Here is a 51570-nt window from a genome sequence, read left to right on the forward strand (position 1 = left end):
AGTAAAACTCATCCTTTAGAGGATGAGTTTTTTTGCGTCCTTATATTGGATAAAAGGGGAATGTTTTTATTGAATAGCTGTCATAAAATAAGGAAAAAACAATCTTATCACAAGAGCAATAGCTGTAAATCCAAAAAAGACGAATGTTTATCAAATATATTGACAAAATATACGGGGCGGGGGGGGGGCTATAATGGAAGTGGCATAGACAAATAGGGTGAATTAGAATAAAAAACTTGACCACGAGACCAAGAATTTGCCTTGTGTGTAAAATACTACCCATAGTATTTGTTATGCTATAGACAGAAGCATAGGAGATATGCAAATACATTTTAAGGAGTTATATATGTTAAAAGGAATTCAGTCTATTGGCAATCTTGCTTTGTTTTTTCTGAAGATAGTTATTCTGCTTGTTTGTTGGGATGCTTTTGACATCAGTCTATCCAATCCAAGCAAATTAGCTAATTTTATTGTAGTGGGAATTGTGGTCTTGCTTTTTGGCAGTGGCAAAATGAACGATCTACGGCAATCGACCTTTTATAAGGAGATTTATCTAAAATTATTTGCTATGGTAGCGGTCGTCCTTTTTCTGTTCATTCCAACAGTCTATTCCTTGTTTCGTGTGGAAAGTTTGCTACAGGAGAATGGGTTCTTTCGGGTAATTGGAGGATTTATTTCTGTAATCGCCTTACTAATTTTTGTATGCATCGGAATTGTTCTACCTTTTTGGCTCATCTATCGTGCGGCAATTTTTATCGCTGGAACAGATCGTTCTGGCTATATGCAGGTGCCAAAATTTTTTAAGCATCAGCCTAAGAAGATAAGGCTATTTATTCTTAATAAGACACCAAGATTTGATCGCCTAGCTATCGTCTGTGGTATTTTTTTAAGTATTGTCTATCTTCAAGCAGGGTCGGTCCCTTTACCAGCCTTTCTATCCTTTTTAAAGGTTGGGACCTATATTCACCCTCTGGTTCTCGTGTTCTTGTATAAGATGATTTCGATTCGTTTTAATTACAGTATGCATAATTTTTCTTATCATCTCTTTGACCCAGCTTCGCCCGTATTTCCACGTCTGAAGCCAGGTTTTTATGAGGAACTTTTCAAGGTCAAGTCATCCGGCGGCTCTACTGTCCAACAGAAGTGGGAAGAAGACAGGCGGTATAATGCAGAAATTAGATACCACCGGGCGACAGTCGTTCCTGTCCAACTTCCCTTCATTACTCTTTCTTTGTATTGGACTATGGATGAGGAAGGGAAAAATTGGAAAATTTACAAACCAGAGCAATACCTGACAGGTCCTCGCTCTGGCAAGGTAATGACTGAGGCGGAAAGACGGGCGACATCCTTGAAGCCACTAACTGAACCAAGTCTTATCAAACCAGTCGCAAAACAACCAGACATTAGAAGGAAATAGCTATGGGGAAGAAATTTGAATTTATATTGCGGATAGTCTTGTTCGGAGTGGGTGTTTTTGTGGTTCGCAACACGCTTACATCCCTGTGGCCCTTTACCTTTATCAATGTGATGTTTTGGCTCTATATTGGGATACTGTTTGCGCGGCTTTTCTTTCCAGACTTTTATGCCCGCTACCGTTCCCATCTCCATCTACTCCCTATTCTTTATTTTGTCTATTCGATTTGGTGGATTATGGAGTTGACGACAGACTATGCTTTTCAAGGGACAATTGTCATCTTTATTCTCCTCGTTCTTTGGTATCGTAAATCAACCTTCAGGGAAAAAGAGCAGGCACTGAAAGATGAAAAAGAACGTGCCAAGAGGATGGAGCAGAGAAAGACGGAAGAGGCACTGGCCGTGCGCCATGCCTTTCAAGAGGGGATTATCGTGAGAGATGGTTTCTACAATCCTCAATTGGATGATTTAGAAGCCTTCGCTAAGCAGACGATTATGAAATTCACGATAGATACTGCTGAAAATCCAGACAAGACAGTTATCACCTATCGTCGTTCCAATCGGTGGTTGCATGAATTTGACATTGACGATATGCCCTATGATCATATCAAGATTTATCATGATGGGGAGGTTCATCAGGTTTTGGCTCGCTTCCGTAAACAGTCTGCTAAACGTTTTAAGCGTGACAAGGAGCTAGGGCTGGGAGATTATCATAGACGGTCTTTGCGGCCGTGGATTCGCCCGATAGATGCTGGACCGTATGATAGGACCCATATTATTCCTATTGGTTACCATGGTTTTGAGGCTGATCCACGCCTGGTTATTGGTTGGTCTAGTGAGCAAAATAGAAATCAGTTTCCAGAGTGGGAAAAACTGCTTGCTTCTATCAATCAAGTCGAGGACATTATTTGGTACACGGAGATAAGAAAAACGAAATACGGCGCAAAGTGGACCTATGTGTTGACGGACAAGAATGGTCGTGCCTTGCAACGGGGTGAATTTGTCATGGGAACGGAAGAGAAGCCTGTGACCTTTGAATGGGGGACCTATGAACAATAAAAAAGGCTGTCTGCTTATTCTAGCAACTATCTTTGTCTTGTATAAAATTATTCTGCCAAGTAAGGTGCTGACGGGCTTACTTGGTCTGGCTATCATGGCAGGTCTTGTTTATTTTGTGAAAAAAGAATACTTCACCAATCGGACCGCAAACTTTTATCATTCAGGAAGTGAAATAAAGCCACACATTCGGAAGAAAATTGTGACACGGAAGACCTATTCGCCTGACTATGATCGTCTGGAGGCTTTTGAACAACAGGATGTACTCTATGTGACCAGTGGAGAACCTTTTGGTTCCTCGGTTGTCATTGAGTACAGAAGATTGCCTCAAGAAGTTGCTCCTGAAGATTTTTCAGATATACCTAAGGATACTATCTTGGTTCATCATTCGGAGGACAAGCATCAGTTGATTGCATTCTTTGGTAAGGGTTCTTTTCACAGGGTTCCATTTGACTACTACCGTGGGGATGATTATCCTTTAGAGAAGATGTGGGTGCGACCCTATGGACCTGTTTTTCAAAGATGGATGTTAATTCCCTTTACTTTTCACGGTTTGGAAGCCGATCCTCGTCTATTCATAGCTGTTGAGGGGATGACAGAAAGAATCTTTGATACCTATAAAGAAGCTATGTATGATATTGGTCTTTTAAATAGGGACCAGGATACCTGTATTTTCATCGACATCAATCGCTTTGACACTGGCATGGGTATCCTGTATCAGGTCTTGGACAAGGAACAATCCATCATCTATACCCAAAACTTTTTCCTTCCTGGAAACTATACTTTTGAAAGCTTAGAAAATGGAGTAAGTGTCTAATGTTTCATATCAATTATCAAGGAAAAGTGGCAAAATGTGGTGGTCTTTTTCGAAAATGTGAAGTAGAAGCCAGTCCTCATTTTGAAACCAAGGCAGAAGGGGAAGCCTATTTGGAAAAATGGGAGGACAATCGCCGGAGGTATCCAAGTTTACAATATAGCTCGCTCGTAGAGCCGTGTTTTAAGGGGCATGGACCGGGTAATCTGTTAAATATAGAAGGCAGTTCGGAGTATCTTCATGTGTTCTTGAATAGTGAGGAGCTTGAGGAAGCTATTTTGGAATTTTTATTCCAAGAGTATGAAAATGGAGCCTTACCAATGACTGTTCTGGGACCCGCGGCTGATTTTACGGAAGATCCTCAGTTAATAAAAATGGTGGAGCAATTTTATGCTTGTGATGGGGATTATTGGATAGCGGGTGGACCAAGTCCTGCCCCAGGGATGAGCATTGATAAGATACTGCCACTTTTGGTAGAACGCTTGTATGCAAAATATAGCATTATTGAATTCTTTGCTTGGCTAGGATACGAAGTCTATCATACAGGAGAATTTATTGGGATTGGTTATTTCAGATGTGGTTATTCGGACTTCTTAGTCGCAAGGGAGAATGAAGCATGGGAAGAAGAGATAGCCTACTTATTTGAAGAAGATGATGACTATGACTATGAGTTGGAAGAATAAAGGAGGATTGGAAGATGGTGCTATATCATTACTCATCGAGAACGGGTATGGTGGAGGAATGCACTGCTAGAACAGTGGAACATTGTGAGTTTAGTGCTTATTCGCATTCAGAGAATTTTTCTTGGGTGGAGAAGTATCGTCAGGATGAAAATAAGGCTAGGAAGGAGGCGATTGATAATACAGAACGGCTCTTGAAAAGGGATTATTTGTTTGCAACTTTTTCTGATCGCTTATTGTGGTCAGATACAGGGGTTAAGGACTGGTCGCGAGTAACCATACGAGCACTGGAAGTCGCTAAAGTAGACAGTGACATTATTCAGTGGTTAAAAAGCAAACCCTTCTGTCTTTTCCGTCGTTCTCAATCAGGGATTGCTTCTTTTCTCAACTCACAAAATGGTCTGAAAGATGTTGCTAAGGTGATGGAAACGCTATTCTATACCAATATTGGGTTTGATTTAGGAACTCAGACCATGTTAGACCGCTGGCAATTAAGAAAACTCTGTTCGAATGTTGGGGCTGCTACAAATTTTCATAAGCCAGTTCTCAACCACCATATCACCAGCATAGATAACTATAGTCTAGCAAACGTTTGGTTGGAATATGTCCGGGAAAAGAAAAAGCGTAGGGAATTGCGTGAATTTATCTACGGAATGGAGGTATTTTATGCGATTGTACTGCCAACCGGTCAAAGTCGCCCAGAGGAAAGTTATTGGACTTGCAAATAGTAGTAAAATTTTTTAGAATAGAGAAAAATGACAATTGGCGGTTGAGATATGAAAGATAAATTGTTGCTGGCGATCTATATCTTAGAGATATTAAAAAAGTATTCCAGCCCCCAAACCAGGCTCACACAAGCGCAGATTATGAAGCGTTTAGATACTGACTATACCATTTCGATTACCAGAAAAACTCTTTCCAACTATCTGGTGAGATTAAAAGAAGAGGGATATATTGAAGGTCAACGGGGTGTCTATATTCGCCGGGATTTTTCTGATAATGAATTAAAATACCTGATTGATAGTATCCTCTATGCTAAACATATGCCGGATGAACAGGCTGTCACCTTGATTGAAAAATTAAGGAATCTATCTCCTAGCCGTGTCAAAAACCGGGCCAAACACATTAGCTATCTATCCTCCATGAACCATACTGATAATATGTGCCTGGATCAAGTTGTTGAAGGTTTGGAGGAAGCTATTGAGAAGAATAGAAAGGTTCAAATTACGACCTGTCGTTACAATCTGTCGGGGAAATTAGTGGATACAGGCACTAGTATCATCAGTCCCTATTACATTGTTTCTTCCATGTCTCGCTACTATGTGATTTGTTATGACGACTGTCGGGGGCAATATCTGGAGAACCGCCGTCTGGATCGGATTACTCAGGTTGAGGTCCTCTCAGAACCACGACGTAAGTTGGATGAAAGTGCTAGTATGAGGGATCGGTTCCATCTTGGTCAGTACATGAAAGAGCATCTCTATATGTTTTCTGGTCCGACTGGCAAAGTTCGGCTTGCCTTCAAAGAACAATTAGTGGGGATTGTCATTGATTGGTTTGGCAAGGATTTTCGCTTCGTGAAACAAGAGGGAGATATAGTGACCGTTGATCTTATCTGTAATGAAGATGCCTTTTATCACTGGGCCCTGCAATACGGGGAACATTTCGAAATAATAGCTCCCGACCATCTCCGGAAGAGAATGAAAGAAGGTTTAGAAAAAATATTAAAAAAATACCAATAGAAGTTGATAATGTGTAATATTCTACCCATAACATTTTATATAATAGTCCCATAAATAAGAAAAGAGGTACTATGATGTCACTATTATTATTGAAAAAGAATGGTTTGTTTGGTTTGATGACAGTAGATGGAACAATGATTTTTCCACCACTTTACTCCGAAATATCCGAATATTCTAATGGTCTGATTGCAGTCAGAAAAGACAAGCTCTGGGGTTACTTAGATGAAGAAGGTCAGGTGGCAATTCCTTTTCAATTTACAGAGGCTAAGAAATTCTCAGCCAAGGGGGCAGCGCCTGTTAAATTTAATCACTCACCTAGCTCGTGGGGAATTATTGATCGGACAGGTAAGCAACTCAATAAGAAATTGAACTTTGATCAGGGCTACCATGCGATTTCAGAATTCTCGGAAGAAGGATTAGCCATAGCTCAGCACTATCAAACCTATTGCTTGCTTGGGGAAGATGGACGGATTGTAAACAACCAATTCTATGCTAGTATTCATAAATTAGATTTGAGCAATACCTATCTAATTCGTGAGTTGAGTTCCTACATAGCTGTCAATGAAGATATGGATGTTATTTTTAGGTCGGAAAAGCACTATGATGAAATTTACTCTATGTCCCATGGGATGCGGCAGGTGGTTATGGATGACTTGGTTGGCTATGTAGATGAAACAGGTCGAGAAGTCATTCCTTGTCAGTACCAATTGGCTTATGAATTTGCGGAGAATGGTCTGGCTCCTGTCCAGTTCGACAATGGTTTGTTTGGTTACATCAATAAAGAGAATGATCTTGTTATAGAACCTCAGTTTGACGATGCCTCTATTTTTGAAAATGGTTTGGCTCCTGTTACAAAAGATGGCAAGACCTGGTTTATCAATGAAAAGGGCGAGGCTGTCTTTGGGATGACTTTTGCGGCTGCCTCTCATTTTGCGGGTGGTTTGTCAAATGTGACCTTACACACTGGTCAAACTGCTTTTGTAAATACCTCTGGTCAAATCGTTTTCTACTATCCATCCGAATGGGAAGTGGAAAAGTTTACAGATAAGGATATCACAACCTTCAAGGTTGGGGATGAAGTAGGTATCATCAATAAGCAGGGAGATGTTGTTGTATCAGCTTGTTGCGAGAGTTTGAAGGTGAGTGAGTTTGGTAATCTGCATCCCTATAAACAAAATGGGCTCTGGGGTTATATTGATGGTGAGGGGAATATTGTCTTTAAAAATCAATTTTTACGAGCCAGCACCTTTGGGGCAAATGGTTTAGCTAGTGTCCAAATTGAACGAGCAGTGGCTGTAGAAGACCAAGTAATAGAAGAAGATGGTGATGAGATCATTATTGAGATGGATGAAGAGAAATCAATCTTTTGGAATATTATCAACGAAGATGGTCACATCTTGTTCCAGTCAGAAGATTTAGACTTCCTCTCAGGATTTGGGTCAAGCCCTTATGCCTACTGTGTAGAAGATGGCAAGTATTACTTTATCAATGCAGAAGGGGTTCGATTTGGTAAGGGAGATGAGTTTATGTCGACATTCTGTGACGGCGAAGCGATCGCTTTGCAATCAGGTTATCACAAGCATTTGGATGCATTTGGACAGGAGCTAAATCTGGATAAGTTTGGTCTGGTTCGCTTGTCGGAGGATTTTGAATTGATGGTTGATCTTGATTTTGAAAAGGAGAATTAACATGAAAACATTTATTACGGAACTGGTGGCACTAAAAAATACTGATTGGGTACAGCACCAAGTGCTCAATCAGTCTACTCCTAATATGTGATCCATTAGGGCATTACAAACGATGGATAATCAAAAAAACAGCTATCTCCCCCCTAGGATAGCTGTTTCTGTAATATAATTATAACAGTATTTCTTGAAAAATAGCTAAAAATACTACGATTTTTTTGAAGTTATTTTCCAGGCAAATTTTTAGTCGTTTCTTATCTCCAGAACTTATCATAGCCTCTCTTCTCGTCCATGTTATAGGCGATGATATTGCGGAGCAGGTCCCAGTTGACTTCTTGGTCTTCCTTGATTTTGAAGAGGTTGGAGGTTGCTTCGTAGCCTGCTTCCTTGATGTCCTTGGCAAAGGTTTCCATAGTGACCGTTTCAGGTGCAATGGAAATATGAGCCTTGGCAGCAGAGAAACCAATGATAAAGGTTCCGTCCATGATAAACATGGGCTGGTTCCATTTGATTTCTGTGGTTAGACTTGGAAATTCTTGCTGGATTTGGGTGAAGATTCTTGCCAGTTTATCCTTCAAGACAGGATTGTTGACCTTGTTCAAAAATTCTTGGAGCATAATATTCCTTTCCATTTTTTATTTCATTGTATCACAAAAGGCTGGGACAAAAGTCCTGGCCTCCTTAGTTTTTTTCAATAGTTAAACTTGACGCAGTGGTTGAGTGGGCTCTAATTAGCTGATTTTATCAGCTTTTACAGCCCTACTCAACTGTGCGGGGGTGGGACGAAAAAATCGAACCCTGCGGGTTACCGATTTTTGTCCCACTCCCTTCTTGCTTATTTCACTATAATCGCTAAAGCTTGATAAGGTTTCAAGCTAATTTTTTTACCGAGTTTGCTGTCAGGATAGTTGCTGATGAGGATTTGACCACGTGCGTAGTCGTCTGCCAGGTCTAGTTCAACCTCTTCTGCGAAGAAATTGTTGAGGACCAACAGTTTTTCGCCATTTAGTAAGCGTTCAAAAGCATAGACTTTCTGGCTGTCCTTATAGGCTGCCTTGTAATCTCCTTCGGAGATGAGCGGGAGTTCTTTCCGCAGGCGGATGAGTTCTTGGTAGAAGGTAAAGATTGGGCCTGTTTTTTCCTGCTCAACGTTAATCGTTTGATAGGATTTGCCAGCCTTTAGCCAAGGGGTGCCTGTTGAGAAGCCTGCATTGTCAGAAGCATCCCATTGCATCGGAGTGCGGGAATTGTCGCGGGACTTGGCCTGGATAATCTTGAAGGCCTGCTCAGGTGCGTGTCCTTGGTCCAAGAGCATCTGGTAGGCATTGATCGACTCGACATCGACATAGTCGTCCATGCTGTCGTAGTCAGGGTCAATCATGCCGATTTCCTCGCCCATGTAGATGTAAGGCGTACCGCGTGACAGATGGATAGAGGCAGCCAGCATGGTTGCTCCTTCATTGCGGAAATTCTTCACATCAACAAAGCGGTTGAGGGCACGAGGTTGGTCATGGTTGTTGTAGAAAAGAGCATTCCAGCCATTTCCGACGGACATTTCTTCGCCCCAAGTGTGGAAGAGGCGTTTGAGTTCCTCAAAGTCAAAGTCCATAATGGTCCATTTTTGACCGTCCTTGTAGTCCACTTTCAAGTGGTGGAAGTTGAAGGCCATGGACAATTCTTCCCGCTCAGGAGCCGTGTAGAGAATGCAGTTTTCAATGGTGGTAGCTGACATTTCTCCCACGGTCATGAAGCCTTTTTCGCTACCAAAAGTAGCATTGTTCATCATCTTGAGGTAGTCGTGGGTAATCGGTCGGTCGGTGTAGGCTGGCTTGCCGTCATTGATTGGGCAGTCTTCGAGGACTTCATCCTTACCAATCAGGTTAATGACATCAAAGCGGAAGCCTTTGACACCCTTGTCTTTCCAGAAGTTGACCACCTTGAAGAGTTCTTCGCGGACATGAGGATTTCGCCAGTTGAGGTCGGCTTGGGTCGCGTCAAAGAGGTGGAGGTAGTATTTCCCAGTATCTCCAAAAGGAGCCCAGGCATTGCCACCAAATTTAGACACCCAGTCAGTTGGCTGGTTACGCAGGATAAAGAAATCCTGGTAGTATTTGTCACCAGCTAGGGCTTTTTGGAACCATTCGTGGTCGGTTGAGCAGTGGTTGAGGACCATGTCCAGCATGAATTCGATGCCCAGCTCTTTACCGACAGCCACCATTTCTTCAAAGTCAGCCATGGTGCCGAAATCAGGATTGACAGCTGTATAATCAGAAATATCATAACCGTTGTCCCGTTGCGGACTTGGGTAGAAAGGATTGAGCCAGATCATGTCAATGCCTAATTCCTTTAGATAAGGAAGTTTTTCAATAATTCCTCGTAAATCCCCGACACCATTTCCTGTCGTGTCCTTATAAGATTTGGGGTAGATTTGATAAACAACCTTTCGTTTGTCTATTGTCATTTTGCTCTCTCTTTCTTGAATTGTCTTGGTTGATAAAGCAATGATAGGAGGTGCAAGTTACCCTGCGCCCTCCTAGTACATTAATTCTTTTTAGCGGTTAGGATAGCTTGTCCACGTTCTACTGAACGAGGAAGTTCTCCAAGAACCTCTGTATTGAAATCAGTTTGATTTGTTACGATGACAGGTGTTTCTGTTACCAGACCGGCAGCCTTGATAACATCGATGTCAAAGCTAATCAATTTGTCACCTGCTTTAACCTTGTCACCTTGTTTGACATGGGCTGTAAAGCCTTTTCCTTCCAAGCTGACAGTATCCATACCGATGTGCATTAGTAATTCCAAACCATTTGCAGCAGTGATACCAACTGCATGGTTGGTTGGGAAGAGAACAGATACTTCACCATCAACAGGTGCTACCAGAAGACCTTCGCTAGGGTCAATAAGGACACCTTGCCCCATGACACCTGATGCGAATACAGGGTCAGTTGCCTGTGATAATTCTTTTGCTTGACCAGTTAGGGGGCTGATCAAATCAGATTTTTCTCCTGAGGAAACGCTTGGAGTTACGCTTTTTACTTCTTCAGGAGCCTCATCCTTTTTTGCAAATAGTCCTGCACGTTTGAAAACAACTGTCAAAATCATTGGAACTACAATTGCTACCAACATAGTGAGGGCAAATACTCCCCAGTATTCAGCCTTGATAGACAAGATACCTGGAAGACCACCGATACCGATAGAAGCAGCTTGGATGTTAAAGGTTACAGATAATAGACCAGCAATACTTGAACCGATCATAGCCGCTACGAATGGGTAAACGTATTTGACGTTGACACCAAAGAGGGCTGGTTCAGTGATACCAAGGTAGGCAGAAATGGTTGCTGGAAGCGAAATTTGTGCCTCTTTTTCATTCTTACGGTTCATGAGGAAGTAAGCAAATACTGCAGAACCTTGTGCAATGTTAGAGAGGGCAATCATTGGCCATAGACCAGTACCACCAGCATCTGCAATCAATTGGGTATCGATGGCGTTGGTCATGTGGTGAAGACCAGTGATAACGAATGGTGCATAAAGGGCACCAAATACCGCACCGAAGAGCCATTTTACAGGACCAGTTAGACCAGCCAATACAATAGTTGACATCCATTGACCGATAGTCCAACCAAGAGGACCAAGGACAGTGTGAGCCAAGATAAGTGCTGGCAGAAGGGATAGGAATGGAACAAAAATCATTGATACCACTTCAGGAACAACCTTGCGCCAGAAGATTTCTAGGTAAGAAAGGGCCAAACCTGCCAAGAGGGCTGGGATAACCTGTGCTTGGTAACCGATACGAGCGATTGAGAAGAAGCCGAAGTTCCAAGACCAGTCGCTAGCGATGGTCGCAGCATCTGTTCCTGGTACTGCGTAAGCGTTGAGCAATTGTGGAGAAACCAAACAGATACCGAGGACGATACCGAGGATCTGAGATGTACCCATCTTACGAGATACAGACCAAGTGATACCTACTGGTAGGTAGTGGAAGATGGCTTCACCTGGCAACCAGAGGAAGTGGTTGACACCATTCCAGAATGGTGATACTTGAACGATAGTGTTCCAGATTGGTTTACCACTTGCGTCAAAGAGGAGTTCTCCATCTTTCATAGCTTGACCAAGTGCTTCGAATTGTACGCCTTCCAAAACGTTACGGAAACCGAGGATCAAACCGCCGACGATAAGGGCTGGGATGATCGGCGTAAAGATTTCCGCCAACATAGTCATCACGCGTTGGATGGCATTTTGGTTGCTTTTAGCAGCAGACTTGGCTGCTTCTTTCGACACGCCTTCGATACCAGATACGGCTGTGAAGTCGTTGTAGAAAAGAGGTACATCGTTACCGATGATGACTTGGAACTGACCAGCATTGGTGAAGGTTCCTTTTACGGTTGGAAGGTCTTCGATGACTTTGACATTTGCTTTTTTGTCATCTGCAAGAACAAAACGCATCCGTGTCGCACAGTGAGAAACTGCTGTGACATTGTCTTTGCCGCCAATAGCGTCCAAGAGCTGTGTGGCTTCTTTTTCAAATTTTCCCATATATTTTTCCTTCTAGGCACAATTGGGCTAGTGCCGTTCCCATATTTTTTAGTCACTTAGTTTCTCTCTAGGTACTTTGTTAACTCGCTTTACCGTACTCTATGAGGGTTACATTTTATCAGCAGTATGATTTTTAACCTTCAATAGTCGCTAGTCTGACTGTTGGAGCAGCCAGTAGCTAGTTGCTTAGTACCAAAAGTAAACTAAAAGACTTTGTTTTCCGATTTATCATGTTTTAGGGGGACACAACAAATTGGATATACGAAATTTGTACGGACAAATTTCGTTTGTGCTAGTATTGTATCCGATTTCAAAAAATAATGCAAGCCCTTTTACTTAAATTTTTTAAAATTTTGTTATAATAGTGATGTTGTATGATAGAAAGCAGTCAATATATGGGGTTAAAAAATGAAAAAATACCAAGAAATTTATCATGATTTAAAGGAAAAAATCCGTACAAATCTTTATCCGGCGGAAACGTCCTTACCGACCGAACAACAATTGCAGGAAACCTATGGGGTTAGTCGGGACACGGTACGCAAGGCCTTGGCTATGTTGACAGAAGGGGGGCTTATCCAAAAGGTTCAGGGACGTGGTTCCATGGTCTTGAAGCAAGAGATCTTGAATTTTCCTGTTTCTGGCTTGACCTCCTATCAGGAATTGACCAACTCTCTTCAATTGTCTAGTCAGACACAGGTTGTCAGTCTAGAACAGGTGACGGTCAACAGCAGTCTGGCTAGTTTGACAGGTTTTGAACCCTATAGCAAGGTCTGGAAAGTTGTCCGTACACGTTCTATTGATGGGAAGATTTCTGTCGTGGATACGGACTATTTGGCTGAGGAGTTGGTTCCTGAGTTGACTTTTGAGATTGCGGAGAAGTCCATCTATGAATACCTAGAAGGTCAGTTGGGCTTGGATATCGCCTATGCACAAAAGGAAATTACGGTGGAGCCTACCAGTCGGGAAGAACGTGATTTGATGCAGTGCCAGGATGATTATTTGGTTCTCATCAAGTCCCGGGTCTATCTGGGGGATACAAGACAGTTCCAATATACAGAAAGCAAGCATAAGATTGATAAATTCCGATTTGTAGATTTTGCACGCAGAAAACATTCTTTGTAGGATATGGATTAGCAAAATCATCTATTTTATTGTATAATGGTAAGCGAGGTGTTTTATGGCAAACTTAAATCGATATAAATTTACATTTGGTGAGAAGCAATTAACCTTAACGACAGAACATGATAATCTCTTCATGGAAGAAATTGAGCGTGTTGCAACTGAAAAATATCAGGCAATCAAGGAAAAGATGCCAACGGCTGACCCTGAAACCTTGGCGCTTTTATTGGCAATCAACGCCCTCTCTGTTCAATTAACGCGTGAAATAGCTTTTGAGCAGACCGAGGCGGAGTTGGCCTCTGTAAAGGAAAAAGTATTGAAGAAAAATGTCACATTAGTTGATTTGGATGAACTTGAGGAGAAGGCATGATTTCATTGGTAATTTTGCTAATTTTGGCCTGGAGCTTCTATATTGGCTACAGTCGTGGCTTGGTCTTGCAGGCTTTCTATGGTCTATCTAGTATTTTAGCCCTGGTCATTGCTACAGCGACCTACAAGAAGTGGATAGCCTTTCTCTACCTCTGGGTGCCTTTTGCCAATGCCACTCAAGGTAGTTCGACCTATTATTTTGATGAAAACTATCTATTTGATTTGGACAAGGTATTCTATGCTGGTCTTGCCTTTCTTTTGATCTATATCCTAATTTATGTATTGGCACGTTTTGTGGGGATTTTTGTCCATCTGCTAGAGGAATTTAACCCGGATACAAGAACGACCAATCTGATTAGTGGTGCCATAGCTGTTTTGGTGACCTTTCTTTCCTTGCAGATTGTTTTGGTCTTGCTATCGACCATCCCCTTGGCAGCAATTCAAGATAGGCTCCATGGAAGTTTTCTGGCCAATTTCATGATTCAGTACACACCATTTACGAGTAGTTTTTTTAAATCTCTTTGGTTGAGTAATATTGCAGGGTAAGGGGAACCTTATCCTTTTTGACTAAGTAGGAAAATATGAATAGTAAAATTATTGAAAGCCTTGAATTTCACAAGGTTATAGGAAAAATCGAGCCCTATCTCTTGACGGAGCAGGGTTTGGAAGAATTAAGGCAGTTGGAGCCTATGGTGGAAGCCCACCGTATCCAGCAGGCCTTTGATGAGTTGACTGATATGGGACAAATCTTTGTCGAAAGTCCTTACTTTAGCCTCTCAGCGACCAATGACATCAATCCAGCTATGCGCCGTTTGGAATTGGATACAGACCTGAATATCAGTGAGCTATTGGCAGTTAAGAAAGTCTTGGAAGTATCTAAGTCCCTCTTGGATTTCTATGGCAATCTTGAAAATGTCAGCCTTAGTCAGCTGGACAAGCTCTTTGAGAAAATTGAGCTCTTTCCCCATCTACAAGGATCGCTCCAGTCCATCAATGATGCTGGTTTTGTAGAGGATTTTGCTTCTGAAAAACTGGCCCGTATCCGCCGGAAAATCCGTGAAGCAGAGGATCAGGTCCGTCAGGTCATGCAGGATATTTTGAAGAACAAGAGCGATATGTTGTCAGATACTATCTTGGCTAGCAGGAACGGTCGCAATGTTCTTCCTGTAAAAAATACCTATCGGAATAAGATTGCAGGGGTTGTCCACGATATTTCCGCTTCTGGCTCGACCGTTTATATTGAACCACGGGCTGTAGTGAGTTTAAATGAAGACATTAGCCACTTGCGTGCAGAAGAACGGCATGAAATCAGTCGGATCTTGCAGGAACTGTCGGATATGTTGCGACCACATAGTGGTATTATTCGTAATAATGCTTGGGTCATTGGTCATTTGGATTTTATTCGTGGCAAACATCTTTTTGCGCGTGAGTACAAGGCGGTGGTTCCTAGGCTTTCTGATAAGCAGGATATTGCCCTGCTCAATGTCCGCCATCCTCTGATTGCTCAGCCTGTACCCAACGACCTTTATTTTGGTAGTCAGTTGACGGCTATTGTTATTACAGGTCCCAACACGGGTGGTAAGACTATCATGCTCAAGACCTTGGGTTTGACCCATCTTATGGCCCAGTCTGGCTTACCAATCTTGGCTGATAAGGGTAGTCGGGTAGCTGTTTTCAAGGAAATTTTTGCGGATATTGGGGATGAACAGTCCATCGAGCAGAGTTTATCGACCTTCTCCAGTCACATGACCCATACGGTAGCGATTTTGGCGGAGGCGGATCAGGATTCCCTCATTCTCTTTGACGAGTTGGGGGCGGGTACAGATCCCCAAGAGGGTGCGTCGCTGGCCATGGCTATTCTGGAAGACCTTCGCCTGCGGGGGATCAAGACCATGGCAACTACCCACTATCCGGAGCTTAAGGCCTACGGGATAGAAACCTCTGGTATTGAAAATGCCAGCATGGAATTTGACACCAATAGCTTGCGTCCGACCTATAAGTTTATGCAGGGTGTTCCTGGTCGCTCCAATGCCTTTGAAATTGCCCGGCGTTTAGGTTTATCGGATATCATCATCCAGTCAGCCCAGTCTTGGACTGATACAGATAGCGATGTCAACCGGATTATCGAGAAATTGGAAAGTCAGACGGTTGAAAGTCGCCGTCGCCTAGATAAGATTCGTGAGGTGGAACAAGAAAACTTCAAGATGAACCGAGCCCTCCGCAAGCTCTATGATGAGCTCAATCGGGAGCGGGAAAATGAGCTTAACAAGGCACGCTTGGAAGCCAAGGAAATTGTAGATATGGCATTGGCAGAAAGTGAGGACATTCTCAAAAATCTCCATGCAGCAGCCAGCCTCAAGCCCCACCAGATTATCGAAGCCAAGGCCGAGCTGAAAAAATTGGCGCCTGAAGTGGTGGATTTGTCTAAAAACAAGGTGCTGAAAAAAGCCAAAATCCAGCGTGCTGCCAAGGTGGGTGATGATATTATCGTCACAGCCTATGGACAACGTGGTACCTTGACCAATCAACTAAAGGACGGCCGTTGGGAAGCACAGGTGGGCTTGATTAAGATGACCTTGACCAAGGAGGAGTTTGACTTAGTCAAGGCGGAAAAGGCAGAGCAGCCTAAGAAGCGTCAGGTTCACACGGTCAAACGTGCCCATGTACGCGGACCAAAAGCCCGCTTAGATCTCCGTGGCAAACGCTACGAAGAGGCTATGATGGAGCTGGATGAATTTATCGACCAAGCTCTGCTCAACAACCTGACACAAGTAGACATTGTCCACGGTATTGGTACAGGGGTTATCCGAGAAGGGGTGACCAAGTACCTCCGTCGCAACAAACAGGTCAAGGAGTTCGGCTATGCCCCACAAAATGCAGGTGGCTCTGGCTGTACCATTGTGACCTTTAAGTAAGGAGGTATGAGTAACATTATGATTATCAGAAACTATCAAACCAGTGATGAAAAAGGATGGGTTTATTGCAAGGCGCTCAGCTATCTCTTTTCCCCATTCTTTGATGATAGGGAAACGGAGAAGCCCGAACTAATGACAGACGTTTATGACTACCGTGTGGAATGGGTGGCGGAAGTAGATGGCTCAAACGGTTTGGGGAACCGTTTGAGGTTGGAGATGGGACTTGCGTAGCAAGTTTCTGCTATTAAGTTGGTCTAATCGACATCGATATTTACACGGAAGAGTGCAGCCAGTCTTATATTTACGCACCGAGTAAGCGAACAGCTTATTTTACTAACCTTGCTGTTCATCCTGACTTTCAAGGGCAGGGTATTGCCCAGGCGCTTTTTGAAAAAGCAGAGCAGGAATTGCGTGAACAGGCTGTCGAGAAATTAGCCATCTTTACCAGAGAGGGAGATGTAGCCAATCATTTGTATAGAAAATGGGGAGGACAGTTAGTCTGTTCAGATTATCTTGTCATCGGTACACCTAAAGACACACCTTATGTCCGTTTTGGTGTCGATCTTCCCAATGCTAAATTGGCCTTTACAGATGAAACAGGTCAGCCAGCACCCTACTATCTCCGCGAAGGTGTCTATGTCGTGACAGACCAAGCAGATTTAGAATTGTTTGACATCGAAGATGTCTATCAAGAATTGACCTATGTGGTGGATTTGACGGAAAAAAGTTGAAGTTTTTCAACTTTTTTTCTTTTGGCAATGAACCTGGCAAGTCAAGGGGATTATTAGTCCCTTCTGGTATCCTTACGGTCTAGTTTGACTTAATCAATCTGCTTTTCAAATTAAGATTTCTAAAGTATGTCTATTCAATTTCTCGATCCGTAGCACCTACTCCGTCACCTTGTCCCCTTGCTACAACTGGATTTGACAGGAAGAACCATTTTCTATTTCACGCTTGCTCCCTGTGGTCTAGTTTAGAATGACCAACATGCTTTCAAATCACAATTGTTTAAGCATGACTATCTCATTTCTCTTCCGTAGCAAAAATTCGCATTCTCTCTTCATTTGGTGTAGAATGATAGTACCAAAATCAGAAATGGAGAAAATTATGGTTCAAGTTATTACAGATACAAACTTTGAAGTTGAAACACAAGAAGGCGTAGTCCTTGTAGATTTTTGGGCACCTTGGTGTGGTCCATGCCGCATGCAAGCACCAATCTTGGAACAATTAGCAGGCGAAGTGGATGAAGATGAATTACGCATCTACAAGATGGATGTTGATGAGAATCCAAACACAGCCCGTCAATTCGGTATCATGTCGATCCCAACCCTTTTGTTCAAAAAAGATGGACAAGTTGTGAAACAAGTTGCTGGTGTTCACACCAAAGACCAAATCAAAGCAATCTTGGCAGAGATTGGTTAATTATGGAGGTTGAGGAAACTCAACCTTTTTCTGCATCGAAAGGAATCTCACATGAAAGAAATTTACCTAGCAGGCGGTTGTTTCTGGGGGATGGAAGGCTACTTTTCCCAGATCGATGGTATTTTTGACACCAGTGTTGGCTATGCCAATGGACAGGTGGAGACGACCAATTATCAACTCCTCAAACAAACAGACCACGCAGAAACGCTCTATCTAGCCTATGATGAGACTCGTATCCATTTGCGGGAAATTCTCCTCTACTATTTCCGCGTCATTGATCCCTTCTCTGTCAATCAGCAGGGGCCTGACAAGGGGCGCCAGTATCGGACTGGTATCTATTACACAGATGAGGCTGATTTGCCGACCATCGAGCAGGTCATGACGGAGCAGTCCCAGCTCTTTGGCGGACGCCCACTAGCCGTTGAGGTGGAGCCACTCGCGCATTACATCCCCGCCGAAGACTACCATCAGGATTATTTGAAGAAAAATCCCCAAGGTTACTGCCATATTGATCTTGGGCAGGCAAAAATCCCTCTGATTGATGTTGCAGACTACCAAAAGCCAGACCAGCAAGTCTTAAAAGACAGCTTGACTGACCTCCAGTATCAAGTCACTCAAGAAGCTGCGACGGAAAGACCCTTCGAAAATGAGTTTTGGAATAGCGACCAGGCTGGTATCTACGTCGATATTACGACTGGTGAGCCCCTCTTTCTCTCGACGGACAAATTCGACTCAGGCTGCGGCTGGCCCTCCTTTACCAAACCAATCAGCAAGGAAGTTGCGACTTATTTCCAAGATCTTTCCCACGGCATGAACCGCATCGAAGTCCGCAGTCGGGCCGGGCATGCTCATCTGGGTCATGTCTTTGATGACGGACCGCGTGACAAGGGTGGATTACGTTACTGTATCAACTCCGCAGCCCTTCGTTTCATACCGAGAGAGGAAATGGAAGAAGCAGGATATGGTTTGTTTTTGGAGTTGCTACAATAATTTTTCAAAAAATATTCTTGATTTTTCCTGAAAAATAGTCTAGAATAGAGCAAGATAAAACTGAATAACCGGTTGATAGTGGGCAGAAAGGCGACTGACTGTCCAAAGGACGGAACTCTGGAGAGACCATCAGGCACCGAAGGGGCAAGGTGGTTCTACTTGGAAAAGTAGAACTGCTGAAACTCTCAGGTAAAAGGACAGAGCGCATTGAAGACAGGGGATTTTCCTTTGTTTTTCGCGTTGATTCTGGAGGTTGATGAATTCAGCCTCTTTTGTTTTTTCCGGCAGCTTTATCGGATTAAGAATTATGCTTAGGAGGAAGCTATGTTAGAATTGATGCAGCACATTAATGATTTTGTTTGGGGTCCGCCCCTCTTGTTACTATTGGTCGGAACGGGTGTTTATTTTACCCTTCGTTTGGGAGTGTTTCAGGTCAGCAAGTTACCGACCGCCTTTCGTTTGATTTTCTCCAGTGACCAGTCTGGTCAGGGAGATGTGTCCAGTTTTGCGGCTCTGTGTACGGCCCTTGCGGCAACGGTTGGTACGGGAAATATCGTTGGGGTGGCGACTGCCATTACGACAGGTGGACCTGGTGCCCTTTTCTGGATGTGGGTGGCGGCCTTCTTCGGGATGGCAACCAAGTATGCGGAAGGTTTTTTAGCTATCAAATATAGAACTAAGGATGCCAACGGTCAAGCGGCAGGCGGTCCTATGCACTATATCACCTTGGGGATGGGACAAAAGTGGAAGCCCTTGGCAGTTTTCTTTGCCATTTCGGGAGTTCTAGTGGCTCTCTTGGGGATGGGAACTTTTTCTCAGGTTAATTCCATTGCCTCATCTATGTCTGCTAGCTTTGGTCTGGCTCCCCAGTTGGTCAGCATTGTGACAGCCATTTCCATCGCCTTCTTTATCTTTGGGGGAATTGAGAAGATTTCGGATATTTCGACAAAAATTGTTCCTTTCATGGCGATTTTGTATATCTTAGCAAGTGTGGCTGTTTTGGCCCTGCATTGGGAACAACTCTTGCCAACCCTTGCCTTAGTGTTCAAATCTGCCTTTACTCCAGCTGCAGCTGTGGGTGGTTTTACAGGTGCGATCGTGCAACAGGCCATTCAGCGTGGGATTGCGCGTGGGGTGTTTTCAAATGAATCTGGTCTGGGCTCAGCTCCAATTGCGGCTGCGGCTGCCAAGTCTGATAATCCAGTGGAGCAGGGCTTGATTTCCATGACAGGCACCTTTATTGATACGCTTATCATCTGTACCTTGACAGGTTTGACCATTTTGGTGACTGGTCAGTGGTCTGTTGAAGGTTTGGCAGGGGCTCCGCTCACTCAGGCAGCTTTTGCAACAGTTTTTGGACAGCCAGGGGCCTTGGCTCTAACCATCAGTCTGGTTCTCTTTGCCTATACGACCATTCTTGGTTGGTCTTACTATGGGGAGCGTTGTATCGAGTTCCTCTTTGGCACCAACTCTATCTTGCCTTACCGTCTGGTCTTTGTAGCTATGGTTGCCTTGGGTGGTTTTCTCAAGCTGGATTTGATTTGGACCATCGCAGATATTGTGAATGGGCTCATGGCTCTACCAAACTTGATTGCCTTGCTGGCTCTATCTCCTGTCATCATCAAGGAAACACGCCAGTATTTTGCCAAGAAGAAATAAAATGAAAGACAGTCATTTGGCTGTCTTTTAGGTTTTTATAGGTTTTTCTGCTATAATGAACGTATGAATGAATTTATCCAGAAATATGTTTCTCAGTTTAATGTGGATGCTCTCTTGACAGCCTTTGTCAATAAAACCCTTTCGTTGGTACTCCTCTTTCTTGCCTTTTATATCATAAAAAAACTTGCTAAGGCATCTGTAAAAAAAGTCTTAGTGCCATCTCTGAAAGTATCCACTCAGGACATTGGTCGCCAGAAAACCATCAGCCGTCTAGTGGAGAGTATCCTGAATTATTTGCTCTACTTTATCCTTATCTACTGTATTTTAAGTATCCTTGGTTTGCCTGTTTCAAGTCTGCTTGCAGGTGCGGGGATTGCGGGGGTAGCTGTTGGCCTGGGGGCGCAAGGTTTTTTGTCAGACCTAGTCAATGGCTTCTTTATCCTGATAGAGCGACAGTTTGACGTGGGGGATGTGGTCAAGCTGACCAATGGACCAATTACTATCTCAGGTACTATTGTGAGCATGGGCATTCGGACCACCCAGGTAAGGGATGCGGATGGGACCCTGCATTTTATTCCCAATCGCAACATCTTGGTCGTGTCCAATCAATCCCGTGGCGATATGCGGGCTCAGGTGGATATTCCGCTCAAATTCAATACCGACTTGGAGCGAGTTGGTCAGGTTATTGAGGAAGTCAACCGTAGAGAAGTCAGCAACTTTGATCAGATTACAGGAGTGACAGTTCTTGGACCACAAAATACGACCAACGGCCAGTTTGTTTACCGTGTCAATCTCTTTGTAGCCCACGGGCAGCAAAGTAGTATTTATCACCAGTTCCTTGGTTTTTATCAGGAAGCACTACGGCAAGCAGGCATTGACTTGCCAACCACCAGTCTAACCAAATAAGGAGTTTCAGATGGAAGTTAAGGATTTTGTCGTTGAAAATGGGCAGATGTATTATAAGAAAAAGCCATTCTTCAAGCAACCATTATTTTGGACCAGTATCGTTGGTATGGTCTTGTCTTTTGTCTTGGGGATCACCTGTTTGTTTCTGATGACCAGCCTAAGCTTGTCAGATATAAGTGATTCTTGGGGTTCTGACAGTTACTTCGATGATACTGTGACCTACACAGAACACCAAGTAGGAGAAAAGGTAAGTTTTCCGGATGGTTTACAGATTACCGTGACTTCGATGGGTAAGGATAGGGAAGTAGATCTTGTAGATACGAGATATACTACAGCCTATGTAGTAGAGATTGAATTGGAAAACACTTCGGAGGAAGATTTGTATTTTGATGAGTATTATTTTAGTCTGTTAGATCCTTCCACCCATATCCCTTATCATTTAGACATGCGGACTTATGATGTTGATATTGCGGAGAAAGTCCAAGCTGGTGCAAGTATGGCTGTGAAGCTCATTTATGGGGTAGACAAGGAAACTAATTTTGCCTTTACTTACGAAGATGCAGTGTGGACTGAATTAGTTGGTGAGGGTATATAAATTGACAAAGGGGGCATCAGCCTCTTTTGTGGTTTTCATAGATTAAAGTTCAAGTTGTTCCCTTTCCTTATCGATAACATTTCAAAAAAACTCCCAAATTGGCACGTCAATTTGGGAGTCATTTTCATTATAGTAGGGTCAGCTAAAATTTTGCTTATACCAAACCTTGTGCGATCATCGCATCAGCGATTTGTTCAAAGGCTGCGATATTGGCACCTGCAAGGTAGTCAGTACCAAGGTTGTATTTTTCAGCTGTTTCTTTGGCTGTGTTGAAGATGTTGGCCATGATGTCTTTAAGGCGACCGTCAACTTCCTCACGTGTCCATGACAAGCGAAGGCTGTTTTGGCTCATTTCAAGAGCAGACACAGCTACACCACCAGCATTGGCAGCTTTTGCAAGACCGTATAGAACGCCGTTTTCTTTGTAGACTTTGATAGCGTCAAGGTCAGATGGCATGTTGGCCCCCTCTGCCACACAGTAAACACCGTTTTTCACTAGGGCAGCAGCTTGCTCACCGTTGATTTCGTTTTGAGTTGCACATGGAAGGGCAATATCAGCTTTTCCATCGTAGTTCCATACAGAACCTTCGAAGTATTGAGCAGTTGCTTTTTCAGAGGCATATTCTGTCAAACGAGCACGGCGGTTGTTTTTGATATCGCAAAGAAGGTCAAAGTCGATACCTGTTTCATCAATGATGTAACCATTTGAATCAGACACAGAGATAACTTTTGCTCCAAGTTCAGTAGCTTTTTGTACTGCAAATTGAGCTACGTTACCAGAACCTGAGATAAGAACAGTTTGGTCTTTGAAGGATTTACCGTTTGCAGCTAACATATTGTCAGTAAAGTAAACCAAGCCGTAACCAGTTGCTTCTGGGCGGATGAGAGAACCGCCGAAACCAAGAGGTTTACCAGTCAAAACACCTGCATCAAACTGGCGAAGGCGCTTGTATTGACCGTACATATAACCAATCTCGCGACCACCAACACCGATGTCACCGGCAGGAACGTCAAGAGAAGGACCAATGTGTTTTTGCAATTCTGTCATAAAGCTTTGGCAGAAACGCATGATTTCAGCATCAGTCTTGCCTTTAGGATCGAAGTCTGAACCACCTTTACCACCGCCGATTGGGAGACCAGTTAAAACGTTTTTGAAGATTTGCTCAAAACCGAGGAACTTCAAGATAGATTGGTTAACAGTTGGGTGGAAGCGAAGACCGCCCTTGTAAGGACCTACTGCTGAGTTGTATTGTACACGGTAGCCACGGTTCACCTGCACTTTACCGTCCTTGTCAGTCCATGGAACACGGAAGCTGATCACACGCTCTGGTTCAACGATACGGGCTAAGATGTTTTCTTCGATGTATTCTGGGTGTGCTTCAAAAACAGGCTCAAGTGTAGAGAAGAGTTCTTCTACCGCTTGGAGGAATTCTGTTTCATGTGGGTTGCGAGCTTTAACAGCTTCAAATGATTGGGCAATATAAGCTTTTGCGTTTGACATTGGGTCACCTGATTTCTTTTTTATTTATAGTCATCCAGTTTTTCTTTTATTATTTCGTTAACTCGCTTTGCCGTACTCCGGTACTGTCTGCAGCTCGTTGCCTAGTACTAAAAGCAAACTGAAAGTCTAGATTAAATTATCTGACAATTTAATTTATCTGACAATTATTATAGCACTATGATTTTTAAATGTAAAGAAGTAAATGCAAATTTTTTTAATTTTTTTTGCTTAAAAGACGAACGTTAACAGTTCTTGTTTTAAGCTTGTTTGTTTTACATGCTATAATGAGAAAAATAAAAGTTGAGGAGTAGTTTATGGTTTCAATAGCAACAAGACTAGGCGGATTTTCGTTTGACAACTGCTTGATGAATGCGGCAGGGGTTTGGTGTATGACCAAGGAAGAGTTGGCTGCGGTCAAGGATTCTGTGGCGGGGACCTTTGTGACCAAAACAGCAACCTTGGACTACCGAGCTGGCAATCCCGAACCGCGTTATCAGAATGTGCCACTTGGTTCTATTAACTCAATGGGCTTGCCAAATCAGGGCTTGGCTTACTATTTGGATTATCTACTAGAATTACAGGAAACTGAACCAAATAGAACCTTTGTTTTGTCCTTGGTAGGCATGTCGCCTGATGAAACGCATGAGATTTTGAGAAGGGTGGAAGCCAGTGACTTTAATGGCTTAATTGAGCTAAATTTATCCTGTCCAAATGTACCAGGTAAGCCGCAGATTGCCTATGATTTCGAAACGACAGAAACCATCTTGCATGAGGTATTTAGCTATTTCACCAAGCCTCTGGGTATCAAGTTGCCACCTTACTTTGATATTGTTCACTTTGATCAGGCTGCAGCTATCTTCAATAAATTCCCACTCAAGTTTGTCAATTGTGTCAACTCTATTGGGAATGGCTTGTACATTGAAGATGAGCAGGTGGTCATCAAGCCTAAAAATGGTTTTGGTGGCATCGGGGGTGAATATATCAAACCGACTGCCTTGGCCAATGTCCATGCCTTTTATCAGCGTTTAAAACCGGAAATTCAGATTATTGGAACAGGTGGCGTTTTGACGGGACGTGATGCCTTCGAACATATCCTTTGTGGCGCCAGCATGGTCCAAATCGGTACAACTCTTCAAAAGGAAGGGCTAGCTGCCTTTGAGCGTATCACAGAGGAATTGCAGGCTATCATGGCAGAGAAGGGCTATGAGAAGATCGAAGATTTTCGTGGGAAGTTGCGCTATATGGACTAATAAGAAGGGGAGTGGGAGGCTAATCCCGCTTTTTCTATAGATTTTTGAGGGCGAAAGGCGTATAATAAGGGTAAGAAGAGGAGGTGAGAAGATGCCAAATCTTATAACCTATAGCCGTTTAGAGAATAGAAGAGCTCTAAGAAAACGGAAGCAAGTGGTAGGAATTGCTTATCTAGCTATATTGCTGTTAGGTATTATTCTAGTTTTGGAGCGGATATTGCTAATGGGGCAGGATAATTCGGTAAGTCAGCAACAAGACGAAGCTAGTCAGACTAGTCAAACAGGTCAGGGAGAGAATGAGGGAAGGACCGCTCGTATTATGGCCCACGGTGATTTGCTCTATCATTTGCCTATTCTTCGTGGGGCGGAGCAAGTAGATGGGAGCTATGATTTTTCTGAGAACTTTACCTATGTTAAGCCTTGGATTGAGCAGGCTGATTTTGCCATAGCAGATTTTGAGGGGACTATTTCTCCAGATATGGATCTGGCGGGTTATCCGCTCTTCAATGCTCCCAGTATCGTGGCTAGTAACATCCGTGATGCAGGCTATGATTTGGTCGATTTGGCCCACAATCATATCTTGGACTCTCATCTGTCTGGTCTGGTTTCCACAGTCAATACCTTTAGAGAAGCTGGCGTGGATACAGTCGGTGTCTATGCAGAAGGAAATCGGTCAGCTGCGCCGCTCTATATCCGAGAGGTCAATGGTATCCGTATAGCTGTTTTGGCCTATGCCTATGGCTTCAACGGCTTGGAAGTCTTGCTTAGTCAGGAAGAATACGATGGCTACCTATCAGATTTTAATCTTGAAAAGATGCAGGCTGAGATTGAACGAGCAGAAAAAGAGGCGGACATTACTATTGTCATGCCTCAGACGGGTGTGGAATATCAGTTGGAACCAACGGAGGAGCAGACCAGTATCTACCATCAAATGATTGGTTGGGGAGCAGACATTGTTTTGGGAGGTCATCCCCATGTAGTCGAGCCGGCAGAAATTCTTGAGAAAGATGGTCAGAGAAAATTGATTATCTATTCTATGGGGAATTTTCTATCCAATCAACGTATCGAGAGTATGGAAGATACCCCAAATGCACAGTGGACAGAAAGAGGTGTCTTGATGGATCTTACTATTCAGAAAGAGAATGGGCAAACAAGTATTCAAACGGCTCAAGCCCATCCGACCTGGGTCAATCGCTGGTCTAAGGGGACTTACTCGTCAGAAGGCTATGAGCAATTTGCTTATCAGACCTATATTCTGCAAGATTGGATAGCAGGTGGACAGTATTATGGACAGCTGGACCCAGATACCCAGGCGCGTGTGGATCTAGCCTATCAAGAAATGAAGGATTTTGTAAATCTGAATTGGTAAGGAGTGACCTATGACAGTTCGATTAGTAGCAACAGATATGGATGGGACTTTCTTAGATGGTCAAGGGAGTTTTGACAGAGAACGTTTTGCATGGATTTTGGATAAGCTAGAAGAGAGAGCTATTCCATTTGTCATTGCTAGTGGCAATGGAATAGGTAGATTACTTCAACTCTTTAAAGGATTTGAAGAACGTTTGATTTTTGTAGCAGATAATGGTTCCCATGTCTATCAAGCTGGCAAAACCATCATTCGGCGAAGCATTCAGCAAGAAGAAATCAGAGCAGTTTTAGACTATTTCAAAGACCGTTGGGCAGAGGTCTGCCTGATGTTGTCGACGGAGAAGGACATTTATATGCAGGCCGGTGCAGGCATGCCTTTTGAAGGTACAGGTTTACCGATTGACCCTGCACAAATGGCAGCTTTTCAAAGTCGGGTAAAATACCTAGATGACCTCAGTGCCTATCCAACCTTTGAACCTATTTATAGGCTTGGTCTTTGGGTTCCTGAAGCGCAGGTAGATAAGATAACGGAAGAGTTTAATCAGGCTTTTCACGGTCAGTTGGTGGCTGTAACCAGTGGTTATGGTTCCGTTGACATTCTACCGCAGGGTATTCATAAGGCATGGGGCTTGGAACAGGTTTTGACGAATTTAGCAATCACGCCAAATCAAGTCCTGGCCTTTGGGGATTCGGATAATGATATCGAATTGTTGGCCTATGTTGGTGCTTCCTATGCTATGGAAAATGCGACAGACAAGGTCAAGCAAGTTGCCAAATACTTGGCACCTAGCCATTTGGAAGCTGGTGTGTTTCAGGTGCTTGAGGAACTTGTTTTATAGGTATATAAAAAAGCTAGCATTCTCTGGATGAAGAATGCTAGCTCTTTTAATTTCCTACGCTGGTGAACTTGGTCATACCATAGCGGAAGAGTTTATAATTGATAGAAAATAGGACCACTACCACCAGAGGTAAAGCTAGTCCCCACATGGACAAGTCTAAAAAGTAGAGGGCTGGGAAATAGGCTGTAAAAGCATAAGGGAAAACAAAAATCAGCAGGATTTGAATGAGTTTTGGATAGATGTTGAGGGGATACTGAGCCATTTGATTGAGGGAGAAAATCCCCATGGTCAGAGGGAAAGACTCTACAATCCAAAAGGCTAGGGCCGTTGGACCGAGTTGAATAACGGCATAGAGCAGGCCGATGCAAATGGTCACAAAGATTAGTAACATCAGCTTTCCAAAGCTCCATTCCAAGCCTAGTTCACTGGAAGCTTGTACAAGAGCGATAGAGCCGATAATGGTGGTTCCGATTCCTTGAGGTTGAATTCGTTCACAGATGAGCTGAAAAAGAGGATTGACAGGCATGAGGAGGAGGCGTTCAAATTCGCCTTGTCGGATGTAGCGACTGCCAAACATCCAGAGATTGTCAAAGAATATCAGGTGAATGGAGCGTCCGACGGTCGCTATTCCATAGATAAAAAGCATTTGACCGTAGTTAAAACCAGCGATTTCCTTGATATTTCCAAAGAGAATATTGAGGAAAATCAGGTAGACAATCTGTTCAATCAAAGAGGAGAAAAGCCCGATGAAGAAGTCCACCCGAAAGGACATCTGGGCCATCATGTAGACCTTGATGTTATATAGATAGAGGCTGATATATTTCTTCATGTTAACCTCCAAAAATGACAATACGACGCTTGGCCTGAGACCAAAGAGCAGCGATGAAGCAGGCTAGAATGGGTATCCATATAACTTGCAACCCCAAAGCAGTTAGATCGCTTTCCTGTCCCAATAAAATGGAAACTGGAACGTTAACCGCATAATTATAGGGAAGCAGTTTCAAAAAGTTTTCCACAGCCTGTGGATAGAAGCTGAGTGGCAATAGTGCCCCAGAGGCTAGATTGAAAAGCCCCATTCGCAGGAGCATCACTCCCCAAGCATTGACCGTAAAAAATGCTAAGAAGCCAAAAGCCATATCCAGTAATTGAACGATAAACATACCGAGGATGGAGCTGACTAGAAAGAGCAAAATAGTTTTTCCGTCAGGTAGATAAAAATCCTGATGAACAAGTAAGATACCGATAAATACGATAGCAAATTTTATCAGTTCCAAGAGCTTATTTCCAAGGTCTTTGAAAAAGAGGGCTAGAATAAAGGAATAGGGTCTGAGAAATTCTCCAGCAATGCTTCCTTTTAAAATGCTATGGGACAAATCTTCTCCGAGTGAGAAAGAATTTAAACTGGCTAGTAGATTAGCAAAGATAATGTAGGTGGTAAAGGTTTGTAGGGTAAAGCCATTTACTTCTGATTGAGTAAAGAAAATGGTTTTCCAGACAAAGAGAGCCACCAAAATCTTCACTGCCAGTGAAACGAAGGTAGCCAGGAAGAAGGCCTTGTACTGCATGGCGTTCATCATGGTCAGGCGGGTCATGTAGAGATATTTACGCATGGATACCCTCCTCATAAATCTGACGGACCATGGTTTCTATTTCCAATTCTTTCATGGTAACATCTTCAACAGTAAAGTGATTGAAAACTTGCTCAATCACCTGGGCGCTAGTCCAAACCTTGCTTTGATAATGGATTTCAAAATGGAAGTCATCCAACTGCTCAAACTCCCAGCCATCCACTTGCAAGGCTTTTTCAATCGGTTTTTCGGTGGAGAAGAGAATGGTCTTGACTGTGGAAAAGCGTTCTTTGAGGACGGTCAAAGAACCGTCGTAGACTTTTTTGCCCTTATCAATGATAAAAATCCGCTCACAGAGGCTTTCGATGTCCTTCATATCATGGGAAGTAATCAAAAAAGTGGTCTGGTATTCTTGATTCATATAGCGGATGAAGGAGCGAATGGTTTCCTTGACGCTGGCATCCAAGCCAATGGTTGGTTCGTCCAAAAAGACAACAGCAGGCTGGTGGATAAAGATAGCCGCAAATTCACAGCGAACCCGTTGGCCGAGTGACAGATTGCGAATCGGTTGCTTCATGATGTCTGCCAAGTCCAATAGGTCAATCAAGACAGCCAATCTCTCTTTGAAAATCTTATCTGGGACATCATAAATTTTTGCGTGAAGGATAAAAGATTCTTGAACAGGCAAGTTCCAGTCCAAGTGAGATTTTTGTCCAAAGAGAACGCCGATTTGCTTATTGACAGCCTTGCGGTTTTCTTGTGGATTAAGGCCATTGATGCGGACGGAGCCTTGGTCTGGATAGAGAACACCTGTCAGCATTTTGATGGTGGTGGATTTACCAGAACCATTGGAGCCGATATAGCCGATAATTTCTCCTTTTCTCACCTGTAAGGAAATGTCTTGAACAGCAGGGATGGCCTTTTTCTTGGGCTTGAAAAAAGCCTTGATAGAGCCTTTGAGTCCCACTTCCTTATCAACGATAGAATAGGTTTTTGATAGATGCACTGCCTGAATCATTTCATTATCTCCTTTTAAGAAAACGTTTGCGTAAGACTATTATAACATATCCATCATCAACTGCTGATAAAAAATCTTGTTTACGGTAACAAAAAGTAGCCTATTCTTATAGGCTACTTCGCATTTGTTAGAGTTATTCTGACTTTTCCAGGTTTATGCTTGCATTGACAGCATCAATGGTCAGGCTATTTTTACTGTTTTTGTTTTCTAGGGTCAGACTGTGCTTGCTGTCTTCTTTTTTGACAGGGAGTTTCTCATACACTCCGCTGGTGTAAATTCCCATGCGCTCCATTGCTTCCTTGAGATAGGTGATGTCCCCCATCATTTCTTCTAGTTCTTGTTCCGTTTCTGCGTAGAAGCCCTGTTCTTGAGCCAGTGCCATTAGATCAAACTGCGTGTTAATATTGAGATTGATGTCTTGTAGGCTTTGCTCTGTCAAGTCAAGTATGGTATGAGTGGATGAACCGACCTTAGCAGGGGTGAAGCTATTATTTCCTTTTAGACTGATTTGGATAGTCTTCAATTCGTAGTAATTCGTAATCTTGACATTTTCAAGATTGGTTTCAGAGAGGCTACCGCCATTATCTGCAGAAATGTCAAGATTTTTCAGACTAGAGTTGGTGACATGAAAGGATCGGCTATATAGCTTGCCGCTGTCGATCTGGCTATTGGTGAGATCGACATTACCTTCTAGATTGATTTCTTTGATATGGACATTCTCTATGCTGAAGATACTACCGTAATAGAAATCTATGCTATGACCTTCCAAACTATTCAAGGTCTTTCCTTTTGGAATTTCAATGGTAACGGTGTTGACATCAATACCTCGTTGGGCTAAGAGTTCCCCAAAAAACTGCATAATTCCTTCGATTTTAAGCTCTCGTCTTTGAGAGGTAAGTGTTAATGTCCCATCTTTTTCGGATAGACTTAGTGGGCTCTGCATATTGTTGTCAGAATTAGCATAGGTCACATGGTAGTTGCTATCACTAGATTCTTTGATGTAGACGCTATGAGGGATAAAGTCAACTTTAATGCTATTCAGTTCGGTGTAAGTTTGGTGAATTTTCTTGGGAGCAGCTACATCTACCAAACCAGTAATGCCTCCTGTAAAAAATCCAATTCCAGCTAGAATTAAGCCAACAATCAGACTGACAAAGCCGATAATAAGGGCCAGGGTTAGTTTCTTTTTCATGCTCGTTTACCTCGTTTCAAGATCCATTTGAAGCAAGCCTTGACCAAGCGCCAAGACCAGTAGGCAAAAAATCCAGTCAAGATGTAGATGAGAATAGCTCCACCAATCAATGAAAGTCCTGAGCCAAAGCCCATGAGGAAGATGTTAAATCCTTCTGACAGGAGGGTGAAACCTTCCCAGATCAGATAGGCACCGCTAATCAGGAGTAGCACGCCTAAAGCAAAGGCACCGATAATGAGGGCTACGATAAGTGCCGTTAAACCCAATAGGCTAGCTAGTAGAATAAGCAGGAGAGGAATGGCGATGGGCAGGGAAATGACTGCAAGGATAGCTAACCAGAGTGTTCGTTTGGTCTGGCTAAAGTTGCGGAAGTAGCGGCCGAGGAAAAAGGCTCCAAGGATAAGGGTCGCAAACAATGGAATAAATCCGATAAATTCTCCCATGATAAAGAGCAGGAAGAAGGAAAATAAGCCCATCATACTCAAGGCTCCCAGTCCAGCCCAGTGCTTCCAAGTTAGCTGGAGCGGTTCTTTTCTTTCTTTATCCTCTTGAATTTGCTTATTGAGAATATTGTTAATCAGTTCGCTAGCAGCTTCTTTTGGTGAGCCTAGTTCTTCGATAATGTCTGCTTCCTGTTCTGGACCAGCCTCGTCAAAGTATTCATTAAAGAAGTTAATGGCTTCAAAGTATTCCTTGTGGGGTAGTTTTTTCAGGTGTTTTTCCAACTGCTCCATGTACTCAGTTCTTGTCATGGCGGACGCTCCCTTCTATAATACCGTTGATGGTTGCTGTGTAGGTGTCCCAATCATCTTTGAGCCGAACCAGTTCTTCATGGCCCAGCTGGGTCAGGCTGTAATACTTGCGCATGCGGCCTTGGTATTCTTGGGAGTAGGTGGTCAAAAAGTCATTTTGCTCTAGCTTTTTCAGGATAGGATAGAGGGCTGACTCCTTGATATTGGCAATCAGTTTGATGGTCTGACAGATTTCGTATCCGTAGGAATCATCGGATTCCAAAATAGCCATAATAAGAAATTCTGTCAGCACTGCGGGGACTGGAAAATGCATAGGACACTCCTTTCCTTGATAGTTGGGTGATTAGGTTTAGATTTGGTATATATTTGTTATTTGTCATATATCGAATCTTGGTATATAACAAATATACACCTAAACAAATATTTTGTCAAGAATATTTGTGCAAAAATTACCAAAAAAAATACGGCTGGAAGTCCAACCGTACTCATTCAGATTAGTCGATGTAAAGTTTTGATTTGTTGCTGAGCCAGCTATAGAGCAGACCGATTAGAAGTCCTCCACCGACGTAGTTTCCAAGACCTGAGAAGAGGAAGTTCACAAGGACACTGGCCACAGACATACCTTCTACAGCTCCGCCATTTGCAAAGAAGGCAAGTGAGAAGGTAGAGAAGTTAGCGATCACGTGCTCGAAGCCAAGGAAGGCAAAGATGAAGATGATGAAAATCAAGGAAATAACACGTCCAGCATCATCCTTCATACGCATAGAGATGAAGACTGCGATGTTTACAACGATGTTAGCGAAGATCCCTTCGATAAATTGAGTCAATGGTGTTTTCATCAATTTTGCAGTGGTAGCTTGGATTAGGTAGCTATGCTCATCCAAATGCCCAACTTGGTAAGGCTGGGTGTAGGAGAGCAAGAAGCAGACGATAACCGCGCCGACAAAGTTGAAGAAAATACAGGTTGCCAAGATTTTCAATGCAGTCTTAGTAGGGATGACCTTGCGGTGAATAGCTGATGTCATATACATCATATTTGATGTACCGAGCTCGGCGTTCATATACAAAATCATGACCAAGCACCAGCCGAACATAAGACCGTAACCGAATTTGCCCAAACCATCTACGATGTGGTTGAGTTTGTCAGCCACATAGGCTGAGATGGCCAAACCGATTGCCAAATAAACGCTGGCCATTGCGGCACGGATGGCGTAGGCAAAGTAGTTGCTTTCGATCAAGTCGGCTTTTTTCTTGATACTCTTGTCGATATTATAAATCAGCGAATCTTGTTGTGCTGCCATAATAATCCCCTTTATATAATCATATTTGATAGTGTTCTCACAATAAAAGAGTATAACAGAAAAAAGCTAAAAATGTAAGTGTTTTTCGGCAAAAAAACTCAAGTAACCGTTATCAATTATTGCTAGTCATGGTCGACCTACTTCATTCTCTTGAAAAGAGTGTGTCAGCTGCTCTCTAAAAAAGATTTTCCATCTGTTGAAAGGTGTCTGCTCTGCTATTTTCCAAAAAACTATGCTACAATAAAGCTAGAAAAAATCGGAAAAGAGGCTAGTATATGTCAGATGTTATTGCTTTTGGTTATGGTCGTGAGCGTGCGGAGATGAAGCTTAAGCGGCTCAATCGTCATGGAATTATAGCAGGTGCTACGGGTACGGGTAAGACAGTGACCTTGAAAGTCTTGGCGGAGCAGTTGAGTGACGCGGGTATTCCTGTCTTTCTATCAGACATCAAGGGTGATTTGAATAGCTTGGTTGCGGCGAATACCAAGGAAATTGATCCAAGTCGTTTGGAGAAAACCCACTATCCTGACTATAGTCCAGTGGGCTATCCTGTGGAGTTGTGGGATGTTTTGGGTGAAAATGGGACCCCTGTCCGCATGACCATTTCAGAGCTGGGTCCTGTCTTATTGACGCGCCTTTTGGGCTTGAATGACACCCAAGAATCTATTCTGAATATCGTATTTAGTGTAGCAGATGAGCGTGGGCTTCTCTTGATTGATTTGATGGACCTGCGGGCCATGCTCAATTTTGTGGCTGAAAATGCGGCAGAGCTGAGCCAGTATTATGGAAATATTCCAGCTCGTTCGGTTGGTGCTATCTTGCGTAGTCTGGTTGTTTTGGAGCAACAAGGTGGAAAGATTTTCTTCGGTGAGCCAAGTCTTGATATTGCTGATTTGATGCGTACAGCAGAAGATGGCCGTGGGGTTATCAACGTTCTCCAAGCTACTCAGCTATTTAATCAGCCGACATTGTATTCAACGGTTCTTCTCAGCCTCTTATCAGAACTCTATGAAGTCTTGCCTGAGGTGGGCGATTTGGACAAGCCTAAGATGGTCTTCTTCTTTGATGAGGCCCATGTTCTCTTCAAAGATGCACCAAAAGTTCTTCTTGAAAAGATTGAGCTAATTGTCCGTTTGATTCGTTCAAAAGGTGTAGGGGTTTTCTTTGTAACGCAGAATCCGACGGATATTCCTGATAGCATCGCAGCCCAGTTGGGTAATCGTATCCAACATGGTCTTCGTGCCTTTACACCAAAAGAGCTCAAGACAGTTGCGACAGTTGCTGAAACCTTCCGCCAAGAAGGTGGTGAGGACTTGGCCAAGGTCATTCAGGAGTTGCAAGTAGGTGAAGCAGTTGTGTCCACCTTGCAAGCCGACGGAACACCTAGCTTTGCGGACCGGGTGACCATTTATCCTCCAAAGAGTATGCTGGGAACCGTGGAGCCAAGTGCCCTCTTGTCAGTTATCAATAATTCTCCTTTGATGGAAAAATATGCTGACGCGGTTAACCGTGAATCAGCCCACGAGCAGATTTTAGCCATGACAGAGGCAAAAGAAGCCGAACTCATCAAAAAAGCAGAGCAGGCCGAGGCGGAAAAACAGGCAGAAAAAGAAGCTAAGGCAGCCGCAAAAATGGAAGAGAAAGCCCAGAAAGAAGCGGCTAAGGCGACTCAAAAAGCCAGCCAACCAGCCAGTCGTAAAACAGATTCCATGATGGATCGCTTTACCAAGAACCTGATGAGTCAGGTCGGACGGGAAGTTGGGCGCGTGGTGACACGTGGCATTATGGGCATGCTAAAAGGAAAATAAGATGATGAACTGGGAAGGCAACTTCTCAGTTTTTTTGGTCAAGATACTTGTAGGATTGGTAGAAATTGGTTAAGATAGTGGGTGTGCATCACTAATTAGTAAGGAATAGAGAGATGATTGATGAGAGTAGAATGATCTTGAGGGATTATCAGCCCCAACCTTTGGGACAAAAAAGCGAGTACGCTGTCTTGTTGCCATTAGTATGGTCAGACAATCAGTGGCAGGTCCTTTATCAAGTCCGTAGTGAAGGAATTTCCCAGCCAGGAGAGGTATCTTTTCCCGGGGGGAGGGTTGAGGTTGGTGAAAGTGCTAAGGAAGCAGCAGCCCGTGAAGCAGTAGAAGAGCTGAATATAAAGCCTGAACAGGTGGAATTACTAGGAGAGATTGATTACTTGGTCTTTGCCCAGTCAACCATTCGTTGTTATGTTGGTCGTTTGGATCTGGATTGGCAGAGCCTCCAACCCAATGAAGAAGTAGCCCGCTTGTTCACCGTTCCGTTAGACTATCTACTGCAAACAAGTCCGGTATACTATGATTTGACCTCTAAAGTCCTGCCAGATTGCGATTTTCCCTTTGACCGCTTACGAGGGGGTGTTGATTATCCCTTTAGTCACCATCAACGGTCTGTACCCTTTTACGAAGGTCTTCCAGAAAATATCTGGGGCATGACAGCCCAATTTACCCATCGCTTTGTGGAGATTATGAAAGAGCGCCTATGAGGTCGATTTTTATCTAAAAATGTAGACATGAAGGCTTGATAAAAGCAAAAAAAGCACTTGAAATCAATGATTTCGAGTGCTTTTTCAATTCAATTATTTTACTTCAGTAAAAATAACGTGCTTACGCAATTTTGGTGAGTATTTTTTCAATTGAAGACGGTCTGGAGTGTTACGTTTGTTTTTTGAAGTAAGGTACAAACGCTCACCAGATTCTTTGTGTTCAAGTGTAATATTTACGCGCATGGTATCTCCCTTCTATTATTCAGCTGAAGCAGCTTTAGCGATTTTACGTCCTTTGTAGTATCCTTTCAAAGATACACGGTGAGAACGTGAGTAATCTCCAGTAGTTTCATCAAATTTCACAGTTGGAGCTGCTACTTTATAGTGAGTACGACGTTTGTTTTTCTTCGCTTTTGAAGTGCGACGTGCAGGTACTGCCATTTCTTTCTTCCTCCGTTAAATATAAGGTACAAGCCCTTTTTCAATCTAAAATAGTGCGTATGACTTTCGTCAACTTTAACAGTATAACAAAAGTTTTTTGTAAAGTAAAGTTACTTGACAGATTTTTTTAAAAATTTTTGCCTCGAATACTTCCTGTGAGCAGAAATTCTCTAACTTTGCTAAAATAATCAAAAAAATGCAAAAAATACTTGACAGCATATATATATATAATGGTTGTAGGACAAGTTCCGATAATTCAAATATGAAGGAGAACTGTATGAAAACAGTTGGGAAGTTTTTCGCGAAAAAGTTGGCTAGCCTTTTGGTCTTATTGCTGGTTTTAGGTCTAGGTATCTTTTGGCTTAGAAATAGTATTTTTGCCTGGTTCCAAGGGACCCACAAGGTTCAGTATGAATTTGTCATCAAGAAGTTTGAAGCGGAAAGCAAGCTAGTTGTGGCAGGAGCTGAGGTAGCAACCACTGCCAACCAGACCTTTGAAAACAATAAATTAGAAGAATGGCCAGACTGGACAGAGCCCATTACCAAGCTCTTTGTTGGGCGGGAAATGTCTGTAGACATTCCTGTCCAGACAGAGTTCAAACTGGTCTTGGAAGGAATTGAGCAGTCAGATGTTCACATTCAAAACAACACCTTGACATTCAAGCAGCCTGTCCTTGTCGAAGTTGATTCTCAGCAGCATGGTCAAATCAAAATTAGCAATAATAGCAATGGTCTTGTCGATAAGGCAGTGGATGCTTTCACCTCTGGACAAAAGGCACAGGAATTTTTAAATGAAAAATCCCAAGAAGCCATTTACAAGACAAGTGAGGAAGTCTTGAATGATGCAGAACGCCAGGAAAAAGTCGCGGCTTTTGCAGAAACGGCTTTAGAAAACCTCCTCAATCTCAACTCCGAAGAAAAACTTGAGGTTGAGATAGAAGTGAGCGACTTGAATTTCCAGATTGTGGATAAGAAATAGTTTTTAAAACAAGGAGGCTGGGCTCAAGCCCAGCACCGCTTCTCAAAGTTAGTGTCAACATCTCAGCGCAGTGGTTGATTGGCAGATTTGTTCGTGTTTTACACTCCAAATCTGACCTATACGACTGATGCGAACTCTGTTCGCCCTATTCCCAACCTCCAACAGTCACTACTATGACTGTTGGGGCTACACGGGGGTGGGAGTGGAACAGTCTGGGGATAGACTGTTTCAGCTCAACAATTAGAAATAAGGACTTGTTGACGAACTCTTCTATGAATGGTCGAGTTCTTTCCCACTCCCTTTTTGTCTGCTCTGCCATTTCCAAAAAAGATTAAAATATGATAAAATAAGGGGCAAGATATAGAGAAGTGAGAAGACCTATGAAATTACAAAAACCAAAAGGAACCCAGGATTTACTACCACAGGATTCTGCCAAGTGGCAGTATGTGGAAAACTTCACCCGCAGCATTTTCAAGCAATACAATTATGCAGAAATTCGCACACCGATCTTCGAGCATTACGAGGTCATCAGTCGTTCGGTTGGCGACACCACGGATATTGTGACCAAGGAGATGTACGATTTCTATGACAAGGGGGACCGCCATATCACTCTTCGTCCAGAAGGCACGGCACCGGTTGTTCGCTCCTATGTAGAGAACAAGCTCTTTGCCCCAGAAGTGCAAAAGCCTGCTAAGTTCTACTACATGGGTCCAATGTTCCGTTACGAGCGCCCACAAGCTGGTCGTCTGCGCCAGTTCCACCAGATTGGTGTTGAGTGCTTTGGCTCTAGCAACCCAGCAACAGATGTGGAAACCATTGCCATGGCTTATCACTTCTTTGGAGAGTTGGGTATCAGAGGTATCCGCCTCCACCTCAATAGTTTGGGTAATCCTGAGAGCCGTGCCGCTTATCGCCAGGCCTTGATTGACTACCTGACACCGCTCAAGGACCAGCTATCTAAGGATAGCCAGCGCCGTCTAGAAGAAAATCCCCTGCGTGTGTTGGATTCCAAGGAAAAAGAAGACAAGGTCGCTGTGGAAAACGCACCGTCTATCCTGGACTATCTGGACGAAGAAAGTACAGCCCACTTTGAAGCGGTCAAGTCTATGTTGGACAGCCTAGGTATTGCTTACACCATTGACACCAACATGGTACGCGGTCTGGACTACTACAACCACACTATTTTTGAGTTTATGACAGAGGTTGGTGGCAATGACCTGACCATCTGTGCCGGTGGACGTTATGATGGATTGGTGACCTACTTTGGCGGACCAGAAACGCCAGCTTTTGGCTTTGGTATGGGGATTGAGCGCCTCATCCTAGTCCTTGAAAAGCAAGGCATTGAGATTCCTCTCGACACCCAGTTGGATGTCTACATCGCAGTTTTAGGTCAGGAGGCAAATGGCGGAGCGCTTGAGCTTGTTCAAGCTATCCGCAAACAAGGTTTCCGAGCAGAGCGCGACTATCTGGACCGCAAGCTCAAGGCCCAGTTTAAGTCAGCAGATGTCTTTGGAGCCAAGACCATTATCACACTTGGTGGAAGCGAGCTGGAAAGCGGACAGGTTGTGGTAAAAAATAACCAGACTAGAAGTCAAGTTGAAACAAGCCTGGAAATCTTAAAAACAGATTTCGCAAGTATTTTAGAAAAATTAGACAAGTAGTAGCGAGGGCTACTACTTTTTTCTGGTTCTAAAAGCAAAAAAGAAGCGACAATTGGGTCGCTTCTAACTTTAGTAGAGTAGAAATTAGTGACAGTGGCAGAAGTCAAGTACCATACGGCCTTGGATAGTACCTGCAGCCATTTCATCAAAGACGGCTTCTGCATCTTCTACAGGGCGTTTTTGAACAACCGGAACAACTAGGCCTATAGCACCAAAGTGGAAGGCTTCTTCTAGGTCTTTACGAGTACCAACCAGAGAGCCGACTACCTTGATACCATCTAGTACTGTTTTGACAATGCTGAGGTCCATGTATTCAGATGGAAGTCCGACAGCCACGACATAGCCACCTGCACGAACGCTGTCAATAGCCTGGTTGAAGGCAACCTTAGAAACAGCCGTTACGACAGTTGAGTGGGCACCACCACCAGTTATTTCCTTGATATAGCCAGGCACGTCTTCCACTTCAAGACCATTGATGATGACATCTGCACCGACTTCCTTGGCTAATTCCAATTTGTCATTATTGATATCTACAGCAATAACGTGAGCATTGAACACTTTCTTAGCGTATTGGACTGCAAGGTTGCCTAGTCCACCAGCACCGTAAATGACAATCCATTGACCTGGTTCTAGGTGTGCTTCCTTAATAGCTTTATAACAAGTAACGCCCGCACAAGTGATAGAACTTGCTTGAGCAGGATCTAGTGCTTCAGGAACTTTTACAGCGTAATCAGCTGTTACGATACATTGCTCAGCCATACCACCGTCAACAGAGTAGCCTGCATTTTTTACAGTACGGCAGAGGGTTTCACGGCCAGTAGTACAGTATTCGCAAGTACCACAACCTTGGAAGAACCAAGCAACGCTGACACGGTCGCCGACCTTCAAGCTGGTCACATCAGGGGCGATTTCAGTAACGACACCAATCCCTTCATGCCCAAGAACACGGCCAGGGACCTTACCAAAATCACCTTGAGCAACGTGTAGGTCAGTATGACAGACACCACAATATTCAATCTGAACCAGAGCTTCGCCAGTTTCAAGTGGACGAAGTTCTTTTTCAACAACGACAACACCAGTAGATTCTGGATTAACGACAACTGCTTTCATGGCAGACCTCCTATTTATTGTAGCACATTTTTTGAATGTGTTAATATAGATATTTTCTTGTTAATAATATCACATAAAACAAGAAAATGCAAGTAAATCAGAAGAGAGGGGCGTGTATCTGCTTTTGAAAATAATCAGGCAATTACTGAAATTTTTTCATAAAAAGCCATTTACTTGTAAACGTTTTCTTGTTAAAATAGAAACCAAGAGGATTAGTTGTTAGATTTTTATGTCTTAGGTTTATTTTTGAAGCTGTTAACAGACACATTTCAGAAAGTTTTCTGAAATGTACTCCAGATAAACAAAAAAGAAAGCGTTTTCAAAAATAAAACAGAAAAAATGTGAAAAAAATAACAAATTCTCTTTACAAATAAAATAAAAAGTTGTAGAATAAGATTGTGAAAAAATTAACAAAATGTTAATAAGAAAATTTGGAGGAACACAATGGCTGATAAAAAAGTTGTATCACCAGAAGAAAAATTAGCAGAAGCTCGCAAGCACGTTGATGAGCTTGTTCAAAAAGGTTTGGTTGCTCTTGATGAGTTCCGCAAACTTGGTCAAGAAGAGGTAGACTACATTGTAGCTAAGGCTTCGGTAGCTGCTCTTGACAAGCACGGTGAACTGGCAATGCACGCTTTTGAAGAAACCAAACGTGGTGTATTCGAAGATAAGGCAACTAAAAACTTGTTTGCCTGCGAGCACGTTGTTAACAATATGCGCCATACAAAAACAGTTGGTGTCATCGAAGAAGATGATGTAACCGGCTTGACCTTGATTGCTGAGCCAGTTGGTGTTATCTGTGGTATCACTCCAACGACTAACCCAACGTCAACTGCCATCTTCAAAGCCTTGATTGCCTTGAAGACACGTAATCCGATTGTCTTTGCCTTCCACCCATCTGCACAAGAATCTTCTGCTCATGCAGCGCGTGTTGTCTATGAAGCAGCTGTGGCAGCTGGTGCTCCAGAGAACTGTATCCAGTGGGTAACAAAACCATCTATGGAAGCAACTTCTGAATTGATGAAGCACGACGGTATTGCGACAATCCTTGCAACGGGTGGTAACGCCATGGTGCGTGCAGCTTACTCTTGTGGTAAACCAGCTCTTGGTGTAGGTGCCGGTAACGTTCCTGCCTATGTTGAAAAATCTGCAAACATCCGTCAAGCTGCTCATGATATCGTCATGTCTAAGTCATTTGATAATGGTATGGTCTGCGCGTCAGAGCAAGCAGTGATCATTGATAAGGAAGTGTATGACGAATTTGTAGCTGAGTTCAAATCTTACAAAACTTACTTTGTTAATAAGAAAGAAAAAGCCCTACTTGAAGAGTACTGCTTCGGTGTAAAAGCCAACAGCAAGAACTGTGCAGAAGGCAAATTGAATGCGGACATCGTAGGTCGTCCAGCTGCATGGATTGCTGAACAAGCTGGTTTCTCAGTTCCAGAAGGTACTAACATCTTGGCAGCTGAAGTTACTGAAATCGGTGAAAAAGAGCCATTGACTCGTGAGAAATTGTCACCAGTTATTGCAGTATTGAAAGTTGAAGGCCGTGAAGAAGGTCTGGAAGCAGCTCGTCAAATGGTTGAATTCCACGGTCTAGGTCACTCAGCAGCTATCCATACAGAAGATGCTGAATTGGCCAAAGAATTTGGTACAATCGTACGTGCGATTCGTGTTATTTGGAACTCTCCATCTACTTTCGGTGGTATCGGTGATGTTTACAATGCCTTCTTGCCATCATTGACACTTGGTTGTGGTTCTTATGGACGTAACTCAATCAGTGATAACGTAAGTGCGATGAACTTGCTCAACATCAAGAAAGTAGGAAGACGTAGAAATAATATGCAATGGTTTAAAGTTCCTTCTAAAACATACTTCGAACGTGATTCTATCCAATACCTCCAAAAATGTCGTGACGTTGAACGTGTGATGATCGTTACGGACCATGCCATGGTAGAGCTTGGTTTCTTGGATCGTATTATTGAACAATTGGATCTTCGTCGTAACAAAGTGGTTTACCAAATCTTCTCAGACGTTGAACCAGATCCAGACATCACAACAGTTTACAAGGGTACAGAATTGATGCGTACCTTCAAACCAGATACAATCATCGCACTCGGTGGTGGTTCACCAATGGATGCTGCCAAAGTTATGTGGCTCTTCTACGAGCAACCAACAGTTGACTTCCATGACCTTGTTCAAAAATTCATGGACATCCGTAAACGTGCCTTCAAGTTCCCAGAACTTGGTAAGAAATCTAAGTTTATCGCGATTCCAACAACATCTGGTACAGGTTCAGAAGTAACACCATTTGCTGTAATCTCTGATAAGGCAAACAACCGCAAGTACCCAATTGCTGACTACTCATTGACGCCAACTGTGGCAATTGTTGACCCAGCTCTTGTATTGACAGTACCTGCCCATGTTACTGCCGATACTGGTATGGACGTATTGACCCACGCAACAGAAGCATATGTATCAACAGTAGCAAACGACTTCACAGACGGTCTTGCGCTTCAAGCTATTAAACTTGTCTTTGAAAACCTTGAAAGCTCAGTGAAGAATGCTGACTTCCACTCACGTGAGAAAATGCATAATGCTTCAACTATTGCAGGTATGGCCTTTGCCAACGCTTTCTTGGGTATTTCACACTCAATGGCCCACAAGATTGGTGGACGTTTCCACACAGTTCACGGTCGTACAAACGCTATCTTGCTTCCATACGTTATCCGCTACAACGGTACTCGTCCAGCTAAGACAGCTACATGGCCTAAGTACAACTACTACAAAGCAGATGAGAAATACCAAGACATCGCGAAAATGCTAGGACTTCCAGCTTCAACACCAGAGGAAGGTGTCGCTTCATACGCACAAGCTGTTTATGACCTCGGTGAGCGTATCGGTATCCAAATGAACTTGAAAGCGCAAGGTGTGGACGAGAAAGAACTCAAAGAATACTCTCGTGAATTGGCTCTTCTTGCTTACGAAGACCAATGTACACCAGCTAACCCTCGTCTAGCAATGGTTGACCATATGCAAGAAATCATTGAGGATGCGTATTATGGCTACAAAGAACGTCCAGGCCGTTTGAAATAATTTTTCCGTCGAGCCTCTGCGTTGGCTTGGCTAGGTGAACTTGAGTTCAACCGTCGCCTTCGCCGCCTAGACTCTCTTAGGAAAAACTGATTTCAAAATGGACGTGTAAGTGTTTGTTGCACAAGTCATTTCTTAATAATCCTTATATAAACAATTGGACTAGCCTCCAAAACTTTCTCAAACACCAGCTTACGTGAGTAGGTTGGTGTTTTTGTCACTATTGAAGCTATAAATCTATTTTGATATACTGTGAAAGAAGATAGGAGGACTAGTATGGTAGCAGGAATTATTTTTGATATGGATGGTGTCATTGTTGATACAGAGTATATTGATTTTCAAATACTAACCCAATTTATTTGTAGTTTGACGAACGGAAGTGTAGAGTTGAGTGAGGAAGAAGCTGGTTTATTAGTGGGATCTTCCTATACTCGCCTCCACAAAACAATCAAACACTTATCCGAGACAAATTTGGATTTATCACCGGTTGCCAGTCAATTAGAGAAATTATAGAGGCTTGTGGAATTGCTCATTATTTTGATGCTATTGTGAGTGGAGAAGATTTTGAGGAAAGTAAGCCTAATCCTGCGATTTATCATGCTACCTTAAAAAGATTAAATCTCACTCCTGACAAAGCTGTTGCTATTGAAGACCCGGCTTATGGTATTCAGGCTGCTCAGTCAGCGGGCATAACTGTTATCGGTTATTTAGAAACGAGGCTTCCTGTTGATCAAAGTAAGGCAGACTATATTGAGTCGGATATGGTTGGGATTTTGTCACGGATAAAAAGATTAGAAAAAGAAGGGGTAAACTAGAATCTGTTTAAATTGCTCTTCATCAAAGCCGGACAGATGTTCGGTTTTTTGTCATATCTTCCCAATTTTCTGTCAATTTATGGTAGAATAGAAAAAATAGATTTTTTACGAGGGATACTATGACACTAGTTTATCAATCAACACGCGATGCTAAAAATACCGTATCGGCTAGTCAGGCTATTTTACAGGGCTTGGCGACCGACGGTGGTTTGTTTACACCGATTTCCATTCCAACCGTTGACTTGGACTTTTCTGTTCTCAAAGACGCTTCTTATCAGGAAGTTGCTAAACTGATTTTGTCAGCTTTCTTGGATGATTTTACGGCAGACGAACTGGACTACTGTATCAACAATGCCTATGACAGCAAGTTTGACACGCCAGTTATTGCCCCAGTGGTTAAGCTAAAAGGTCAGTACAACTTGGAACTCTTCCGAGGCTCAACCATTGCCTTTAAGGATATGGCACTGTCTATCCTGCCTTACTTGATGACGACTGCTGCTAAAAAGCATGGTTTGGAAAACGAGATTGTCATCTTGACAGCGACTTCAGGCGATACAGGCAAGGCAGCCATGGCTGGCTTTGCGGACGTTCCTGGCACGCAAATCATCGTCTTCTATCCACGCGACGGGGTGTCTAAGGTTCAGGAGTTGCAGATGACCACGCAGACAGGGGCTAATACGCACGTGGTGGCTATTGACGGTAACTTCGACGATGCCCAGACAAATGTCAAGCGCATGTTCAACGATGAGGCCCTCCGTGCCAAATTAGCAGCTAAGAAACTCCAGTTTTCATCTGCTAACTCCATGAACATCGGCCGCTTGGTGCCACAGATTGTATACTATGTCTATGCCTACGCTCAGCTGGTTAAGACCGGCGAGATTGCGACGGGCGACAAGGTCAACTTCACCGTTCCAACAGGTAACTTCGGTAACATCTTGGCGGCTTACTACGCTAAGCAGATCGGTCTGCCAGTTGGCAAGCTCATCTGTGCTTCCAACGATAACAATGTCTTGACTGACTTCTTCTCGACAGGCGTTTACGACAAGAACCGTACCTTCCGCGTGACCACCAGTCCGTCCATGGACATCTTGGTGTCCTCTAACTTGGAGCGCTTGATTTTCCATCTCTTTGGCAATGACGCTGTAAAAACAGCTGATCTCATGGAAGCCTTGAACACAGCTGGTCAGTATGACATTCAAGGGGCTGACGCGGATATCCTCTCTCTCTTTGCTGCCGCCTTTGCGACGGAAGAAGAAACCGCTGCAGAAATCAAGCGTATCTATGACGAGTCAGACTACATTGAAGATCCACATACGGCTGTTGCCTCAGCTGTCTATAAACAGTATGTGGAGCAAACAGGGGACCAAACTCCGACAGTGATTGCTTCCACAGCAAGTCCTTACAAGTTCCCAGTGGTTGCGGTTGAGGCTGTGACAGGCCAGTCAGGTTTGTCTGACTTTGAAGCCCTTGCAAAATTGCATGAGATTTCAGGTGTAGCCCTGCCGCCAGCTGTGGACGGCTTGGAAACGGCACCTGTTCGTCACACTACCGTTGTTGCAGCTGCAGATATGCAGGCTGAAGTAGAGCGCTATTTGGGTGTGTAATAAAAAATGACTTATGACAAACTGCTTAAAACAGGCAGTTTGTTTTCTTTTTTAATACAAATTAAAATTTACAGACAATTCAAAGAATGATATACTAGATAAGAGCACTTGGAAAAGAAGTCACTAGTGGCACAGTAGCAAGTAAGTTTTTTTGTAAAAAGAAAATGCCTTCTCAATGTGGCTGGAAGAATGGATTTTACCAACATTGAGAGGGCTTGGATACGTTTGTAGAAGCCAGTGACTTTTCAGCAGGAGAAGGGCAACGCTTGGAACTCATGCGGGCCTTGCTCAAAAACGCGGACTGCTATATCTTTGATGAGCCAACTAGTAACCTAGACTCGCTCAATGAAGCCCGCTTTATCCAGCTGGTTAAGGAACACTGTCAGGGCATGGTCTTCTTGATTTCCCATAGAAGTTCGACCATGGCTTGTGCGGATACCATTTTCCGTTTGGAAGACGGGCAATTAGTAAAGGAAAAATAAATGAAGAAATTACAAGTAAAAGATCTGATGGTAACAGGGGCTTTTGCTGCCCTCTACTTTGTTTGTGTTGGTCTAGGAACCTTATTGAGCTTGGTTTTTGATCGGTCGGGTAATATGATGTATGCACCAGCTGGAGCAGCTCTCTTAGCTGGTCCAGTCTATATGCTCTTGATTGCCAAGGTTGGGAAGCCGGGTTCTATTAGTCTAGTCGGTACAGTCATGGCCTGCTTCTTCTTTCTATCTGGCTATATGACAGCTGCCTTTCTGCCTAGCTTGACCTTTGGTTTACTAGCTGAACTGATCGCAAAAGCTGGTCACTATAAGCAAAAATGGGTCAATCTTCTTAGTTATATTGTTTTCTCCTTTGGAAATTTAGGTCCTATTATTCTCATGTGGTTCATGCGAGATGCCTATGAGGCTAGTCTATTGGCCCGTGGTAAGTCAGCAGAGTATGTGGCCCGAGTGATGCTGGACTTTACACCAGGGAATGTAATCTGGTTGTCAACTACTATAATCCTAACTGCTCTTGTAAGTGGCCTTTTTGGACAATACATGGTCAAGCGCTATTTCAAACAATCAGGTTTTCTATCATGAAATTAGATGCCCGTACCAAAATCATTCTAGTCATCTTTGCTAGTATTACCTATGGTTTGCGACTGACTATTTTTGAAAATGCAGTGCTAGTCTTGGGATTTAGCCTGCTTTTCTGGTTTTCTCAGAAGAAAAAAATGGCTGTCATTGGGATCTTGTTCTATACTGGTTTTTGGCTCCTGTCCTATATTTCCTTCTTGCCAGCTTGGCTGGCACATGTCTTGGTCGTTCTGACTTATACATGGCCACCACTTTTAGCAGGGCATTTTTTACTGATGACCACCAGCAGCTATGAACTTGTCCATGGTCTGCGAAAATGGCGCTTACCAGAAGCCTTTCTCTTGACCTTGGGGGTTATGTTTCGCTTTCTGCCAGCCATCAAAGAGGATGCCCGGACCATTCGTTCCTCTTTAAAGGTGAGAGGGATTTTCCTGGAGAGGCTAGATGTGGTTTGCCATCCAATTCAGTACCTGGAATATTTTTTAGTTCCCCTCATGATGTCCCTCTTGGGAACGGCTCAAGAATTAACTGTAGCCAGTTTGACCAAGGGCTTGGCCTTGTCTGGTAAACCCACAGAATACTTGCAGTCGTCTTGGAGCCTGCTAGATTGGAGTCTTTGTTTATGTTGTGTCAGTTTTCTTCTTCTGGTCCAGCTGTGACGGTAAAAGGGTTGGAATTAACCTATCCAGGATCTGACAAACCCTCCCTTGCTATTTCAGATTTAACCATCCCAACCGGCCAATGTGTTGTCCTTTGTGGCCAGAGTGGTTCAGGAAAATCAAGTTTTCTCAAAGTTTTGAACGGCCTGGTTCCCGAATATTATCCAGCCAAACTCTCAGGTCAGGTCTATCTAGGTGATAAGGAGTTGAGAGGGAGGAGTTTAGAAGATTTGTCCCATCAGGTTGCTTCTGTTTTTCAGCAACCTTCTACTCAATTCTTTCAAAATCAAGTCTTGCAGGAACTGGTATTTCCCTGTGAAAACCAAGGCTTATCTAAGGAAGAAATAGCTCAGCGTTTGGCTTGGGTCAATAACTTGTTTGACTTAGAGCCCCTGTATGAACGAAAGATTTCCAGCTTATCTGGTGGACAGCAACAGGTTCTGGCTTTGGCTGTTGCAGCCATGCAGGGAACAGATCTTCTAGTTCTGGATGAGCCGACAGCTAATTTGGATCAGCAAGGTGTGGTAAGGGTTCAAGAAGTCTTGCAGCTCTTGAAAAAACAGGGAAAGACCATTATTATTGCGGAACACCGCCTGTCCTATCTCAGTCACTTGGCGGATCGCTACCTCTATTTTCAAGACGGACAGTTGGTGACGGACTATTTGGCAGCGGACTTTCTCAGCCGAACAGAGGAGTGCCGTCAGGACATGGGCTTGCGGTGCTACGATGCAGCGCCTTATGGGCGGGCAATAGCAGAGCGGGTCAGTCAGTTTACAGATGATGAGCAAGGCTTGCTTGTTGAGAACCTATCGGTCAGCCAGTCGGGAAGCCTCCTATACCAGATTGAGAAGCTCTGTTTGGCACCGGGTCAGGTTATTGGTCTTGTGGGACCAAATGGGTCTGGAAAAACTAGTCTGGCCAATTATCTGGTTGGACTGTTAGAAGATAAAAAGGCTAGCATTGCTTGGTATGGGAAAAAACTCACGGCACGTCAACGCCTGGAAAAAACTGCCCTTGTCATGCAGGATGTCCGCCTACAGCTCTTTGCAGAAACAGTCCGCAGGGAATTGACGCTGGGGCAAAAAGACAAGCAGCTTGATGAGGAGATGATCAGCCGTTTTCGCTTGGAAGACTTGCTTGACAGGCATCCAGTCAGCTTGTCAGGTGGTGAGCAGCAACGTTTGATGATGGTGGCTAGCTTATTGGTGGACAAGGATATTTTTATCTTTGATGAGCCAACTAGCGGATTGGATTTGCGGCAGATGAAAGAGGTGGCCAGGGCCCTGCTTGATTTAAAAGAGAAAAACAAGTTGGTTCTCTTGATTTCTCATGATGAAGAACTCTTAGACTTGGTTTGTGATAAAATAATAGATATTAAACAATTAAAATTAAGATGAGGATGATGAACAAGCATACAAAAGAATTACTTAGGATTGCCTTGCCTGCTATGGCTGAAAATATTCTCCAAATGTTGATGGGCATGGTGGATTCTTACTTAGTGGCTAGTATCGGCCTTGTAGCCCTGTCGGGAGTATCTCTGGCCAACAATATATTGGCAGTTTATCAGGCAATTTTTATCGCTTTAGCCGCGGCCATCTCAGCTCGTCTGGCTCAGATTTTGGGTCAAGGGAAGTTTGAAAAGGTGGGCCATACTGCTAATGAGGGCTTAAAAATAACAGCTTGTATCAGTCTGCTGCTGGGAGGACTGGCTGTGCTTACGGGGCCACATTTGCTGACAAGTTTGGGAGCTGAAGTGGCTGTTGCACAAGCGGGAGGTTCCTATCTGATGTTGGTTGGTGGCGGAATTCTCTTTCTCGGATTGATGATGAGCTTAGGTGCGATCTTACGAACCTTGGGTCAACCCAAATTCCCCATGTATATCAGCCTTCTGTCCAATCTGTTGAATGTTCTTTTTTCGGCTTTTGCGGTCTTCGTTCTCCATGCTGGCGTGGCTGGAGTTGCTCTTGGAACAGTCTTGTCACGGCTGGTAGGTTGTTTTCTGCTGTGGGCAAAGCTTGCCCTTCCTTTAGAGAAATGGAACTGGTCTTGGGACATAGAACTCATCCGACTTGCCTTACCAGCTACTGGTGAGCGCTTGATGATGCGGGCTGGAGATGTGGTTGTTGTCGCTTTGATTACTGGTTTAGGTACAGCGGTTGTGGCAGGTAACGCCATTGGAGAAACGCTCACTCAGTTTAACTATATGCCGGCTATGGGAATTGCAACGGCAACCATTATCTTGACAGCCAAGCATAGACAGAATCAGTCTGCGGTAGAGGACATCTTGAAAAGGAGTTTCTTTCTTTCACTCCTCTTTATGCTACTGGTAGCTGTTACAACCTATTTATCTGGTCCACTTTTAATCGGTTTGTATTCAAAAGAACCACAGGTTGTTCAGGCCAGCCAGACAGTTTTGCTCTATTCCATGTTAGGTGTTCCCTTTACGGCTTCTACTCTTGTTTTAACTGCCTTGTGGCAAGGTCTGGGTAATGCTAAGCTACCATTTTATGCGACCAGTCTAGGTATGTGGATAGTTCGAATTGGTCTTGCCTATCTACTTATTGGAGTATTTCATCTAGGTTTACAGGCTGTTTGGATAGCAACCATAGCGGATAATGCCGTTCGTGCAGGATTTTTGTATGTCCAATATAGGCGAGAAAGAAAAGTTAAAATTGATTAAGGAATGTCTAAGAAAACTTTCAGTTTCGCTTAAGTTTGTTCTTGTATACTATATTCAAGCTAGAAATAGCGAATTTCTTTTTCATATAATCTCCAGAGAACAGTTGACCGCGGTCGGCTGTTTTCGTTTGTTGGTTAGAACTTTTTTTGGCCAGGAATTTTTCGGAAAATATCTAGAAACTTTCAGTTTCGCTTAAGTTTGTTCTTGTATACTATATTCAAGCTAGAGATAGCGAATTTCTTTTTCATATAATCTCCAGAGAACAGTCGACTGCGGTCGGCTGTTTTCGTCTATTATTCTTATGAAAAATGGTATAATAGTTGTGATTGTGTAAGGAGAAGAATATGTCAGTAGTAGGAAAAGCAAATGGGAAAATCATTTTGATGGGCGAGCATGCGGTTGTCTATGGCCAGCCAGCAATTGCTATGCCTTTTTCTGCTGTTGAAATTACCGCTCAGGTAAGGGCGCAGGGTCAGGCTCTGAGTGTGGCCTGTGACTTCTACGAAGGCTTGGTTCACAAGATGCCAAAAATCTGGGAAAGCCTCAAACATGCCATTCGCTTTTCCCTCTACCGTATCGGCGCTCCGACAGATCCGGCTATTCACATCGAAATCAGCTCCACCATTCCCGCCGAACGAGGCATGGGCTCCAGTGCTGCGGTGGCAGTAGCCGTTGCCCGCGCCCTCTTTGCCTATTATGAAAAAGAGCTGACAGACAGTGAGCTCTGGGACATTGTACAGTCTTCGGAAAAAATTGCCCACGGCAATCCCTCGGGCATTGATGCGGCAACCACCAGCGGCAAGTCTCCCGTCTTTTTTATCAAGCACCAGCCCATCGAGCCCTTGGAGCTGAAACTCCGTGCCCACTTGGTAGTGGCTGATACAGGCGTGACGGGCAACACCTTAGAGGCCATTTCAGACGTGGCGGCTTTATTGGAGAAAAAGCCAGAGGCTATCAAGCTAGTAGAAGAACTGGGCAACTTGACCCGACTGGCTAAGGAAGATTTGGCCACAGACCAAGCAGAGCTTCTAGGCAGCAGAATGAACCAAGCTCATGCCCTCCTGCAAGAATTAGGCGTGTCTGATCCTAGCCTAGATAAGCTAGTCAGCCTTGCCCAAGAAAATGGAGCCCTCGGAGCCAAATTAACCGGTGGTGGTCGTGGTGGTTGCATGATTGCCCTTGTTAGAAAAGCCCAGGATGCCCAAAAACTTGCACACATCCTTGAACAAGCAGGCGCCCGCCAAACCTGGATACAGTACTTAGGAGAAACCAATGACTAAACAGACAGGCATTGCCCGTGCCCATACCAATATTGCCTTGATTAAATACTGGGGAAAACGCGATAAGGAATTATTTCTACCCATGAATTCCAGTTTATCCCTGACCCTTGACGCATTTTATACGGATACCAAGGTTGTTTTTGATCCAGAATTGACTGCCGATGAGTTCTATCTCAACGGGATTTTACAAAAAGAAAAAGAAATTTTAAAAATTTCTCGATTTTTGGATTTGTTTTGCGAATATATAGGTGAAAGGGCATTTGCCCGAGTGGAAAGTCTAAATTTTGTTCCGACTGCGGCTGGTTTAGCCAGCTCAGCCTCAGCCTTTGCAGCGCTGGCTCTTGCAACCGCAACTGCCTTGGATTTAGATTTATCACCAGCCACCCTATCAACCCTTGCTCGTAGGGGCTCAGGCTCTAGCACCCGTAGCCTATTCGGTGGATTTGTAGAGTGGGACATGGGAACTGGTTCGGAAGATTCTATGGCTCACCCCATTGACGATGCGGATTGGGATATCGGCATGGTCGTCTTGGCGGTCAATACCGGACCGAAAAAGATTGCTAGTCGAGAGGGAATGGACCACACGGTTGCCACCTCACCATTTTACACAGCCTGGGTAGATACCGCCAAGCAAGACTTGGCGGACATCAAGGTAGCTATTGCTAGCCGTGATTTTGAAAAACTTGGTCAGATTACAGAGCACAATGGCATGAAAATGCATGCAACAACGCTCTCTGCCAATCCACCCTTTACCTACTGGTCAGCTGATAGCCTAGTGGCTCAAGAGGCAGTCCGTCAGGTTCGTGAAGCAACTGGCTTGTCAGCCTATATGACTATGGATGCAGGACCGAATGTCAAGGTCCTCTGCCGAGCAAGTCAGATGGATGAGCTAGTAGCTGAATTGTCCAAAGTCTTCCCAAGAGAGAAAATCATCACTAGCAAGCCTGGACCTGCTGGAATT

General features: G+C 43.6%; 47 protein-coding genes, 2 pseudogenes and 1 riboswitch. Of the genes and pseudogenes, 35 read left to right on the plus strand and 14 right to left on the minus strand.

Annotation, left to right across the window (positions count from 1 at the left end; genetic code table 11):
• Positions 1-346: 346 nt before the first annotated feature.
• The 7 genes from C1G53_RS03085 to C1G53_RS03115 all read left to right on the plus strand — a co-directional run bounded on the left by C1G53_RS03085 (position 347) and on the right by C1G53_RS03115 (position 7393).
• Positions 347-1417, plus strand: a complete 1071-nt coding sequence (locus C1G53_RS03085; RefSeq protein WP_105117644.1) for a hypothetical protein — start codon at positions 347-349, stop codon at positions 1415-1417.
• A 2-nt stretch (positions 1418-1419) separates the two neighbouring features.
• Positions 1420-2472, plus strand: coding sequence for a hypothetical protein (locus C1G53_RS03090; protein WP_105117645.1), 1053 nt, complete (start codon positions 1420-1422; stop codon positions 2470-2472).
• The gene (locus C1G53_RS03095; RefSeq protein ID WP_105117646.1) at positions 2462-3286 is read left to right on the plus strand and encodes a hypothetical protein; all 825 of its coding nucleotides are present in this window, start codon (positions 2462-2464) and stop codon (positions 3284-3286) included. The genes C1G53_RS03090 and C1G53_RS03095 overlap by 11 nt, the downstream gene beginning before the upstream one ends.
• Complete coding sequence (locus tag C1G53_RS03100) at positions 3286-3966, plus strand: hypothetical protein (protein WP_105117647.1); 681 nt, start codon at positions 3286-3288, stop codon at positions 3964-3966. The genes C1G53_RS03095 and C1G53_RS03100 overlap by 1 nt, the downstream gene beginning before the upstream one ends.
• 14 nt (positions 3967-3980) lie before the next feature.
• Positions 3981-4691 carry a hypothetical protein gene (locus tag C1G53_RS03105; protein ID WP_105117648.1) on the plus strand — a complete coding sequence of 237 codons (711 nt, stop codon included), beginning with the start codon at positions 3981-3983 and terminating at the stop codon, positions 4689-4691.
• Between the two features lie 48 nt (positions 4692-4739).
• Complete coding sequence (locus tag C1G53_RS03110) at positions 4740-5705, plus strand: helix-turn-helix transcriptional regulator (protein WP_105117649.1); 966 nt, start codon at positions 4740-4742, stop codon at positions 5703-5705.
• Between the two features lie 71 nt (positions 5706-5776).
• A complete protein-coding gene (locus C1G53_RS03115; RefSeq protein WP_105117650.1) occupies positions 5777-7393 on the plus strand; it encodes a WG repeat-containing protein in 1617 nt (538 codons plus the stop codon).
• A gap of 251 nt (positions 7394-7644) precedes the next feature.
• Here the strand turns inward: C1G53_RS03115 and C1G53_RS03120 are convergent, their stop codons facing one another.
• The 3 genes from C1G53_RS03120 to treP form a co-directional block, all read right to left on the minus strand.
• Complete coding sequence (locus C1G53_RS03120) at positions 7645-8022, minus strand: iron chaperone (RefSeq protein ID WP_238139092.1); 378 nt, start codon at positions 8020-8022, stop codon at positions 7645-7647.
• A gap of 203 nt (positions 8023-8225) precedes the next feature.
• On the minus strand, positions 8226-9851 hold the full coding sequence (treC, locus tag C1G53_RS03125) for an alpha,alpha-phosphotrehalase (RefSeq protein WP_105117652.1): 1626 nt from the start codon (positions 9849-9851) through the stop codon (positions 8226-8228).
• An 80-nt stretch (positions 9852-9931) separates the two neighbouring features.
• Positions 9932-11923 (minus strand): PTS system trehalose-specific EIIBC component, encoded by a 1992-nt coding sequence (gene treP / locus C1G53_RS03130; RefSeq protein ID WP_105117653.1) that lies wholly within the window; start codon positions 11921-11923, stop codon positions 9932-9934.
• Positions 11924-12331: 408 nt separating this feature from the next.
• Here treP and treR point away from each other — a divergent pair, with 408 nt between their 5' ends.
• The 10 genes and pseudogenes from treR (at position 12332) to C1G53_RS03180 (ending at position 21898) form a co-directional block, all read left to right on the plus strand.
• Positions 12332-13045 (plus strand): trehalose operon repressor, encoded by a 714-nt coding sequence (treR, locus tag C1G53_RS03135; RefSeq protein ID WP_105117654.1) that lies wholly within the window; start codon positions 12332-12334, stop codon positions 13043-13045.
• A gap of 55 nt (positions 13046-13100) precedes the next feature.
• The gene (locus tag C1G53_RS03140) at positions 13101-13412 is read left to right on the plus strand and encodes a hypothetical protein (RefSeq protein ID WP_105117655.1); all 312 of its coding nucleotides are present in this window, start codon (positions 13101-13103) and stop codon (positions 13410-13412) included.
• Positions 13409-13957: a CvpA family protein gene (locus C1G53_RS03145; RefSeq protein WP_105117656.1), complete on the plus strand. Its 549-nt coding sequence runs from the start codon at positions 13409-13411 to the stop codon at positions 13955-13957. The genes C1G53_RS03140 and C1G53_RS03145 overlap by 4 nt, the downstream gene beginning before the upstream one ends.
• 35 nt (positions 13958-13992) lie before the next feature.
• Positions 13993-16326: an endonuclease MutS2 gene (locus C1G53_RS03150; RefSeq protein WP_105117657.1), complete on the plus strand. Its 2334-nt coding sequence runs from the start codon at positions 13993-13995 to the stop codon at positions 16324-16326.
• A gap of 18 nt (positions 16327-16344) precedes the next feature.
• A pseudogene (locus C1G53_RS03155) lies at positions 16345-17057 on the plus strand (GNAT family N-acetyltransferase).
• A gap of 376 nt (positions 17058-17433) precedes the next feature.
• Positions 17434-17748 (plus strand): thioredoxin, encoded by a 315-nt coding sequence (gene trxA, locus C1G53_RS03160; protein WP_105117658.1) that lies wholly within the window; start codon positions 17434-17436, stop codon positions 17746-17748.
• A 51-nt stretch (positions 17749-17799) separates the two neighbouring features.
• Positions 17800-18738, plus strand: a complete 939-nt coding sequence (gene msrB / locus C1G53_RS03165; RefSeq protein ID WP_105117659.1) for a peptide-methionine (R)-S-oxide reductase MsrB — start codon at positions 17800-17802, stop codon at positions 18736-18738.
• Positions 18739-18845: 107 nt separating this feature from the next.
• Positions 18846-18949: riboswitch (glycine riboswitch) on the plus strand.
• Between the two features lie 113 nt (positions 18950-19062).
• On the plus strand, positions 19063-20397 hold the full coding sequence (locus C1G53_RS03170; protein WP_105117660.1) for an alanine/glycine:cation symporter family protein: 1335 nt from the start codon (positions 19063-19065) through the stop codon (positions 20395-20397).
• Positions 20398-20460: 63 nt separating this feature from the next.
• Positions 20461-21303, plus strand: coding sequence for a mechanosensitive ion channel family protein (locus C1G53_RS03175; protein WP_105117661.1), 843 nt, complete (start codon positions 20461-20463; stop codon positions 21301-21303).
• A 10-nt stretch (positions 21304-21313) separates the two neighbouring features.
• Complete coding sequence (locus C1G53_RS03180; protein WP_105117662.1) at positions 21314-21898, plus strand: DUF4352 domain-containing protein; 585 nt, start codon at positions 21314-21316, stop codon at positions 21896-21898.
• 154 nt (positions 21899-22052) lie between these two features.
• Here C1G53_RS03180 and gdhA read toward each other — a convergent pair whose 3' ends face one another.
• Positions 22053-23399 carry an NADP-specific glutamate dehydrogenase gene (gdhA, locus tag C1G53_RS03185; protein ID WP_105117663.1) on the minus strand — a complete coding sequence of 449 codons (1347 nt, stop codon included), beginning with the start codon at positions 23397-23399 and terminating at the stop codon, positions 22053-22055.
• A gap of 314 nt (positions 23400-23713) precedes the next feature.
• On the opposite strand from gdhA, the gene C1G53_RS03190 reads away from it, so the two are divergent.
• The 3 genes from C1G53_RS03190 (at position 23714) to C1G53_RS03200 (ending at position 26856) form a co-directional block, all read left to right on the plus strand.
• On the plus strand, positions 23714-24649 hold the full coding sequence (locus tag C1G53_RS03190; protein WP_105117664.1) for a dihydroorotate oxidase: 936 nt from the start codon (positions 23714-23716) through the stop codon (positions 24647-24649).
• A gap of 91 nt (positions 24650-24740) precedes the next feature.
• Complete coding sequence (locus C1G53_RS03195) at positions 24741-26018, plus strand: CapA family protein (RefSeq protein WP_105117665.1); 1278 nt, start codon at positions 24741-24743, stop codon at positions 26016-26018.
• 10 nt (positions 26019-26028) lie between these two features.
• Entirely contained in the window at positions 26029-26856 is an 828-nt protein-coding gene (locus C1G53_RS03200; RefSeq protein ID WP_105117666.1) for a Cof-type HAD-IIB family hydrolase, read from the plus strand.
• A 46-nt stretch (positions 26857-26902) separates the two neighbouring features.
• On the opposite strand, the gene C1G53_RS03205 is transcribed toward C1G53_RS03200, so the two are convergent.
• From C1G53_RS03205 to C1G53_RS03235, 7 genes are all read right to left on the minus strand, one after another.
• Positions 26903-27685 (minus strand): ABC transporter permease, encoded by a 783-nt coding sequence (locus C1G53_RS03205; RefSeq protein ID WP_105117667.1) that lies wholly within the window; start codon positions 27683-27685, stop codon positions 26903-26905.
• Between the two features lies 1 nt (position 27686).
• Positions 27687-28466: an ABC transporter permease gene (locus tag C1G53_RS03210; RefSeq protein ID WP_105117668.1), complete on the minus strand. Its 780-nt coding sequence runs from the start codon at positions 28464-28466 to the stop codon at positions 27687-27689.
• The gene (locus C1G53_RS03215; protein WP_105117669.1) at positions 28459-29442 is read right to left on the minus strand and encodes an ABC transporter ATP-binding protein; all 984 of its coding nucleotides are present in this window, start codon (positions 29440-29442) and stop codon (positions 28459-28461) included. The genes C1G53_RS03210 and C1G53_RS03215 overlap by 8 nt, the downstream gene beginning before the upstream one ends.
• 133 nt (positions 29443-29575) lie before the next feature.
• Positions 29576-30634 carry a DUF4097 family beta strand repeat-containing protein gene (locus tag C1G53_RS03220; protein WP_105117670.1) on the minus strand — a complete coding sequence of 353 codons (1059 nt, stop codon included), beginning with the start codon at positions 30632-30634 and terminating at the stop codon, positions 29576-29578.
• The gene (locus C1G53_RS03225) at positions 30631-31386 is read right to left on the minus strand and encodes a DUF1700 domain-containing protein (protein WP_105117671.1); all 756 of its coding nucleotides are present in this window, start codon (positions 31384-31386) and stop codon (positions 30631-30633) included. Before C1G53_RS03225 ends, C1G53_RS03220 begins: the two co-directional genes overlap by 4 nt.
• Complete coding sequence (locus tag C1G53_RS03230; RefSeq protein WP_105114367.1) at positions 31373-31699, minus strand: PadR family transcriptional regulator; 327 nt, start codon at positions 31697-31699, stop codon at positions 31373-31375. The genes C1G53_RS03225 and C1G53_RS03230 overlap by 14 nt, the downstream gene beginning before the upstream one ends.
• A 181-nt stretch (positions 31700-31880) precedes the next feature.
• A complete protein-coding gene (locus tag C1G53_RS03235) occupies positions 31881-32687 on the minus strand; it encodes a formate/nitrite transporter family protein (protein ID WP_105114368.1) in 807 nt (268 codons plus the stop codon).
• A 275-nt stretch (positions 32688-32962) separates the two neighbouring features.
• Here C1G53_RS03235 and C1G53_RS03240 point away from each other — a divergent pair, with 275 nt between their 5' ends.
• Positions 32963-34495: a helicase HerA-like domain-containing protein gene (locus C1G53_RS03240; RefSeq protein WP_105117672.1), complete on the plus strand. Its 1533-nt coding sequence runs from the start codon at positions 32963-32965 to the stop codon at positions 34493-34495.
• A 113-nt stretch (positions 34496-34608) separates the two neighbouring features.
• Positions 34609-35214 carry an NUDIX hydrolase gene (locus tag C1G53_RS03245; protein WP_105117673.1) on the plus strand — a complete coding sequence of 202 codons (606 nt, stop codon included), beginning with the start codon at positions 34609-34611 and terminating at the stop codon, positions 35212-35214.
• 93 nt (positions 35215-35307) lie between these two features.
• On the opposite strand, the gene rpmG is transcribed toward C1G53_RS03245, so the two are convergent.
• Entirely contained in the window at positions 35308-35457 is a 150-nt protein-coding gene (rpmG, locus tag C1G53_RS03250) for a 50S ribosomal protein L33 (protein WP_002262412.1), read from the minus strand.
• A 15-nt stretch (positions 35458-35472) separates the two neighbouring features.
• Positions 35473-35655 (minus strand): 50S ribosomal protein L32, encoded by a 183-nt coding sequence (gene rpmF, locus C1G53_RS03255; protein ID WP_002937589.1) that lies wholly within the window; start codon positions 35653-35655, stop codon positions 35473-35475.
• Positions 35656-35932: 277 nt separating this feature from the next.
• Here rpmF and C1G53_RS03260 point away from each other — a divergent pair, with 277 nt between their 5' ends.
• On the plus strand, positions 35933-36634 hold the full coding sequence (locus C1G53_RS03260) for a hypothetical protein (protein WP_105117674.1): 702 nt from the start codon (positions 35933-35935) through the stop codon (positions 36632-36634).
• A 380-nt stretch (positions 36635-37014) separates the two neighbouring features.
• Entirely contained in the window at positions 37015-38295 is a 1281-nt protein-coding gene (hisS, locus tag C1G53_RS03275) for a histidine--tRNA ligase (protein ID WP_105117677.1), read from the plus strand.
• 84 nt (positions 38296-38379) lie between these two features.
• On the opposite strand, the gene adhP is transcribed toward hisS, so the two are convergent.
• Positions 38380-39405 (minus strand): alcohol dehydrogenase AdhP, encoded by a 1026-nt coding sequence (gene adhP / locus C1G53_RS03280; protein ID WP_105117678.1) that lies wholly within the window; start codon positions 39403-39405, stop codon positions 38380-38382.
• A gap of 444 nt (positions 39406-39849) precedes the next feature.
• Between adhP and adhE the strand changes: the two genes are divergently transcribed.
• The 11 genes and pseudogenes from adhE to mvaD all read left to right on the plus strand — a co-directional run.
• The gene (gene adhE / locus C1G53_RS03285; protein WP_105117679.1) at positions 39850-42501 is read left to right on the plus strand and encodes a bifunctional acetaldehyde-CoA/alcohol dehydrogenase; all 2652 of its coding nucleotides are present in this window, start codon (positions 39850-39852) and stop codon (positions 42499-42501) included.
• Between the two features lie 273 nt (positions 42502-42774).
• Positions 42775-43011 (plus strand): HAD hydrolase-like protein, encoded by a 237-nt coding sequence (locus C1G53_RS13275; RefSeq protein WP_105117680.1) that lies wholly within the window; start codon positions 42775-42777, stop codon positions 43009-43011.
• Between the two features lie 35 nt (positions 43012-43046).
• On the plus strand, positions 43047-43313 hold the full coding sequence (locus C1G53_RS13280; protein ID WP_238139093.1) for an HAD-IA family hydrolase: 267 nt from the start codon (positions 43047-43049) through the stop codon (positions 43311-43313).
• Between the two features lie 119 nt (positions 43314-43432).
• On the plus strand, positions 43433-44917 hold the full coding sequence (gene thrC, locus C1G53_RS03300) for a threonine synthase (RefSeq protein WP_105117682.1): 1485 nt from the start codon (positions 43433-43435) through the stop codon (positions 44915-44917).
• Between the two features lie 209 nt (positions 44918-45126).
• Positions 45127-45399 (plus strand): annotated as a pseudogene (locus C1G53_RS03305) (ATP-binding cassette domain-containing protein); the annotation flags it as partial.
• Positions 45400-45993, plus strand: coding sequence for an MptD family putative ECF transporter S component (locus C1G53_RS03310; RefSeq protein ID WP_105117683.1), 594 nt, complete (start codon positions 45400-45402; stop codon positions 45991-45993).
• A complete protein-coding gene (locus C1G53_RS03315) occupies positions 45990-46649 on the plus strand; it encodes an energy-coupling factor transporter transmembrane component T (protein ID WP_105117684.1) in 660 nt (219 codons plus the stop codon). The genes C1G53_RS03310 and C1G53_RS03315 overlap by 4 nt, the downstream gene beginning before the upstream one ends.
• On the plus strand, positions 46613-48046 hold the full coding sequence (locus C1G53_RS03320) for an ABC transporter ATP-binding protein (protein ID WP_105117685.1): 1434 nt from the start codon (positions 46613-46615) through the stop codon (positions 48044-48046). Before C1G53_RS03315 ends, C1G53_RS03320 begins: the two co-directional genes overlap by 37 nt.
• Before the next feature lie 5 nt (positions 48047-48051).
• Entirely contained in the window at positions 48052-49329 is a 1278-nt protein-coding gene (locus C1G53_RS03325) for an MATE family efflux transporter (RefSeq protein ID WP_105117686.1), read from the plus strand.
• Between the two features lie 344 nt (positions 49330-49673).
• Positions 49674-50609, plus strand: coding sequence for a mevalonate kinase (mvk, locus tag C1G53_RS03330; protein ID WP_105117687.1), 936 nt, complete (start codon positions 49674-49676; stop codon positions 50607-50609).
• Positions 50602-51570, plus strand: a 969-nt coding sequence (gene mvaD, locus C1G53_RS03335; protein WP_105117688.1) for a diphosphomevalonate decarboxylase, incomplete at its 3' end; no start/stop codon positions are given. The genes mvk and mvaD, both read left to right, overlap by 8 nt.

It is taken from the genome of Streptococcus suis (genome assembly GCF_002960445.1).
GTDB lineage: Bacteria > Bacillota > Bacilli > Lactobacillales > Streptococcaceae > Streptococcus > Streptococcus hyiners.

What these genes read in the sequence shown, in the direction of transcription:
- treR (WP_105117654.1), top strand. Translation starts at nt 12,332, where the DNA reads ATGAAAAAATACCAAGAAATTTATCATGATTTAAAGGAAAAAATCCGT.
- gdhA (WP_105117663.1), bottom strand. Translation starts at nt 23,399, where the DNA reads ATGTCAAACGCAAAAGCTTATATTGCCCAATCATTTGAAGCTGTTAAA.
- C1G53_RS03220 (WP_105117670.1), bottom strand. Translation starts at nt 30,634, where the DNA reads ATGAAAAAGAAACTAACCCTGGCCCTTATTATCGGCTTTGTCAGTCTG.
- C1G53_RS03315 (WP_105117684.1), top strand. Translation starts at nt 45,990, where the DNA reads ATGAAATTAGATGCCCGTACCAAAATCATTCTAGTCATCTTTGCTAGT.
- C1G53_RS03310 (WP_105117683.1), top strand. Translation starts at nt 45,400, where the DNA reads ATGAAGAAATTACAAGTAAAAGATCTGATGGTAACAGGGGCTTTTGCT.
- C1G53_RS03140 (WP_105117655.1), top strand. Translation starts at nt 13,101, where the DNA reads ATGGCAAACTTAAATCGATATAAATTTACATTTGGTGAGAAGCAATTA.
- C1G53_RS03120 (WP_238139092.1), bottom strand. Translation starts at nt 8,022, where the DNA reads ATGGAAAGGAATATTATGCTCCAAGAATTTTTGAACAAGGTCAACAAT.
- C1G53_RS03180 (WP_105117662.1), top strand. Translation starts at nt 21,314, where the DNA reads ATGGAAGTTAAGGATTTTGTCGTTGAAAATGGGCAGATGTATTATAAG.
- C1G53_RS03110 (WP_105117649.1), top strand. Translation starts at nt 4,740, where the DNA reads ATGAAAGATAAATTGTTGCTGGCGATCTATATCTTAGAGATATTAAAA.
- C1G53_RS03240 (WP_105117672.1), top strand. Translation starts at nt 32,963, where the DNA reads ATGTCAGATGTTATTGCTTTTGGTTATGGTCGTGAGCGTGCGGAGATG.
- C1G53_RS03260 (WP_105117674.1), top strand. Translation starts at nt 35,933, where the DNA reads ATGAAAACAGTTGGGAAGTTTTTCGCGAAAAAGTTGGCTAGCCTTTTG.
- mvk (WP_105117687.1), top strand. Translation starts at nt 49,674, where the DNA reads ATGTCAGTAGTAGGAAAAGCAAATGGGAAAATCATTTTGATGGGCGAG.
- adhP (WP_105117678.1), bottom strand. Translation starts at nt 39,405, where the DNA reads ATGAAAGCAGTTGTCGTTAATCCAGAATCTACTGGTGTTGTCGTTGTT.
- msrB (WP_105117659.1), top strand. Translation starts at nt 17,800, where the DNA reads ATGAAAGAAATTTACCTAGCAGGCGGTTGTTTCTGGGGGATGGAAGGC.
- C1G53_RS03195 (WP_105117665.1), top strand. Translation starts at nt 24,741, where the DNA reads ATGCCAAATCTTATAACCTATAGCCGTTTAGAGAATAGAAGAGCTCTA.
- C1G53_RS03245 (WP_105117673.1), top strand. Translation starts at nt 34,609, where the DNA reads ATGATTGATGAGAGTAGAATGATCTTGAGGGATTATCAGCCCCAACCT.
- C1G53_RS03190 (WP_105117664.1), top strand. Translation starts at nt 23,714, where the DNA reads ATGGTTTCAATAGCAACAAGACTAGGCGGATTTTCGTTTGACAACTGC.
- thrC (WP_105117682.1), top strand. Translation starts at nt 43,433, where the DNA reads ATGACACTAGTTTATCAATCAACACGCGATGCTAAAAATACCGTATCG.
- rpmF (WP_002937589.1), bottom strand. Translation starts at nt 35,655, where the DNA reads ATGGCAGTACCTGCACGTCGCACTTCAAAAGCGAAGAAAAACAAACGT.
- treC (WP_105117652.1), bottom strand. Translation starts at nt 9,851, where the DNA reads ATGACAATAGACAAACGAAAGGTTGTTTATCAAATCTACCCCAAATCT.
- C1G53_RS03090 (WP_105117645.1), top strand. Translation starts at nt 1,420, where the DNA reads ATGGGGAAGAAATTTGAATTTATATTGCGGATAGTCTTGTTCGGAGTG.
- adhE (WP_105117679.1), top strand. Translation starts at nt 39,850, where the DNA reads ATGGCTGATAAAAAAGTTGTATCACCAGAAGAAAAATTAGCAGAAGCT.
- C1G53_RS03230 (WP_105114367.1), bottom strand. Translation starts at nt 31,699, where the DNA reads ATGCATTTTCCAGTCCCCGCAGTGCTGACAGAATTTCTTATTATGGCT.
- C1G53_RS03100 (WP_105117647.1), top strand. Translation starts at nt 3,286, where the DNA reads ATGTTTCATATCAATTATCAAGGAAAAGTGGCAAAATGTGGTGGTCTT.
- C1G53_RS13275 (WP_105117680.1), top strand. Translation starts at nt 42,775, where the DNA reads ATGGTAGCAGGAATTATTTTTGATATGGATGGTGTCATTGTTGATACA.
- C1G53_RS03175 (WP_105117661.1), top strand. Translation starts at nt 20,461, where the DNA reads ATGAATGAATTTATCCAGAAATATGTTTCTCAGTTTAATGTGGATGCT.
- C1G53_RS03105 (WP_105117648.1), top strand. Translation starts at nt 3,981, where the DNA reads ATGGTGCTATATCATTACTCATCGAGAACGGGTATGGTGGAGGAATGC.
- C1G53_RS03085 (WP_105117644.1), top strand. Translation starts at nt 347, where the DNA reads ATGTTAAAAGGAATTCAGTCTATTGGCAATCTTGCTTTGTTTTTTCTG.
- C1G53_RS03145 (WP_105117656.1), top strand. Translation starts at nt 13,409, where the DNA reads ATGATTTCATTGGTAATTTTGCTAATTTTGGCCTGGAGCTTCTATATT.
- C1G53_RS03200 (WP_105117666.1), top strand. Translation starts at nt 26,029, where the DNA reads ATGACAGTTCGATTAGTAGCAACAGATATGGATGGGACTTTCTTAGAT.
- treP (WP_105117653.1), bottom strand. Translation starts at nt 11,923, where the DNA reads ATGGGAAAATTTGAAAAAGAAGCCACACAGCTCTTGGACGCTATTGGC.
- C1G53_RS03320 (WP_105117685.1), top strand. Translation starts at nt 46,613, where the DNA reads ATGTTGTGTCAGTTTTCTTCTTCTGGTCCAGCTGTGACGGTAAAAGGG.
- C1G53_RS03325 (WP_105117686.1), top strand. Translation starts at nt 48,052, where the DNA reads ATGAACAAGCATACAAAAGAATTACTTAGGATTGCCTTGCCTGCTATG.
- rpmG (WP_002262412.1), bottom strand. Translation starts at nt 35,457, where the DNA reads ATGCGCGTAAATATTACACTTGAACACAAAGAATCTGGTGAGCGTTTG.
- C1G53_RS03215 (WP_105117669.1), bottom strand. Translation starts at nt 29,442, where the DNA reads ATGATTCAGGCAGTGCATCTATCAAAAACCTATTCTATCGTTGATAAG.
- C1G53_RS03205 (WP_105117667.1), bottom strand. Translation starts at nt 27,685, where the DNA reads ATGAAGAAATATATCAGCCTCTATCTATATAACATCAAGGTCTACATG.
- hisS (WP_105117677.1), top strand. Translation starts at nt 37,015, where the DNA reads ATGAAATTACAAAAACCAAAAGGAACCCAGGATTTACTACCACAGGAT.
- C1G53_RS03095 (WP_105117646.1), top strand. Translation starts at nt 2,462, where the DNA reads ATGAACAATAAAAAAGGCTGTCTGCTTATTCTAGCAACTATCTTTGTC.
- C1G53_RS03235 (WP_105114368.1), bottom strand. Translation starts at nt 32,687, where the DNA reads ATGGCAGCACAACAAGATTCGCTGATTTATAATATCGACAAGAGTATC.
- trxA (WP_105117658.1), top strand. Translation starts at nt 17,434, where the DNA reads ATGGTTCAAGTTATTACAGATACAAACTTTGAAGTTGAAACACAAGAA.
- C1G53_RS03150 (WP_105117657.1), top strand. Translation starts at nt 13,993, where the DNA reads ATGAATAGTAAAATTATTGAAAGCCTTGAATTTCACAAGGTTATAGGA.
- C1G53_RS03170 (WP_105117660.1), top strand. Translation starts at nt 19,063, where the DNA reads ATGTTAGAATTGATGCAGCACATTAATGATTTTGTTTGGGGTCCGCCC.
- C1G53_RS03115 (WP_105117650.1), top strand. Translation starts at nt 5,777, where the DNA reads ATGATGTCACTATTATTATTGAAAAAGAATGGTTTGTTTGGTTTGATG.
- C1G53_RS03225 (WP_105117671.1), bottom strand. Translation starts at nt 31,386, where the DNA reads ATGACAAGAACTGAGTACATGGAGCAGTTGGAAAAACACCTGAAAAAA.
- C1G53_RS03210 (WP_105117668.1), bottom strand. Translation starts at nt 28,466, where the DNA reads ATGCGTAAATATCTCTACATGACCCGCCTGACCATGATGAACGCCATG.